Annotated in this window: 55 protein-coding genes, 3 tRNA genes and 2 pseudogenes (1 of these 60 cut by a window edge); 34 read left to right on the top strand and 26 right to left on the bottom strand. The window is 63.7% G+C overall.

Features of this window, described 5'->3' with window-relative positions:
• Positions 1 to 450: the 3' portion of a TetR/AcrR family transcriptional regulator gene (locus VLA65_RS09685; protein WP_284988767.1), read on the top strand. Its footprint begins 165 nt before the window's first position; 450 of the gene's 615 nt are visible here — the last part of the coding sequence; its start codon lies beyond the left edge, outside the window; its stop codon occupies positions 448 to 450.
• Here the strand turns inward: VLA65_RS09685 and VLA65_RS09680 are convergent.
• The 4 genes from VLA65_RS09680 to VLA65_RS09665 all read right to left on the bottom strand — a co-directional run bounded on the left by VLA65_RS09680 (position 447) and on the right by VLA65_RS09665 (position 4,130).
• On the bottom strand, positions 447 to 1,607 hold the full coding sequence (locus VLA65_RS09680; protein ID WP_059388629.1) for a globin domain-containing protein: 1,161 nt from the start codon (positions 1,605 to 1,607) through the stop codon (positions 447 to 449). The two genes, VLA65_RS09685 and VLA65_RS09680, sit on opposite strands and share 4 nt — an antisense overlap.
• Before the next feature lie 153 nt (positions 1,608 to 1,760).
• Positions 1,761 to 2,210, bottom strand: a complete 450-nt coding sequence (locus VLA65_RS09675; protein ID WP_059388630.1) for an RrF2 family transcriptional regulator — start codon at positions 2,208 to 2,210, stop codon at positions 1,761 to 1,763.
• A 24-nt stretch (positions 2,211 to 2,234) separates the two neighbouring features.
• Positions 2,235 to 2,684, bottom strand: coding sequence for a hypothetical protein (locus VLA65_RS09670; protein WP_284988768.1), 450 nt, complete (start codon positions 2,682 to 2,684; stop codon positions 2,235 to 2,237).
• A gap of 27 nt (positions 2,685 to 2,711) precedes the next feature.
• The gene (locus tag VLA65_RS09665) at positions 2,712 to 4,130 is read right to left on the bottom strand and encodes a phosphomannomutase/phosphoglucomutase (protein WP_332602374.1); all 1,419 of its coding nucleotides are present in this window, start codon (positions 4,128 to 4,130) and stop codon (positions 2,712 to 2,714) included.
• Between the two features lie 124 nt (positions 4,131 to 4,254).
• On the opposite strand from VLA65_RS09665, the gene VLA65_RS09660 reads away from it, so the two are divergent.
• Together VLA65_RS09660 and VLA65_RS09655 are read left to right on the top strand one after the other, a co-directional pair.
• Complete coding sequence (locus VLA65_RS09660) at positions 4,255 to 6,426, top strand: RecQ family ATP-dependent DNA helicase (RefSeq protein ID WP_332602373.1); 2,172 nt, start codon at positions 4,255 to 4,257, stop codon at positions 6,424 to 6,426.
• On the top strand, positions 6,423 to 7,862 hold the full coding sequence (locus tag VLA65_RS09655; RefSeq protein WP_332602372.1) for an MFS transporter: 1,440 nt from the start codon (positions 6,423 to 6,425) through the stop codon (positions 7,860 to 7,862). The genes VLA65_RS09660 and VLA65_RS09655 overlap by 4 nt, the downstream gene beginning before the upstream one ends.
• Here VLA65_RS09655 and VLA65_RS09650 read toward each other — a convergent pair.
• From VLA65_RS09650 to VLA65_RS09640, 3 genes are all read right to left on the bottom strand, one after another.
• The gene (locus tag VLA65_RS09650) at positions 7,843 to 8,925 is read right to left on the bottom strand and encodes a hypothetical protein (RefSeq protein ID WP_332602371.1); all 1,083 of its coding nucleotides are present in this window, start codon (positions 8,923 to 8,925) and stop codon (positions 7,843 to 7,845) included. The genes VLA65_RS09655 and VLA65_RS09650 overlap by 20 nt on opposite strands.
• A 155-nt stretch (positions 8,926 to 9,080) precedes the next feature.
• Positions 9,081 to 9,168: transfer RNA gene (locus VLA65_RS09645), tRNA-Ser, on the bottom strand.
• 185 nt (positions 9,169 to 9,353) lie between these two features.
• Entirely contained in the window at positions 9,354 to 11,615 is a 2,262-nt protein-coding gene (locus VLA65_RS09640; RefSeq protein ID WP_284988773.1) for a prolyl oligopeptidase family serine peptidase, read from the bottom strand.
• A gap of 59 nt (positions 11,616 to 11,674) precedes the next feature.
• Here VLA65_RS09640 and VLA65_RS09635 point away from each other — a divergent pair, with 59 nt between their 5' ends.
• Entirely contained in the window at positions 11,675 to 13,666 is a 1,992-nt protein-coding gene (locus tag VLA65_RS09635; RefSeq protein WP_332602370.1) for an FAD/NAD(P)-binding protein, read from the top strand.
• Positions 13,667 to 13,800: 134 nt separating this feature from the next.
• Here VLA65_RS09635 and VLA65_RS09630 read toward each other — a convergent pair whose 3' ends face one another.
• Together VLA65_RS09630 and VLA65_RS09625 are read right to left on the bottom strand one after the other, a co-directional pair.
• On the bottom strand, positions 13,801 to 14,580 hold the full coding sequence (locus VLA65_RS09630) for a VOC family protein (RefSeq protein WP_059388636.1): 780 nt from the start codon (positions 14,578 to 14,580) through the stop codon (positions 13,801 to 13,803).
• Between the two features lie 123 nt (positions 14,581 to 14,703).
• Positions 14,704 to 15,582 (bottom strand): undecaprenyl-diphosphate phosphatase, encoded by an 879-nt coding sequence (locus VLA65_RS09625; protein ID WP_284988775.1) that lies wholly within the window; start codon positions 15,580 to 15,582, stop codon positions 14,704 to 14,706.
• Positions 15,583 to 15,691: 109 nt separating this feature from the next.
• Between VLA65_RS09625 and VLA65_RS09620 the strand changes: the two genes are divergently transcribed.
• Positions 15,692 to 16,465: a potassium channel family protein gene (locus VLA65_RS09620; RefSeq protein WP_332602369.1), complete on the top strand. Its 774-nt coding sequence runs from the start codon at positions 15,692 to 15,694 to the stop codon at positions 16,463 to 16,465.
• A 37-nt stretch (positions 16,466 to 16,502) separates the two neighbouring features.
• On the opposite strand, the gene nirB is transcribed toward VLA65_RS09620, so the two are convergent.
• Positions 16,503 to 19,115 carry a nitrite reductase large subunit NirB gene (gene nirB, locus VLA65_RS09615; protein WP_332602368.1) on the bottom strand — a complete coding sequence of 871 codons (2,613 nt, stop codon included), beginning with the start codon at positions 19,113 to 19,115 and terminating at the stop codon, positions 16,503 to 16,505.
• A gap of 279 nt (positions 19,116 to 19,394) precedes the next feature.
• On the opposite strand from nirB, the gene nirD reads away from it, so the two are divergent.
• A complete protein-coding gene (nirD, locus tag VLA65_RS09610) occupies positions 19,395 to 19,769 on the top strand; it encodes a nitrite reductase small subunit NirD (RefSeq protein ID WP_332602367.1) in 375 nt (124 codons plus the stop codon).
• Between the two features lie 52 nt (positions 19,770 to 19,821).
• Positions 19,822 to 21,084: a plasmid pRiA4b ORF-3 family protein gene (locus VLA65_RS09605; protein WP_332602366.1), complete on the top strand. Its 1,263-nt coding sequence runs from the start codon at positions 19,822 to 19,824 to the stop codon at positions 21,082 to 21,084.
• Positions 21,085 to 21,175: 91 nt separating this feature from the next.
• Here the strand turns inward: VLA65_RS09605 and VLA65_RS09600 are convergent.
• Positions 21,176 to 21,263 (bottom strand) — tRNA-Ser (locus VLA65_RS09600).
• 112 nt (positions 21,264 to 21,375) lie between these two features.
• Here VLA65_RS09600 and VLA65_RS09595 point away from each other — a divergent pair.
• The 6 genes from VLA65_RS09595 (at position 21,376) to VLA65_RS09570 (ending at position 25,567) form a co-directional block, all read left to right on the top strand.
• The gene (locus VLA65_RS09595; RefSeq protein WP_332602365.1) at positions 21,376 to 22,359 is read left to right on the top strand and encodes an NAD(P)H-quinone oxidoreductase; all 984 of its coding nucleotides are present in this window, start codon (positions 21,376 to 21,378) and stop codon (positions 22,357 to 22,359) included.
• 36 nt (positions 22,360 to 22,395) lie between these two features.
• Positions 22,396 to 22,977 (top strand): PadR family transcriptional regulator, encoded by a 582-nt coding sequence (locus tag VLA65_RS09590; protein ID WP_332602364.1) that lies wholly within the window; start codon positions 22,396 to 22,398, stop codon positions 22,975 to 22,977.
• A 34-nt stretch (positions 22,978 to 23,011) separates the two neighbouring features.
• Positions 23,012 to 23,470: a GNAT family N-acetyltransferase gene (locus tag VLA65_RS09585; RefSeq protein WP_332602363.1), complete on the top strand. Its 459-nt coding sequence runs from the start codon at positions 23,012 to 23,014 to the stop codon at positions 23,468 to 23,470.
• Positions 23,471 to 23,496: 26 nt separating this feature from the next.
• Entirely contained in the window at positions 23,497 to 24,150 is a 654-nt protein-coding gene (locus VLA65_RS09580; protein ID WP_059388643.1) for a bacterial proteasome activator family protein, read from the top strand.
• Positions 24,151 to 24,158: 8 nt separating this feature from the next.
• The gene (locus tag VLA65_RS09575; RefSeq protein WP_284988782.1) at positions 24,159 to 24,611 is read left to right on the top strand and encodes a hypothetical protein; all 453 of its coding nucleotides are present in this window, start codon (positions 24,159 to 24,161) and stop codon (positions 24,609 to 24,611) included.
• A 116-nt stretch (positions 24,612 to 24,727) separates the two neighbouring features.
• Entirely contained in the window at positions 24,728 to 25,567 is an 840-nt protein-coding gene (locus tag VLA65_RS09570) for an aldo/keto reductase (protein WP_284988783.1), read from the top strand.
• Positions 25,568 to 25,713: 146 nt separating this feature from the next.
• Here the strand turns inward: VLA65_RS09570 and VLA65_RS09565 are convergent, their stop codons facing one another.
• Both VLA65_RS09565 and VLA65_RS09560 read right to left on the bottom strand, forming a co-directional pair.
• Positions 25,714 to 26,205, bottom strand: a complete 492-nt coding sequence (locus VLA65_RS09565) for a DUF7793 family protein (protein ID WP_306962689.1) — start codon at positions 26,203 to 26,205, stop codon at positions 25,714 to 25,716.
• A gap of 188 nt (positions 26,206 to 26,393) precedes the next feature.
• Entirely contained in the window at positions 26,394 to 26,570 is a 177-nt protein-coding gene (locus tag VLA65_RS09560; RefSeq protein ID WP_059388645.1) for a CsbD family protein, read from the bottom strand.
• Positions 26,571 to 26,818: 248 nt separating this feature from the next.
• On the opposite strand from VLA65_RS09560, the gene VLA65_RS09555 reads away from it, so the two are divergent.
• Positions 26,819 to 27,229, top strand: coding sequence for a hypothetical protein (locus VLA65_RS09555; RefSeq protein ID WP_332602362.1), 411 nt, complete (start codon positions 26,819 to 26,821; stop codon positions 27,227 to 27,229).
• A gap of 78 nt (positions 27,230 to 27,307) precedes the next feature.
• Positions 27,308 to 28,363, top strand: coding sequence for a matrixin family metalloprotease (locus VLA65_RS09550; protein WP_332602361.1), 1,056 nt, complete (start codon positions 27,308 to 27,310; stop codon positions 28,361 to 28,363).
• Between the two features lie 156 nt (positions 28,364 to 28,519).
• On the opposite strand, the gene VLA65_RS09545 is transcribed toward VLA65_RS09550, so the two are convergent.
• Positions 28,520 to 29,197 (bottom strand): hypothetical protein, encoded by a 678-nt coding sequence (locus VLA65_RS09545; protein WP_332602360.1) that lies wholly within the window; start codon positions 29,195 to 29,197, stop codon positions 28,520 to 28,522.
• Between the two features lie 265 nt (positions 29,198 to 29,462).
• On the bottom strand, positions 29,463 to 29,771 hold the full coding sequence (locus tag VLA65_RS09540) for a DUF4190 domain-containing protein (protein WP_332602359.1): 309 nt from the start codon (positions 29,769 to 29,771) through the stop codon (positions 29,463 to 29,465).
• Between the two features lie 335 nt (positions 29,772 to 30,106).
• On the opposite strand from VLA65_RS09540, the gene VLA65_RS09535 reads away from it, so the two are divergent.
• A complete protein-coding gene (locus VLA65_RS09535) occupies positions 30,107 to 30,436 on the top strand; it encodes a hypothetical protein (RefSeq protein ID WP_332602358.1) in 330 nt (109 codons plus the stop codon).
• Between the two features lie 57 nt (positions 30,437 to 30,493).
• On the top strand, positions 30,494 to 31,435 hold the full coding sequence (locus VLA65_RS09530) for a hypothetical protein (RefSeq protein WP_332602357.1): 942 nt from the start codon (positions 30,494 to 30,496) through the stop codon (positions 31,433 to 31,435).
• A gap of 64 nt (positions 31,436 to 31,499) precedes the next feature.
• Here the strand turns inward: VLA65_RS09530 and VLA65_RS09525 are convergent, their stop codons facing one another.
• Positions 31,500 to 31,754, bottom strand: coding sequence for a hypothetical protein (locus VLA65_RS09525; protein ID WP_332602356.1), 255 nt, complete (start codon positions 31,752 to 31,754; stop codon positions 31,500 to 31,502).
• 79 nt (positions 31,755 to 31,833) lie between these two features.
• Positions 31,834 to 32,130 carry a hypothetical protein gene (locus VLA65_RS09520; RefSeq protein ID WP_332602355.1) on the bottom strand — a complete coding sequence of 99 codons (297 nt, stop codon included), beginning with the start codon at positions 32,128 to 32,130 and terminating at the stop codon, positions 31,834 to 31,836.
• A gap of 409 nt (positions 32,131 to 32,539) precedes the next feature.
• Between VLA65_RS09520 and VLA65_RS09515 the strand changes: the two genes are divergently transcribed.
• Complete coding sequence (locus VLA65_RS09515) at positions 32,540 to 32,770, top strand: hypothetical protein (protein WP_332602354.1); 231 nt, start codon at positions 32,540 to 32,542, stop codon at positions 32,768 to 32,770.
• Positions 32,771 to 33,137: 367 nt separating this feature from the next.
• On the opposite strand, the gene VLA65_RS09510 is transcribed toward VLA65_RS09515, so the two are convergent.
• Positions 33,138 to 33,210, bottom strand: a tRNA-Thr gene (locus VLA65_RS09510).
• A gap of 228 nt (positions 33,211 to 33,438) precedes the next feature.
• On the opposite strand from VLA65_RS09510, the gene VLA65_RS09505 reads away from it, so the two are divergent.
• Positions 33,439 to 34,176, top strand: a complete 738-nt coding sequence (locus tag VLA65_RS09505; RefSeq protein WP_306962736.1) for an HAD-IA family hydrolase — start codon at positions 33,439 to 33,441, stop codon at positions 34,174 to 34,176.
• Between the two features lie 28 nt (positions 34,177 to 34,204).
• Here the strand turns inward: VLA65_RS09505 and VLA65_RS09500 are convergent, their stop codons facing one another.
• Genes VLA65_RS09500 through tmk form a run of 3 tightly spaced genes read right to left on the bottom strand, consistent with a single transcriptional unit; the run spans position 34,205 to position 37,645 of the window.
• Positions 34,205 to 35,806: an alpha/beta hydrolase gene (locus VLA65_RS09500; protein WP_332602353.1), complete on the bottom strand. Its 1,602-nt coding sequence runs from the start codon at positions 35,804 to 35,806 to the stop codon at positions 34,205 to 34,207.
• Between the two features lie 49 nt (positions 35,807 to 35,855).
• A complete protein-coding gene (locus tag VLA65_RS09495) occupies positions 35,856 to 37,004 on the bottom strand; it encodes a DNA polymerase III subunit delta' (protein WP_284988794.1) in 1,149 nt (382 codons plus the stop codon).
• Positions 37,001 to 37,645: a dTMP kinase gene (gene tmk / locus VLA65_RS09490; RefSeq protein WP_059388660.1), complete on the bottom strand. Its 645-nt coding sequence runs from the start codon at positions 37,643 to 37,645 to the stop codon at positions 37,001 to 37,003. The genes VLA65_RS09495 and tmk overlap by 4 nt, the downstream gene beginning before the upstream one ends.
• A 174-nt stretch (positions 37,646 to 37,819) precedes the next feature.
• On the opposite strand from tmk, the gene VLA65_RS09485 reads away from it, so the two are divergent.
• Both VLA65_RS09485 and VLA65_RS09480 read left to right on the top strand, forming a co-directional pair.
• Positions 37,820 to 39,004, top strand: coding sequence for a trans-sulfuration enzyme family protein (locus tag VLA65_RS09485; protein WP_332602352.1), 1,185 nt, complete (start codon positions 37,820 to 37,822; stop codon positions 39,002 to 39,004).
• A gap of 10 nt (positions 39,005 to 39,014) precedes the next feature.
• Positions 39,015 to 39,353, top strand: coding sequence for a DUF2516 family protein (locus VLA65_RS09480; protein ID WP_306962709.1), 339 nt, complete (start codon positions 39,015 to 39,017; stop codon positions 39,351 to 39,353).
• 76 nt (positions 39,354 to 39,429) lie between these two features.
• Here the strand turns inward: VLA65_RS09480 and VLA65_RS09475 are convergent, their stop codons facing one another.
• Entirely contained in the window at positions 39,430 to 40,242 is an 813-nt protein-coding gene (locus VLA65_RS09475) for a class I SAM-dependent methyltransferase (protein WP_442880274.1), read from the bottom strand.
• A 133-nt stretch (positions 40,243 to 40,375) separates the two neighbouring features.
• On the opposite strand from VLA65_RS09475, the gene VLA65_RS09470 reads away from it, so the two are divergent.
• Positions 40,376 to 41,122: a phosphoglyceromutase gene (locus VLA65_RS09470; RefSeq protein ID WP_332602351.1), complete on the top strand. Its 747-nt coding sequence runs from the start codon at positions 40,376 to 40,378 to the stop codon at positions 41,120 to 41,122.
• A 73-nt stretch (positions 41,123 to 41,195) separates the two neighbouring features.
• On the opposite strand, the gene phoU is transcribed toward VLA65_RS09470, so the two are convergent.
• Complete coding sequence (phoU, locus tag VLA65_RS09465; protein WP_284753411.1) at positions 41,196 to 41,849, bottom strand: phosphate signaling complex protein PhoU; 654 nt, start codon at positions 41,847 to 41,849, stop codon at positions 41,196 to 41,198.
• Positions 41,850 to 42,055: 206 nt separating this feature from the next.
• Between phoU and VLA65_RS09460 the strand changes: the two genes are divergently transcribed.
• The 5 genes and pseudogenes from VLA65_RS09460 (at position 42,056) to VLA65_RS09445 (ending at position 45,367) form a co-directional block, all read left to right on the top strand.
• On the top strand, positions 42,056 to 43,261 hold the full coding sequence (locus tag VLA65_RS09460; RefSeq protein ID WP_284988815.1) for a sensor histidine kinase: 1,206 nt from the start codon (positions 42,056 to 42,058) through the stop codon (positions 43,259 to 43,261).
• On the top strand, positions 43,258 to 43,938 hold the full coding sequence (locus VLA65_RS09455) for a response regulator transcription factor (RefSeq protein ID WP_059388662.1): 681 nt from the start codon (positions 43,258 to 43,260) through the stop codon (positions 43,936 to 43,938). Before VLA65_RS09460 ends, VLA65_RS09455 begins: the two co-directional genes overlap by 4 nt.
• Before the next feature lie 89 nt (positions 43,939 to 44,027).
• Positions 44,028 to 44,156 (top strand): annotated as a pseudogene (locus tag VLA65_RS21990) (helix-turn-helix domain-containing protein); the annotation flags it as partial.
• A 33-nt stretch (positions 44,157 to 44,189) separates the two neighbouring features.
• Positions 44,190 to 44,516, top strand: coding sequence for a helix-turn-helix domain-containing protein (locus tag VLA65_RS09450; protein WP_332602350.1), 327 nt, complete (start codon positions 44,190 to 44,192; stop codon positions 44,514 to 44,516).
• Positions 44,517 to 44,560: 44 nt separating this feature from the next.
• Positions 44,561 to 45,367, top strand: a complete 807-nt coding sequence (locus VLA65_RS09445) for an IS3 family transposase (protein ID WP_332602349.1) — start codon at positions 44,561 to 44,563, stop codon at positions 45,365 to 45,367.
• Between the two features lie 117 nt (positions 45,368 to 45,484).
• Here the strand turns inward: VLA65_RS09445 and VLA65_RS09440 are convergent, their stop codons facing one another.
• Positions 45,485 to 46,057: a hypothetical protein gene (locus tag VLA65_RS09440; RefSeq protein WP_059388664.1), complete on the bottom strand. Its 573-nt coding sequence runs from the start codon at positions 46,055 to 46,057 to the stop codon at positions 45,485 to 45,487.
• 295 nt (positions 46,058 to 46,352) lie between these two features.
• On the opposite strand from VLA65_RS09440, the gene VLA65_RS09435 reads away from it, so the two are divergent.
• The 5 genes from VLA65_RS09435 (at position 46,353) to rlmB (ending at position 50,935) form a co-directional block, all read left to right on the top strand.
• Complete coding sequence (locus VLA65_RS09435) at positions 46,353 to 46,835, top strand: CarD family transcriptional regulator (protein ID WP_011690592.1); 483 nt, start codon at positions 46,353 to 46,355, stop codon at positions 46,833 to 46,835.
• A 177-nt stretch (positions 46,836 to 47,012) separates the two neighbouring features.
• Positions 47,013 to 47,795, top strand: a complete 783-nt coding sequence (gene ispD / locus VLA65_RS09430) for a 2-C-methyl-D-erythritol 4-phosphate cytidylyltransferase (RefSeq protein ID WP_332602348.1) — start codon at positions 47,013 to 47,015, stop codon at positions 47,793 to 47,795.
• A gap of 23 nt (positions 47,796 to 47,818) precedes the next feature.
• The gene (gene ispF, locus VLA65_RS09425) at positions 47,819 to 48,328 is read left to right on the top strand and encodes a 2-C-methyl-D-erythritol 2,4-cyclodiphosphate synthase (protein WP_370872236.1); all 510 of its coding nucleotides are present in this window, start codon (positions 47,819 to 47,821) and stop codon (positions 48,326 to 48,328) included.
• Positions 48,329 to 48,396: 68 nt separating this feature from the next.
• Positions 48,397 to 49,860: a cysteine--tRNA ligase gene (gene cysS, locus VLA65_RS09420; protein WP_306962714.1), complete on the top strand. Its 1,464-nt coding sequence runs from the start codon at positions 48,397 to 48,399 to the stop codon at positions 49,858 to 49,860.
• Between the two features lie 79 nt (positions 49,861 to 49,939).
• The gene (gene rlmB, locus VLA65_RS09415; protein ID WP_284753371.1) at positions 49,940 to 50,935 is read left to right on the top strand and encodes a 23S rRNA (guanosine(2251)-2'-O)-methyltransferase RlmB; all 996 of its coding nucleotides are present in this window, start codon (positions 49,940 to 49,942) and stop codon (positions 50,933 to 50,935) included.
• Between the two features lie 172 nt (positions 50,936 to 51,107).
• On the opposite strand, the gene VLA65_RS09410 is transcribed toward rlmB, so the two are convergent.
• Positions 51,108 to 51,920 (bottom strand): carbon-nitrogen hydrolase family protein, encoded by an 813-nt coding sequence (locus tag VLA65_RS09410; RefSeq protein WP_332602347.1) that lies wholly within the window; start codon positions 51,918 to 51,920, stop codon positions 51,108 to 51,110.
• A 282-nt stretch (positions 51,921 to 52,202) separates the two neighbouring features.
• On the opposite strand from VLA65_RS09410, the gene glgX reads away from it, so the two are divergent.
• On the top strand, positions 52,203 to 54,311 hold the full coding sequence (gene glgX / locus VLA65_RS09405; RefSeq protein ID WP_332602346.1) for a glycogen debranching protein GlgX: 2,109 nt from the start codon (positions 52,203 to 52,205) through the stop codon (positions 54,309 to 54,311).
• A gap of 5 nt (positions 54,312 to 54,316) precedes the next feature.
• A complete protein-coding gene (locus VLA65_RS09400; RefSeq protein WP_306962720.1) occupies positions 54,317 to 54,676 on the top strand; it encodes a barstar family protein in 360 nt (119 codons plus the stop codon).
• Between the two features lie 35 nt (positions 54,677 to 54,711).
• Here VLA65_RS09400 and VLA65_RS09395 read toward each other — a convergent pair.
• Positions 54,712 to 55,285 (bottom strand): annotated as a pseudogene (locus VLA65_RS09395) (DUF3417 domain-containing protein); the annotation flags it as partial.

Here is a 55,285-nt window from a genome sequence, read left to right as displayed (position 1 = left end):
CGGCGGTGGCCCGGACGCGCGGCCCTCGTCCTCGAGGCGGCATACGATGCCATGCCTGGCCCCGCCTCCGCGCCGGATACCGGCAGCCTGCGCGAAGACGCCCTGGCGATACTGCGGCTCGTGGCCCAACAACTGGAAGGAGCAGTGGGGCAAGCCATGCGCGGGCTCTTGGGGGAGGCGCTGCAGAATCCTACGGTGGCGGCTGAGGTCCACGAGTACGCTCGCGGCAACGTAGCAAGGATCATGGGCGCCATCATTGAGCAAGCCGCGGCCCGCGGCGAATGCCATCCCAGCGTGGCCACGGAGACGAGGATCGAGGCCGGCCCCGCCCTGCTGCGGCAGCGGTTCATTTTCTCCGGAGCACCGATTGACGACGATTATCTGGTGCACGTGGTGGACGAGGTGATGCTGCCACTTCTGGTTGGGCCGGGGTCGTCTGCTGCTTGCTAGTTAGCGAGCCAGATGTCCGGACCGAAGACCTCGTAGTGAATCTTTGTGGCGGGAATTCCGGCGTTGATGGCTTCGTTGCGGATGTGCTTCATGAACGGCAGCGGTCCGCAGAGGTACAGCGAGGCGTCGGTCGGAAGGTCCACTTCGCGCAGTGACATGAAGCCCGCGTTGGCCCCGGCCTGCGGTTCCTCCAGCCAGAGCTGGAGTTCGGCTGCGTCCAGGCGCTCGACGTCGTCCGTCATCTGCCCGCGCAGGGCCCAACTGTCCAGATTGCTCTCCGCGTGCAATACCAGGACTTGGCGGCTGGAGCCGGAATCGGCGAGCGAGCGCAGGATGGAAGCCGTAGGCGTGCAGCCGATACCGGCCGAGGCGAGGACCACAGGGCCGTCTCCATCCTTGAGCGTGATCTCTCCGTAGGGGTTGGAGATCTCCAGGACATCGCCGACCCCAACGGTTCCGTGCAGCACGGGCGAGACCTCGCCGCCGTCGTCGATCTTGGTCGTGAAGCTGCGGCTGGTGCCGGCGTCGCCCGAAAGCGAGTACTGGCGGACCTGGCGCAGGCCGTCCGGGAGTGTGACTTTGACGCTGATGTATTGGCCGGGCAGGGCTGCGGTGATGGGGGTATCGTCGGCCGGCTCCAGGATGAAAGTCATGGACCCGGTGCCCGCGGGGGTCTTGGACGCGACCTTCCAGGGGCTCCACATCTTTCCGTTGGCCTGCGCCGCGTAGAGTCCCTTTTCGAGCTTGATCAGGGCGTCCGCCATGAGCCAATAGACCTCTGTCCAGGCTTCGGCGATTTCAGGAGTGATGACTTCGGCGAGATCCTCCGCGATGGCGGCGAAGAGGTGCTCGTAGACCACTTGGTACTGCGGCTCGGTGATCCCCAGGGAAGCGTGGCGGTGTGCAATGCGGGACAGGACCGTCTCCGGCAGGGTGCCGGGATTGCTCACCAGATGGCTTGCGAACGCGGCGATGCTTCCAGCGAGGGCCTGCTGCTGGGTGCCGGAGCGCTGGTTCGAACGGCTGAATAGCCCATCAAGCAGTTCGGGGTGCGCAGCGAACAGGCGGGAGTAGAACTTGGGGGTGATGTGGCCAATCCGTGAGCCGACGAGCGGCAAGGTGGCCTCGATGACGGGGAAGGACTTGTCCGAGAGCATAGGTACTCCTGTCGTAGTGGCCCGTGGGGTGAGTGCGGACCGGAATCAATACTTGTATTTGGAATGCAAGTATCTATGGCTAAAGTTCTACACGCTGTAGAAGGATTTCGCGAATCGACAGCCCGGAGATGACAGGACGCGCTGGAACCAGGCTTACAGTCCGGGGCGTAACCCGATCGCCTGGAATGCCGGCGCCATTTGCCGGGGGCGCGGCAGGGAAGATACGACGACGTCGTCCAACTCCCGGTAGAAGGCTTCCCTCGCCCGGGCCAGGGCGTGGCGCAGGCCGCACTCGGTAATCAGCGGGCAGTCGCCATGCACGGATTGGCACTCGGCGGGGTCGGGCCTGTTATTCAACTCCCGCAGGATGTGGCCAACGGTGGCTTGGCGTCCGGCGGCGCTGAGCCGGGATCCACCCTTGCGGCCGCGCTCGACGTCGATGAGGCCCAGCTCCCGTAGCCGAACAATGGCCTTGCTGACGTGGTGGTACGGAGTCCCCACGGCGTCTGCAATATTCTGGGTCGTCAGGAGTTCACCTGCGGGCGCGGACGACAGAACCAGGAGCGCACGCAGGCTCACATCCGCGAAGGCATTGATCTTCATGCCCTCAAGCTTACGGAGTAAGGTCTAGTCCACCCATACAAGGGGTTCATTGGTGTCAGCTTCGGCGTTGTCAAAGGTGAAGCCTTCAGCGGTCCGGGCATAGGGGACAACGGCCGCGAGGAGACCGCCGCTGCGATGCTCGGCCGCGGCGTGAATCCCGTCCGAGCCGTGCTCCGGCAGGATGACATCGCTCGTAATCGCCACCGCGCGGTATTCGTCACGGCCCTGGCGAAGCAATTCGAGGATGTCTGCCAGCATAGACTCCGTGTCGACGTTTCCCTCGTCGTCCGGCTCTCCGGGCGTTACGAAGACGATCCGAAGTTCGTTGTCCTCGGCGAGCGTGACGGCGAAGGGCAGGAAGCCACCGTTTTGTTCAAGGTGTTCCTGCGCCGTCGCCAGGGCGGCCCCAAGGGTTTCACGCACTTCGCGGAGTTCGAGTTCCTTGGTGCTTTCGAGGCCGTCGATGGAGTTCATGCTGCTGCTCGCCTTCGCGGCTGCCGGCTAGGCCCTGACCAGTGCAAGGACACGGTCCCGGACCTTTTCCATGGTGGCAACATCCTTCGCCTCGGCGTTCAGGCGTAGGAAAGGCTCCGTGTTGGAGGGACGAAGATTGAACCACCAGCTACCGTCCTTCGCGGTGAAGGTGCTGCCGTCCATGGTGTCCACGTCCACGTCTTCGCCATCAAAATCGGCGCGGACCCGCTCAATGGCTCCTGCCTTGTCCTCGATTTCGGAATTGATTTCACCGGAAGAGACATAGGGCTCGTACTGGCGGCCAAGTTCGGACAGCGGGCCATCCTGCTCGCCCAATGCGGCCAACACATGCATGGCCGCAAGCATGCCGGTGTCAGCGTTCCAAAAATCGCGGAAGTAGAAGTGCGCCGAGTGTTCGCCGCCGAAGACGGCTCCTTCTTCGGCCATGACAGCCTTGATGAAAGAGTGCCCCACACGCGTGCGCACGGCCCTGCCACCGTCCGTGGCCACGAGTTCCGGGACTGCCCGTGAGGTCAGCAGGTTGTGGATGATCACGGGGGTCTCTTCGCCTGCAGCCTGTGCACGGGCGATTTCCCGGCGCGCAACCATCCCCGTGATGGCAGACGGCGACACGGGTTCGCCTTTTTCGTCGATCACGAAGCAACGGTCGGCGTCGCCGTCGAACGCCAGGCCAATATCCGCACCGTGCTCGATGACTGCGGCCTGAAGATCGCGCAGGTTTTCGGGCTCAAGCGGATTGGCCGGGTGATTCGGGAAGGAACCGTCCAGCTCAAAGTACAGGGGAACAATCTCGAAAGGCAGGGCCGGAAGCAGCTGGTCACCAAGGACCGCGGGAGTGGTCAGCCCGGCCATGCCGTTTCCGGCGTCGACGACGATCTTCAGCGGACGGGAGCCCTTGAGGTCAACCAGGCTGCGCAAGTACTCCGAGTAGTCCTTCAGGACATCGCGGGTGCTGATCTTGCCCTGTACATCCGCAGCAGGGATGCTCCCGCTATTGAGGTACTTCTCCGCCAGCGCCTGGATTTCCTTGAGGCCTGTTTCGGAAGAGATCGGCTGGGCGCCGGCCTTGGACATCTTGATGCCGTTGTACTCGGCGGGGTTGTGGCTCGCGGTGAACGTCGCGCCGGCCGCATTGAGGGCACCGCAAGCGTAGTAGAGCTCGTCGGTGGAGATGAGGTCCAGGAGTTGGACATTGGCGCCGCGGCGGGCAGCGCCGTCGGCAAAAGCCTTGATGAATTCAGGGGACGACGGGCGCATGTCGCCTCCAACCAGCACAATTTCCCCGGCGAGGCCGAGGGTGTCGACGAAGGCCGCGCCGACGGATTCCACGATGTGGGAGGTGATGGATTCGCCGACGATTCCCCGGACGTCATAGGCCTTGAAGGAAGCCGAGAGGTCAAATGTCTTGTTCTGCTCGCTAGTCACGCGCTCAATCTTACTGTGGAGCGAGGTCGTCGCCGCGCCGGGACCTCATCTATGTGGAAAACGCTTGTCCACATAGATGACGTTCCGGGTTCTGGCTGTCTGCGGGTGCTGGAATACTGAAGCCATGCCCAACAACCCGGATGCTGCCCTACTCGCAGGAGAACAGTCCACCACCCGGCTGCAGGCCCTTGAAGTACTGAAGGAGCTTGTGGGAAATGCGGACGCCCGATTCCACGACGGCCAGTATGAGGCGATTGAGGCCCTCGTCGACGCCGGACGGCGGGCTTTGGTGGTGCAGCGGACGGGCTGGGGCAAGTCGGCCGTGTACTTCGTCTCGTCGTTGTTGTTGAGGCGCCGGGGCGCAGGGCCAACCCTCATCGTGTCGCCCCTGCTCGCGCTGATGCGGGACCAAGTGGCAGCGGCCGCACGTGCCGGAGTGCGGGCCGTGGCGATCAATTCCGCCAATCAGCTTGAGTGGGACAACGTCCGGGAGCAACTAGCCGCGGACCAAGTGGACGTTCTCTTGGTTTCGCCGGAGCGGCTCACCAATCCTTCGTTCCGGGAGAACCAGCTTCCCGAGCTCATCCGCCGTACCGGTCTCCTGGTGATTGACGAGGCACACTGCATTTCGGACTGGGGGCACGATTTCCGTCCCGACTATCGGCGCATCTCCGATCTTATCGAGCAACTGCCTGGGAGTGTTCCCGTGCTGGCTACCACGGCCACAGCAAACTCCCGGGTGGTCCATGACATCGAAGAGCAGCTCGGCGCCGGAGTGCTGACCATCCGCGGGCAGCTTGGCCGGGAGTCCTTGCGGCTAGGTGTCTTGAAGCTCGCCGATTCGCGCGATCGCCTTGGCTGGTTGTTGACCCATCTGGCAGACATGCCAGGCAGCGGAATCATCTACACCCTGACCGTTTCGGCCGCTGAAGACACCGCCCGGCTGCTCTCCGAGGCAGGCCACAACGTTTTGTCCTACACCGGGCGCACGGACCCCGCGGATCGTGAACGGGCCGAGCAACTGCTCAAGGACAACCAGGTGAAGGCGCTCGTTGCCACCTCGGCGCTCGGCATGGGCTTCGACAAACCGGATCTCGGATTCGTCATCCACCTTGGCGCCCCCTCATCGCCGGTGGCCTACTACCAGCAGGTCGGCCGTGCCGGTCGTGGCGCCGCAAACGCCGATGTGCTCCTTCTTCCCGGATCCGAGGACCGCGAGATCTGGCAGTACTTTGCCACTGCTTCGATGCCCTCCGAGGAGAAGGCCGCCGCCGTACTTACCGTCTTGGCCGAAGCCGGCTCTGCCTTGTCCACCGTGGCACTCGAAGCGCGGGTGGACCTGCGCCGGACTCCCTTGGAACTTCTGCTGAAGGTCCTGGCCGTGGATGGAGCGGTGGAGCGCGTGGGCGGTGGCTGGAAGTCCACGGGACGTCCGTGGATCTATGACGCCGAACGCTACGCCCGCATCGCCGAGGCCCGGGTGGACGAGCAGGATTCCATGGTGATCTACCAGGACACCGCCGGATGCCGCATGGAATACATCACCGCGGTCCTGGACGACGAGTCCGCGCGTGCGTGCGGCCGCTGCGACAATTGCGCCGGCAGGTGGTTCCCGGCGGACGTGGCAGCAGCCGCCGCCGACGCCGCCGGGCAGACGCTTCGCCGGGCGGGCCTTGCGCTCGAGCCACGGCTTCAATGGCCGAGCGGGATGGACCGGCTGGGCGTGACGGTGAAAGGCAAGATCAAACCGGATGAATTGCTGGCCGAAGGGCGCGTGTTGGCGCGCCTGACCGACCTCGGCTGGGGCGGTGCCCTCCGTGAGCTCTTTGCCGCCGGTGCGGCTGACCGCGAGGTTGAACCTGCCATGTTGCAGGCTTGCGTGCAGGTTTTGCGCGAATGGTCTGCCGGAGACGGCCGATCCACCGGGTGGAGCGGCCAAGGGCGTCCGGCAGCCGTCGTGAGCATCCCGTCCAGGAATAAGCCGGCGTTGGTCGAGTCCTTGGCCCGCGGCATAGCCGGAATCGGCCGGATGCCCTATTTGGGAGCCCTCGAACTCCAGCACGGCGGACCAACTGGCGGGCGCGGCGGCAACAGCGCCTACCGGCTGGCCGGTGTCTGGGAGCGCCTCGTGGTGGGTCCGGAACTTGGACAGAACCTTGTGTCGCTCGGCGGCCAAGGCATCCTTCTGGTCGATGACCTTGCGGACAGCCGCTGGACCATGACTGTTGCCGGCCGCGCTCTCAGGCAAGCCGGAGCAGGATCGGTGTTGCCTCTTGTCCTCGGCCAAGCGGCGTGACGGGCGCAGCCCCGGACGTCCTGTCCGAATCCAAGTGGCAGCCACGGCTCGCCTTGCTGGTTGCCGCCACCTTCTTCATGGAGTTCCTGGACGGAACAGTCCTTACAACCGCCATGCCGAGCATCGCCGCCGACTTCAAAGTAGTCTCGGCCGATGTCAACATCACGATGACTGCCTACCTGGTGACTGTGGCCATGGGAATTCCGCTCAGTAGCTGGCTCGCAGAACGATTTGGCGCACGCCGGATCTTCTGTCTGGCGATCGCCGTCTTCACGGTGGCGTCGGTGCTGTGCGCGGCCAGCCAGGACCTCACCCTGCTGACCTTGAGCCGGGTGGCACAGGGGGCCGGCGGAGCCATGATGGTGCCGGTAGGCACTCTCGTGGTGCTGCGGGGCACGCCCAAGTCGGAGCTTCTCCGCGCCACGGCATTCCTTGTCTGGCCAGGGTTGCTGGCGCCCGTTTTGGCGCCGCTCGTTGGCGGAGCTTTCACAACGTATCTTTCCTGGCACTGGATCTTCCTGATCAACGTCCCGCTGGGCCTTGCTGCGTTCATCGCAGCCCTGAGGCTGGTTCCGCACAAGGGAGGCGATGCGGGCCGGCGGCTCGACTGGCTCGGCCTCGCACTCACCACTTTCGGCGTCGGATCGCTTGTGGTGGGTCTTGAAGGGGTTGGCGGCCATGGCGCGGGCGCGGTTCCGGCAGCAGTGCTGCTGGCCGGAGCATTGGCTTTGGCCGGAGCGGCCTGGTGGATGCTCAAGGCCAAAGCCCCGCTCTTCGATCTCCGGGTTTTCGCCACTCGCACGTTCCGGGCCACTTCCACCGGAGGGTTCGTCTATCGCCTGACCATCAGCTCGGTGCCCTTTCTGCTGCCGCTGTTGTTCCAGGATGGCTTTGGCTGGGATCCACTCAAATCCGGTGCCATGGTGGCAGCGGTGTTCATTGGCAACATAGGCATCAAGCCCGCCACGACGCCCATTATTCGGCGATTCGGCTTCAAGCCCGTGTTGGTCTTCGCCTCTTTCGCCTCGGCCGTCACCTTTGCCGCTTGTGCAGCGCTCAACGCAGGGACGCCGGAGCCGCTGATTTTTGCCTTGCTGCTGGCCAGCGGGGCCTTCCGTTCGATCGGCTTCTCGGCGTACGCCTCCGTGCAGTATGCGGATATCGTCCCGGGGGAGCTTCCCTCGGCCAACGCAGTGTCAGCCACGTTGGTGCAACTGGCCGCGGGCGCTGGTATTGCAGTGGGTGCGCTCTTCCTGCGTCTCTTCGACCATGCGTCGTTCTTCGGCGACGGCCCTTCCTCGGCGTACCGTGGCGCCTTCTTGGCCATGGCCGCTGTGATGCTTTTGAGCACAGTGGACAGCCTCACGCTGCACCGGCACGCCGGAGCTGAAGTCAGCCGCAGTGTTGTGGGCAAAGCTACGAAGCCGGGTGCGTGAACGGGACCCGCTCGAACGACATGACGCTCGTGGCTTCCTCGGGGTTGACCGTGACCTTGAGCCAGTCCTTGGCATTGTTGGATCCATCCACGGTGATTCGCGTCAGGTTCTTCGCTTCTCTGGCCTGCCCGTAGAAGGAGAGCCACGCGGAACCGGCAGCAAGGGGGTGGTCTTGGTTGTAAACGTGGCTATCGCCGTTGATCAGGTAGACCGGCCCGCCGAACGAGTTCGATTCCTCGATCAAGGTCTGCACCAGGGGCTTGAAAGCACCAAAGTCCGCCTGCGAAGGGGCTGCGACTGTCGGGTCGAACATGTCCGCCTGCGTCATCACGACGACGGCCCGGTCACCGTTGTTCCGCGCCTTGCGGAAGGTGTCCCGCAACTCCTGGATGTCAGCTTCGGTCCTCTGCTGTACCTCGTCCATTTGGGCGGCGGTCGGCTGGCTCTGGCCAAGTCCTGTCCAAGGCAGCATCGAATTATCGCTGCCCGGAATGTTGACGGCAGTGAAGGCGACCTCATGCTTGCGGAAGCTGACGTTCTCCGGGAAGCCTTCCTTTGCCTGTGACTTCACCTGCATCGGGGAACCAAGCGTGACACCTGGCTTCGGGAAGAACACTTCCCGAACCTTGGCCAGTCTTTCGAGGGGGTTGTAGGCGCCGTTGTTCGTTCGGTGGCAGTCAGTCCACTCGTTGTCGCCCGGGGTGTAGACGAGCGGAGCCGTGAAGCTGTCGAAGTTCTTCTTGATGGCTTCGAAGTACTGGTCCGTGCACTGGGATGACCCGTTCTTGATGTCGCCCACGTGTGCTACAAAGCTCAGTTCCTTGTGTGCGTTGAGGTCCTGGATGTAGGACGGGAAGGCTTGGATCTCAGCGGCACCGTAGGGTACATCGCCGATCACGCCGAAGCTGAAGCCTTCGGTATTGCCTTGGTGTCCGTTGCCGTTGGAGCCATTCTGTCCTGAAGTGTTGCCGTCATTGGCCGCCAGTGCCGGCGGAGTGAGCAACGTGGTTGACAGCAAGACGGCCCCAACCGTCGCGATCGCGAATCTCGTCATTGAACGCATGAATCTCTCCTCGTCGGTGGTCTCCGTTACCCGGACGAGGCTATTGGCGCAAGCTGAATTCAAGGAGTCGGAGACATGAATCTTCCCCGCCAGAACCGGACGCTGAAGGCCCCGGAACGCAAAAAGGCCCCGGTCCAAGGACCGGGGCCAAAACGCGGAGACGGGGGGATTTGAACCCCCGGTGGAGTTGTGCCCCACACTTCATTAGCAGTGAAGCCCATTCGGCCGCTCTGGCACGTCTCCAGTTGCTATTGCTAGCCAACCAAGGATACGCAGAACTGGGCACCCAGTGCAAAACGGGGACGCGGGCCGCCGTCGGGCGCCGCGCCGCCGCCTGCCGGACCCCGACGCGGGCCGCCGTCGGGCGCCGCCACGCCGCCTGCCGGACCCGACGCGGGCCGCCGTCGGGCGCTCCATCGTTGAGGGCGTTAGTGCCGTGAACCCTCCTTGCCCGCAAGAGCACGCCACAGGAAGTGCTGGCTGCGGGCTTGGAGCGAGGCCGCCTGGCGGTTGTCCGACGCTCCCGCGTGACCGCCTTCGAGGGCTTCGTGGAACCACACGTTCGGGATCCCCATTGCCTGCATCCGGGCGGCCATCTTCCGTGCCTGGACCGGGCCTACCCGGTCATCGGAGGTGGCTGTCCAGATGAACGTCTCCGGGTAGTCCACTCCGTCGCGCAGCAGGTGGTACGGGGAGAAGGTGCGGATGTACTCCCACTGCTCCGGGACGTCGGGGTCGCCGTACTCGGCAATCCAGGAGTAGCCGGCCGAAAGCTTGGTGTAACGGCGCATGTCCAGCAAGGGGACACCGCAGGAGACGGCTCCGAACAACTCAGGGTACTGGGTGAGCATGTTGCCCACCAGCAGTCCGCCGTTGGAGCCGCCCACGCAGCCGAGCCTCCGCGGACTGGTGACACCCCGCGAAATGAGGTGCCGTGCCACAGCGGCGAAGTCCTCGAACGCGCGGTGTCGATTCGCCTGCAAGGCAGCGCTGTGCCACGCGGGACCGTACTCGCCGCCGCCGCGGATGTTGGCTACGACGTAGACGCCGCCGCGTGAATGCGGTGCGGAACCGTCGTCGGGCGCAATGCCTTCGCTCCGGCGTTCCAGCCAGGCGCGCCCGATGGCTCCGCTGTAGGCGGGGGTCCTTGAGACCTCGAACCCGCCGTAGCCAGATAGCTGCGTTGGGTTCTCGCCGTCGAGGTCCAGGTCTTTGGACGCCACCTGGAAATAGGGCACGCGCGTGCCGTCCGCTGAGGTGGCGAAGTGCTGCTGGACCTCGTAGTCCGCCTCGTTGAAGAACGACGGCGAGGACTTCACTACCGCGTGCGTGCTCGCCACCCCGCCGTCGTGGCCTGCGTCGAGCGTGTAACTGGCGATACCCGGGGACAGGGTGCCGCGCATGAGCGTCGTGGGGGTGGTGAAGCCGGTAGCGACGAGCCAGTAGTCGTTTCCGGCGTCGTCGCCTTCTGCTTCGTCCTCGTCGTCGACGGCGTAGGCGTTCACATCATGGAGCGGCGGGCACGCATCCAATAAAGTGGAGGCCCACCCGCCGGTGGAGTCCTTGCGGGCCGGGTCGAGCACCCTGATCTCGGACGAGACGTCGTGCAGCAGGTTCAGGAGGAGGTAGTTCCGGGTCCAACTCCATGACTGGAGGGAGGTGTGCTCATCCGGGGTGAAAAGCACCGTGAAGTCACGTGTCCCGGACAGGTAGCCCTCAAAGTCGGCGGCCAACAGGGATCCGGCAGGATAGGTGGTTCCGTCCACGTTCCAGTCCTGCCGAGGACGGAACATGAGCCATTCGCGGTGGGAACTGAGGTTCACGTCGGTGGGCACATCGATGGCCAGCCACGCGTCATCGCGCAGCACGGACGTGGTCCGGTTGAAGAAGTCGATCCAGTCCACCGCGAAAGTGCGTTCGAAGCCCGGGGTGGAGTCGCGGGCGACGAGCGCCATCATGTGGTCTTCGGGGATCTCGAAGATCCGCTCGGCTTCGGCCAGGGATTGGCCACGACGGAGCTTCACACCGGTGCGCGCGTACGACGAGCTGGTTTTAGGCAGGCCGTCGGCGGTCGTGGCAACCAGCAAGGTGTCGGCGTCGAGCCAGCTCACGTTGCCCTTCGCGGTCGAAAGGTCGAAACCGCCTGCGGCAGGGTCCACGAAGGTGCGGGTTTCGACGTCGAACTCGCGGTGGCGGTTGGCGTCGCCGCCGTCGGGGGAGAGGGCGATGATGGCGAGGCGGTGCGGTTCGCCTTCGGCCGGGCGCAGGAAGTTGGCGCCGTGGAAAACCCATTCTTCGCCCTCGGCGGCGGCCAGCGCATCGATGTCGAGCAGCACGTCCCATTCCGGGGCGTCGCTGAGGTAGCTTTCCCACGTGGTCCGGCGCCAGAGGCCCTTGGGGTTCTGCTGGTCTTTCCAGAAGTTGTAGTAGTGCTCGCCGCGCTTGTTGACCATGGCGATCCTGTCCGTGGAGTCCAGAACCTCCAGGATTCCGGCTTCCAGCGCGGTGTATTCGGCGTCGTCGAGCAAGTCTTCGGTGCGGGCATTTTGCTCCCGCACCCAGGCCAGCTGTTCCTCGCCATGAATGTCTTCGAGCCAGATATTCTCGTCGACAGGTTCGGGGGCGATTGCGGTACCCTGGGCAGTTTCGTTGTCGGGCGCGGGCGCTTGATCAGCTGCTGTGGTGGTCATGCCTCATCCTAGAGTGACTGTCTGAGCAGGAAGCAAGTCACAAGAAGTTAGGCTTGGGCGTGGGTAAATCGCAGAACATCCGGGTTGGGCTGATCGGGGCAGGTCCCCGCGGCACCAGTGTGCTGGAGCGATTGCTCGCCAATTGGGCCGCGACTGAAACGCACACACGCTCCCTGCACATCGATGTCGTGGACCCCTACCCGGCCGGTCCCGGGCACGTCTGGCAGCCCGATCAGTCCCGGCTCTACCTCATGAACACGCAGTCCTTCTACCCCACACTGATTCCCGAGGACGAGCAACTCGCGCCGCCCCTCGCCGGGGGCTCTTTTGAGCAGTGGCGGACGGAGAAGCAGTCCGTCGGCGGTCAAGGCCTGAGCTCCGAGGAACGGGCCGAACTTGCCTCGCTCGCCTCCCACGACTTTCCCAGCCGCGCCCTTTACGGACGGTATCTCCGTTCGACTCTTGAGGAACTGCTGGACCGTGTCCCGGCCGGAGTGGAGATCGCCTTCCACCGAAGCAACGCCGTGGCGGCGCATCCACTGCCGGGAGGCCCGACGGACGGTTCGCCGGGCAAGCCAGCGGGCGGAGGGTTCGACGTCGAACTCGACGACGGCGCTCGGCTCACCGTGGATTCCCTCGTCCTCGCGCTGGGCCACCTTGAGTCCCGGCTCAACCCGGAGCAGCGTTCGTTCAGGGAGGTGGCGGCGGAGCTCGGGCTGCTGTATGTGCCGCCGGCCGCTCCGGCCGATGTGGACTGGGCGTTGGTCCCTGCGGGGGAGACGGTCTTGGTCCGGGGCATGGGGCTGAATTTCTTCGACGTCATGGGCCAGCTGACCGAAGGCCGCGGCGGACAGTTCGTGCCGGCCGAAGGCGGTCTCCATGGGAAGCTCAAGTACCTGCCTTCGGGCCAGGAACCGAAGATCATTGCGGCATCCAGGCGCGGCACTCCGTACCGGGCCAAGGCCGGGCTGGACGGTTACTATCCCAAGTCCGTGCGCTTGCGGTATCTGACCGAGAGCGCGGTGGAACGCTTCGCCGCGGCCGGCATCCAGCCTGGCTTCGACCATGACCTTTGGCCCCTCCTGCATCGCGACGCCTTGTGGGCCTACTACTCAACGCTGGTTGTGGCCGAGCCCGTGGCCGTGTCTGATGCGACGGAATTCCTGGCCGCTCTCGAAGACTTGTTGCAGCCCCACGCGCATGCCACCGGGCGCTGGGAAAACCATGTCGCCGAGTTGGTCTCCACCCATGTTGCATCGTCGCGCCGCCTTGACCTGCTGGGCCTCGCGGCGCCCTTGGCCGGGCATTCCTTCGCGTCCAGGAAGGAACTCGACGCCGCCGTCGTGGACTATCTGGACGATGACGCCCGCCGCTCCGCCCTGGGAGAGTCGGATCCCGTGAAGATGGCCATCGGTGCGTTGCACACCGGACGGGCCATCCTGAAGAGCGCCGTGGCCGACGGCGGTATCACGGACGAATCGTGGGTGGGCGAGCTGCGCGGCTGGTTCGAATCCTTCGTTGAGGGGCTCGCGAGCGGTCCTCCAGCGCTGCGCGCCGAACAATTGGCCGCTTTGGCGCGTGCCGGCGTCGTGAGTTTTGTGGGCCCGGATCCGCGGTTCAGCGTCGACCGTTCCCAGCGCGTCTTCCGGGCGGTATCTGCTTGGGTGCACGACGACGCCGCGGAAGCCAGGATCCTGATTGAGGCCATGTCCCCGGCGAACCGGGTAGGCGTGAGTGTTTCTCCGTTCCTGCGGCAGTTGCTCGCCGACGGATTGGTGCGGCCCAAGGTGATGATGACTGCCGAGGGAACGCCGGTGCAGACGTCCGGCTTGGATGTCGAGCCGCATCCGTACCGCGTGGTGGGTGCCAACGGTTCCGTGACTCCGGGAATGTACGCCCTTGGCCTGCAGCTTTCTTCCACGCAATGGGGTACGGCCATCGCAGCCGAGGCCCGGCCTTCCGATGGTCGCGGCTATCGGAGTGGCCAACGGACCCTCCGCGACGCCGACGAAATTGCCAGGGACATGCTCGGCCTTCCGCTCCAAAAATGAGCATGTTCCACCAATAAGACTGAGCACGCTCCCTGCCGGTTCCGACGAGTGGACATAAGCCTGATATGTCCACTCGTCGGTCCCGGGGGAGAGCATGCTCTCTGGCGGTAGCGGGCTGCGCCTGGCGGTTGGGCTTATGCAGCCTGGTTTTGGATGAGTTTGAAGATCGCACCCGTCGGGTCGGTCAGGGTGGCCATCCGGCCGTAGGGGGTGTCCTCAGCCGCCTGGACCACGGTGGCGCCCAGGGAGACGGCCTGCTCGATGGTGTCATCGACCTTGTCCACCGCGAAGTAGACGCCCCAGTAGGACGGCACCTCGGCAGGGAGGAAACCGGAGGCATCCATGATGCCTGCCTTGGAGTTGTCGCCCTCACCGAGCGTCGTGTAACGGAACTCCGGGGTGTCGCCCACGACGGTGGTTTCCCAACCAAAGACGTTTTGGTAGAAGGAAACGGCCGAGTCGTACTCCTTGGCGAAGAGCTCGTGCCAGGCCGGCGCGCCTGTTTCGGCAGCCAGCTGATAGCCCTTCATCTCGCCGAACTGCCAGGCACCGATGGCCGCTCCGGAGGAATCCGCGTACATGGCCATGGTTCCCTGGTCCGGAACTTCCATGGGTTCCATGTAGACCTGGCCGCCGTTGGCGAGGGCTGCTTCGGTGGTGGCCTTGATGTCGTCAGTCCGCAGGTAAGTGGACCAGACATCGGGCATCTGGCCCATGTTTTCCTGCTTCTGCATGATCCCGGCCACCATCTTGCCGTCCTTCGAGGCGGTGATGTAGCCACCGTACTTTTCCTGATCCCCGGTCTCGTAGGTCCAGCCGAAGAGCGTGTTGTAGAAGGACTTTGCCTTCTCCGGGTCCGAGGTCATCAGGTCGATCCAGCAAGGTGAGCCGGGGGTGATGTCAGGCGTGGGCATGTTTTCTCCTGTGTCGTTACCGCGGTTGTTCCACGGTTTCATGTGTGGGTGGTGGAGACAGACAAAACCCTATGCGGGGCCTCTGACAGTTTCAATGCCTTGGCTCGATGCCATTAGCGGACCCTAGCCCATGACGAGCATCAAAATGAAGTAGATCGCTCCGCCGACCACCGAGTAGATGGCAAACGGTGTCAGGGTCCGGGTCTCGAAGAAGCGAAGCAGGAACTTGGTGGCGAACCATGCGGCGACACCCGCGCACAGCGCCCCCACCAGGAACACGCCACGCTCGTCGGCCATGGCCGGAGTGAAAAGGTCAGGCAGCTTGAGCACGGCGGCCGCGCCGATGATCGGCGTGGCGAGCAGGAAGCTGAAGCGCGCGGCGTTCTCGTTGTTCAGCCCGGACAGCAAACCGCCGGCCATGGACGAGCCGGAGCGGGAGATGCCCGGGATCAGGGCGGCTGCCTGGGCCGTTCCGATTGCCAAGGCGCGCTTCCACGGCAGGGTGGCGATTTCGGCGTCGGAAGCCGTTGCGGTGGCGGGCTGCTCCGCGGCACGGCGGCTGTCTCTTGTCCGCAGGCGTTCGGCCCCGAAAAGGACCAGACCGTTGACCACCAGGAAGGCCGCGGCGATCAGCGGGGAACCGAAGAGGTTCCGGATAGGCTTCTCCAGGACCAAACCGATGATTCCCGCAGGCACGGTTCCAACCACGAGGAGCCAGCCGAGCTTTGCATACGTGTCTGACGGAGCAATCTTCCTGTCCCGGATTGAACGGCCAAGGCCCTTGGCAATCTCAATCCAGTCCCGGAGGAAGAAGAAGAACAGCACAATTGCTGTAGCCAGGTGGGTGGCAATGAGGAAGTTCAGGAATTCCGGCGCCTTCTGGTCCAGGCCCCAACCGAAGAGCTTGGGCAGGATGACGCTGTGGCCGAGGCTGGAAATCGGGAAGAGCTCGGTGATTCCCTGCAGCAGGCCCATGACGATGGCCTGGATCATATTAATCATGGGCTCGATCCTAGCCAGTACCGGTTACTGCGAGATGAACGTTTGCTGGGAGGCAGCCGGGTGCCAGCAGGTGAACGCGGTCGATAGGGTAGGTGGCTAATATCGACCAATGACCCAAGAACGATGGCGGCAGGTTTCCGAATGGCCCATGGTGGCGGCAGTGGTGCTGTTCCTGGTGGCCTATTCATTCCAGGTGATTGCCAATCTCAGCGAGGCCCAATCCACGGTTGTTGACACCATCATTTGGGTCACGTGGCTGGTGTTTGCCCTGGACTATGCGATGTGCCTCGTCTTGGCGCGGCGGCGCGCCAAGTGGTTCGTGCGGAACCTGCACGAATTGCTGATCCTGGCACTCCCGGTCCTCAGGCCCTTGAGGTTGTTGCGGCTCGTGACACTCCTGAAGCTGCTTCATCGCACAGCCGGGAACGCCATGCGAGGCCGGATCCTCACTTTCGTCCTCGGGTCCGCGGCCCTCCTGACGTACTGTGGTGCGCTCGCCGTGCTTGATGCGGAGGAGAACGCCGCCGGCGCTAACATCACCAACTTTGGCGACGCCATCTGGTGGGCGATGGTCACCATCACCACCGTCGGCTACGGGGACCACTACCCGGTGACGGTGGTGGGACGCTGCGTTGCCGGCGGCTTGATGGTTTGCGGAATCGCCGTCCTGGGCGTCGTGACCGCATCGGTTGCCTCTTGGCTCGTTGAACAAGTCTCTTCCGGAGCTGCGGCGGCCGCGACAGTCGCCGAGGAACCCATGAAGCAGGAGATTCGCCGGCTGGCTGAGCAGGTCGAGCGCTTGAGCGCGCTTCTGGAAAACGCTGACGGCGAGCTACGAGGCGGCGTGGTCGGAGCCCGCGGCGACCACTCGCCGCCGCCTTAGCCCGCCCGTCCCCGTAGCTCGCCGTCGAGGTGCGTCCTTAGTCCCTTCCGCGGACCGGGATGCTCGCGGAAGAAATCAAGACGGCGCTCTTCTCTTCGTTGGTGGCCGGACGGATCTGGCCGCGTTCCGGGACGAAGACGATGGCCTCATCTTCCTGCTCGGGGGCGTTGACGAAGGAACGGAAGCGGCGCAGCCGTTCCGGGTCCTTCAGGGTCGCGGCCCACTCGTCCTCGTAGGACCCGACGTGCTTGGCCATGGCGGCCTCGAGCTCGTCGGCGATGCCGAGCGAGTCCTCGACGACCACCTGGCGCACGTGCTCCAGGCCGCCGTCGAGCTCTTCCTGCCAGCGGGCGGTGCGTTGAAGCCGGTCGGCGGTGCGGATGTAGTACATGAAGTAGCGGTCGATGTACTTCACCAGGGTCTCGTCGTCCAAGCCGCCGGCAAGGAGCTGGGCGTGGGCGGGGTTCGCGCCGCCGTTGCCGCCGACGTATAGGTTCCAGCCTTCCGAAGTCGCGATCACGCCGACGTCCTTGCCACGGGCTTCGGCGCATTCGCGGGCGCAACCGGAGACGCCCATTTTGAGTTTGTGCGGGCTGCGCAGTCCCCGATAGCGCAGCTCGAGGTTGATGGCCATGGAAACAGAGTCGAGCACACCGAAGCGGCACCACGTGGAGCCCACGCAGGATTTCACGGTGCGCAGGCTCTTGCCGTAAGCCTGGCCGGATTCCATGCCTGCGTCAATGAGCTCGCCCCAGATCTCCGGGAGCTGTTCGAGGCGGGCCCCGAACATGTCGATCCGCTGCCCACCGGTGATCTTCGTGTAGAGGCCGTACTTCTTGGCGATCGTCCCGATGACCACGAGCTTGTCCGGTGTAATCTCCCCGCCCGGGATGCGGGGGACCACCGAGTAGGTGCCGTCCTTTTGCATGTTGGCCAGTGCGCGGTCGTTGGTGTCCTGCAAGGTGCCGCGGCCGGCGTCGAGCACGTACGCGGAATGCTGGGAGGCCAGGATGGACGCGATGGTGGGCTTGCAGATGTCGCAGCCCGCGCCGGTGCCGTATTTGGCCAGGATGTCCTCGAAGGAGGTCAGCTCCAGCACGCGGATGGCGTCGAAGAGCTCCTGCCGGGAGAGCTCGAAGTGCTCGCACAGGGCCTTGGAGACTTCGATGCCGGACTTCTTTAGTTCCCCTTCGAGGAGCTTCTTGATCATCGCGACGCAGGAGCCGCACTGGGTGCCGGCCCGGGTGCAGGCCTTGAGGCCTGGCACGTCGTGGACCGGCTCCTTGCCTTCGCATGTCCCGCACGCGTTGACGGCGTCCCGGATAGATCCTGCGGCCACGTTGTTGCAGGAGCACAGGATCGCGTCGTCCGGGAGTTCGGTCTCGGGGGCGTCCCCGCCGGCCGCGGTGAGGTAGGCGCCGGGTTCGGCGGGCAGTTCCCGGCCCAGCAGGGGGCGCAGGCTCATGTACGGGGTGGCGTCGCCGACGAAGATCCCGCCGAGGAGGGTCTTGGCATCGTCAGTGGTGACGATCTTCTGGTAGACGCCGCGTGCGGGGTCGGCGTACACGATCTCCAGGGAGTGCTCGGTCTTGGCGAACGCATCGCCGAAGCTGGCCACGTCCACGCCGGAGAGCTTGAGCTTGGTGGCGGTGTCGAAACCCGGGAACGTCGCTTGGCTGCCGTGCAGCCGGTCGGCCACGATCTCAGCCATCGTGTTCGCCGGAGCCACGAGCCCCAGGCACATGCCATCGAAGTTGGCGACTTCACCAATGGCGAAGATGCCGGGGATCTCGGTTTCGCAACCATCGGAAATGACAACACCGCCGCGAGGGCCAATCGTAAAGACCTGCTCCTCACCCTCCGCTGCACGGAAGAGCTCGTCGCGGGGCCTGACCCCGATCGCGACGATCACGATGTCGGCGTCGATGATGCGGCCGTCAGCCATGAGGACGCCGGTGACCTGGCCGTCGTCGGACAATACTTCCGAGGGGAACACGCCGCCGTGGATTTCGAAGCCTTTGTCCTTGATGAGCCGGCCCATTGCCTGGCCAGCGCCTTCGTCGAGCTGCGTGGCCATCAGCCATGGCGCACCGTCGATGACGATCGGGGTGGCGCCAAGCCGCTCAGTCCCGGCGGCCGATTCAAGGCCCAGGAGGCCGCCGCCGATTGTGACGGCTTTGATCCTGCGTCCCAGTTTCGCGGTGAGTTCGGTGATCGCCTTGTTGATGGCCCAGACGTCTTCGAGCGTTCGGTAGACGTGGGTGTGTTCGGCGCCCGGGATCGGGAGGCGCGCGGCGTTCGAACCCGTCGCGACCACGAGTGCATCGTATTCGTAGCTGTTGCCGGCAGCGGTTTCCACGGACTTGGCTTCGGGGTTGATCTTGACTACCCGCTCGCCAGTGCGCAGGTCCAGGGCTTCGTGGTCCCACATCGATGCATGCCCGAGGGTGAGGTCGTAGTCCACCTCGATGAGCGCCTTGCTCAGCGTGACCCGGTCGTAGGGAAGGTGCGCTTCCTCGGTCAGGACCGTGACGTGCCAGCCCTCGAGGCCGCGGGTATGCATGGCATCGGCAAAACGGTGGGCCGCAGGGCCTCCGCCCGCGACGACAATGCGGCGCGGGTTCTCTGAAGGGGAAGTATGTCCGGTCACTGGCGGCCTTTCGCATGTGCCGCAGAACCGTCATCCGCGACTTGTCACTTCAGACTAAAGACGCGCAGTTTCGCGTCAGTTTCCCTTTTGTTTCGGGGGCTTAACTTCGGCATCACGGTGAGGATTGCGGTTATGTGAGGTCTCCTTTACGAGCAGGACACATTGATTGCATTCCGGCGAAACATGGCGGGCCTACCGTGAAGTTGTGGCCGCAAACGGCCCGTGCCGGATGGCGGAATTGGATCCGCCGGACCGGCAGGCTAAGCGATAGGGGCTGAAATGACCGTAATTCTGGATCGTGAAAAGGAACAACAGCAGAGCGCACCGACCGCGTCCGGCTGGCACCGCGTCTGCGCGATCGACGAGCTGGAACCGGCCTGGGGCGAAGCTGCCCTGGTCGGAGGCAGGCAAGTAGCGCTCTTCCGCACCACGCCGGATCAAGTCCTGGCCGTATCCCAGCAGGACCCCGCAACCCTCTCCAACGTCATGGCGCGGGGAATCGTCGGTTCCAGGGGCAGCCGTCCCACGATCGCCTCGCCGCTTCACAAAGAGGTGTACGACCTGGAAACCGGCGAATGCTTTACCAACCCCGAACTGCGGCTTGCAAGCTACGCCACCCGTTTGGTGGACGGATATGTCGAAGTAGCCGTCTAGGCTGCATCAGGGGCGTCCCGGCGTCGCTGCCCCTACTGGCAGAATGGCCGATATGGACGCACCCAAGCAGTTTCCCGCAGTCGAGCTCCGCATAGAAATTCGCGATACTGATCCGCTCATTTGGAGGCGGGTGGTCCTCCCCGAGTCGGCCACCGTCGCTGTGCTGCACGGAAGCATTCAGACGGCCTTCGGTTGGAAGGATTGCCACCTTTACGGCGTTAGCGGTGTCGATCGTAAGGGCGTCCGCCGGATCATCATCGGAACCGACGACGACGGCGTGCAACCCGGCGCCGAGCTTGCTGCCGATGTCGGGCTGCTTGAGCTCATTGACCCGGCCCGGCCGGGTAAAGCTCCGCTGGAGTACGAGTACGATTTTGGTGATTCGTGGATTCACGAGATCGAGGTCGTGGGCCCGGCCACTCTCCCTGAAAACACCGTTGCCTGCCTCGATGGCGCGATGCGGGGACCCCTGGAAGACTCCGGCGGGGCAGCGGGCTACGCGAATGTGGTGGCCGTGCTTGGCAACCCTGGCCACTCCGAGCATGGCCAGTGCGCGAAGTGGCTCGAATTGGTAACCCATCAGCCGGCAGCCGATTTCGACCCCACCGACTTCGATCTCGTCGCGGTGAATGGGCAGCTGCGCCAACTGGCACGACGGATCTGGCCGGGCGACGCTACACCGGAAGACAGGGAGACCGTCCTTGGCCCGGTTTCGTGGTTTCTAAATGCAGCACACCCGGACGGGCTGGAACTGACATCCGCCGGCTACCTCAAACCCGCAATAGTCAAACGGGCCATGACCCAGCTCGGCTGGGATGATGAGTGGCCGATGCCGGGGCGAAATGAAAACAACGTTGTTCCGATCCTGGACCTTCGTGAACAACTGCAGGATTGGAAACTGTTACGCAAGTTCAAAGGAAGGCTGGTCCTCACCCCCGCTGGCCGTCACGCTGTGCAGGATCCTGCAGCCCTGTGGGACTATCTGGCCGAGCGGTTCGCCTTTCCGCAGCACGGCGTCGACAAAGAGGTCATGCGCCTGCTGGTCCATTGGGCTGTTAGCGGCGAGGCGCCCCCGTACAACGTGCGCCGGGAAGTGATTCAGTCGGCGCTCCACGCAAAGGGTTACCGGATGCCTGGCGGCACCGAGATTCCCTTGGATGACGCCTGGCACCTGGATCTGGACAACAGCCGGACCCTCCGGTGCCTGGCGTTGCGGGAGTCGGCCAGCTGGAGTCTCCGGAACTCGGAACTGTCTGACGGCGGGCTCAAGTTCCTGCTCGACGTGCAGCGCCGATTCGGGGACCGCAGCTACTGAACTGGCTATCGCCGTCGAAAAAGCAGCAGATGCCCACAAGAAGCGATTCTGTGGGCATCTGCTGCCAGTTCGCGCCTTAAAGCGCGCCACGCGGAAGGTAAGGGATTTGAACCCTTGGTGCGGGGTTACCGCACACTGGTTTTCAAGACCAGCTCCTTAGGCCGCTCGGACAACCTTCCCTGCCTAGTAGTGTTTCATAGGGAGTTGGCTGTGCCAAAAACCTGCCTCCGCGATTAACGCGGTTAAGGTGTCTGAAAGGCCAATTGCACTGAGCAAGATCGGGAGCACTCTATGAAAGCCGTCTACATCTCCGAACCGGGCGGACCCGAGGTTCTGGAAATCCGCGACGTCCCTGCTCCGGTTCCCGGCCCCGGCGAGGTTCTCATCGACGTCGTCGCCGCAGGTCTCAACAGGGCCGATGTCCAGCAGCGCCGTGGTTTCTACCCGCCACCACCGGGAGCGTCCGACATTCCAGGCCTTGAAGTCTCCGGCCGGATTGCAGCGTTCGGGCCCGAGGTGAGCAAACCGTTTTCCGTGGGTGACAAGGTAGTGGCGCTGCTTTCGGGTGGCGGCTATGCACAGCAGGTTGCTGTCCCCGCGGAGCAGGTCTTGCGATTGCCCGACGGCGTGGATCTGGTCACCGCCGCGTCCTTGCCTGAGGTAGCCGCCACGGTGTACTCGAACCTCATCATGACTGCACAACTGCAAGCGGGTGAGACGGTACTGATCCACGGCGCCACTGGCGGCATCGGCACCATGGCCATCCAACTCGCCAAAGCGTACGGTGCCACGGTCGCGACGACGGCCGGAACGGCCGAAAAGGTCGGAACCGCGAAAGCCTTCCTCGGAGCCGACATCGCCATCAACTACGCGGAAGAAGATTTCGCCGAAAGCCTCAAGGCACAAAACGGCGGCAAAGGCGCGGACGTGATTCTCGACGTCGTCGGTGCCAAATACCTGCAGCAAAACGTGGAAGCACTCGCGGACTACGGAAGGCTGGTGGTGATCGGGCTGCAAGGTGGCGTCAAGGGCGAACTCAACCTCGGCCAGCTGGTCAGCAAACGTGCGGCGATCATCGGCACAGCGCTGCGCCCGCGGCCGGTCGCCGAAAAAGGTGTCATTATGAACGCCGTCCGCGAATCGGTCTGGCCGATGCTGGCCGACGGCCGGATCAAGCCGCTTGTGGCCAAGTCGTTCCCTTTGGAGCAGGTCCGCGAAGCCCACCAGTACTTCGATTCCGGCGAGCACATGGGCAAGGTCCTTCTGCTGCTCTAGCGACATCCGCAAAAACCGGCAGCACGAAGGAGAGCGATGTCCATCCGGTACAGCATCCTGGCATTGCTTCAGGAGCAACCACGCTACGGCTACCAATTGCGGGCGGCGTTCGAGGAACGCACGGGAGCCGTCTGGCCGCTGAACATCGGGCAGGTGTACACCACGTTGAACCGGCTGGAGCGCGACGCTTTGGTCCGCAAAGAGGGCGACGACGGCCGAGGCCACGTGCTTTTCAGCATCACCGACGCGGGGACTGCGGAGATCCGCCGATGGTTTTCAACTGCGGTGGATCGTGGAGCGCCGCCGAGGAACGAATTGGCCATCAAGCTGGCGTTGGCCGTCTCGACGGCGGGGACCGACGCACACGCTCTCATCCAGGCCCAACGTGAGATATCCCTGCGGGAACTGCAGGAGTACACCCAGGACCGCAAGGACCTGGCCGCCAACCAAAGAGTGACCGACACCGCCAGGCTGCTTGTCCTGGACTCCCTGATCTTTCATGCCGAGGCGGAGGCCCGCTGGCTGGATCTTTGCGAAGCCAGGCTGGTCCAGCAGTCCAATGGCGCCAGCAACGGCGTGATCGGAATCGTCCGAGGCAACGGGACAACCACCGCATAGACTGCTCCGCAGGGGAGGTGCTGACATCGAAACATTGACGAATGCCGACGTCCGGATCCGCCTGCTTGGCCCCGACGACGCCAGCGCGCTGATCAGCCTGGCGGAGATGGATAACTTGTTCGACGAAGATCCTTCAGTCCCGCCGTCGGGCGCGTTGACGTACGACGGCGCCCGCTCCTTCCTGGGCGACGCCGCCGTGCTGTTTTGGCTGGCTGAGCTCGGCGGGGGGATGGTGGGATTCCTCCACTGCTGCATTCAGCGCCGCCGTAATGCCGGGCCCTGGGCGGAACTGCTCCTCATGGAAATGGGGACCCATGCGCAGTGGCGCCGCCGCGGTATCGGCCGGTCCCTTCTGGCAGTCATGGAGGAGTGGATGCGGGAACACGGGCTGGAAGAAGTCTGGGTCCCGGCCAACCTCTATGCAACGGGTTTCTACGAAAAATGTGGTTTCGCTAAGGACGAAGGCGAAATACTGGTCAAGGCGCTGGGCTGAGTTGCGGCACATGAGAGTATGAACGCATGAGCGATCAGGACGACACTCAACCCAGTGGCGAGAGTTTTGACGACATCCCGGTGGAGGGCACAACCTTGGACGCTGGCACGGCACAGAGCACATCGGAAGCGGGCCCCAGGGCCGACGGGAAGCCTGGCGCCAAGAAGGGCAGCACCCTCCAGGACCTCGTCGACGAACCAGCCAAGGTCATGCGGATCGGCACCATGATCCGCCAGCTCCTCGAAGAAGTGAAGAGCGCTCCCCTGGACGAGGCAGCGCGCGGACGCCTTGCCGCGATCCACGAACGCTCCATCAAAGAGCTGGAAGAGGGCCTCGCTCCGGAACTAGTGGAGGAGCTGGAACGTATCAGCCTCCCTTTCCCTGAAAATGCGACCCCTTCCGACGCTGAGCTCCGGATTGCGCAGGCGCAGCTTGTCGGCTGGCTCGAGGGCTTGTTCCACGGAATCCAGACCGCCATCGCCGCCCAGCAGGCAGCCCGGGAGCACGCTGTTGCCCAGCTGCAGCTTCGCCAGCTCCCGCCCGGAACCATGATTGCTCCCGGAGTCGTTATCGGGGAGAACGGTGAGCCCCAGCGTGCCCACCTTCCCGGCAAAGAAGCGGAACCAGGCAAACCTGCTCGAGTTGAAGATCCGGACCACGGTCCGGGCCAGTACCTCTGAGCGCTGGTTTGGGATTCTTTGGGGCCGTCCGGCAGGGGCGGAAGGATGACGCTGAACTTGGCAAAGGATTGTGGCGCCGTGCCCACGACCGCTTTCACCGCGGCCTTGATCGCTATCACCAGGTGCTGGAAGGTGTCGAAGACGAGCAGCTCTACGGCGAACTCGTAGCCATTGCCAACGAACTGGCGGACTTGTCGTCCAGGGTACGTGCGGTCTGCGTGGAGGCCCAGCTCCGTTCGCCCAGTGACGGGCTGGATATTCCGGGATCGCTCGCAGGTGTCCATCGCGCGCTGTCCAAAGCGGGTAACTCTCTTGCCACGACGGCGGAGGCGGCCGCGATGCTGCGTCTCGCCGTCGGGCCCGTTCCTGTGGGTGCGGCTTCGGTACGGCGACGCGCCGAAGCCGTTTACGAGCACGTCGAGGAAGCCGAACGGTTGCTCGGGACCAAAGCCGGCTCATAGAGTTCGGCGAGTTAGGTGCAGACGCGTCTATTCCCACGTAACAACTATTAAGCGCCTAGCTTAGAGGGGCTGGAATCCGTAGCCACCCCGTGTGCACGGCTGGCAGGATGGAAGCCATGACTTCGTCACCGAACCTTACTTTTAACGACGGCAACTCCATCCCCCAGCTCGGCTACGGGGTGTGGCAGGTTGAGGACGATGTAGCCGAAAAGGTAGTGCGTCAGGCCTTCGACGCCGGCTACCGCCACATCGATACCGCCAAGATCTACGGCAACGAGGCAGGTGTAGGACGCGCCATAGCATCCTCCGGCCTCAAGCCCGAGGAAATCTTCATCACCACCAAGCTGTGGAATGCGGACCAGGGCTACGAGTCCACGCTCGCGGCTTTCGAAGAGTCCATGAACCGCCTCGGCTTGGAAACCCTTGACCTGTACCTGATCCACTGGATGCAGCCCAAGCAGGACAAGTTCGTGGACACGTGGAAGGCCCTCATCGAGCTCCAGAAGCGCGGACGCATCAAGTCCATCGGCGTCTCCAACTTCAGCAAGGAAGGCCTGCAGCGCCTGATCGACGAGACCGGCGTGGTTCCGGCGATCCACCAGATCGAGCTGCACCCGTTCTTCAACCAGTCTGAACTCCGTGAGTTCGCCGCTGCGCGGGGCATTTTGACGCAGGCCTGGTCGCCTCTTGGCCAGGGTGGCGAGCTCCTTGAGAACGCCGCCATCGCACAGATTGCTGCCAAGCACGGCGCCACCCCGGCGCAGGTGGTTATCGCTTGGCACCTCGCGATCGGCAACGTTGTGATCCCCAAGTCCGTGACCGAGTCCCGGATCCAGGAGAACTTCGCAGCCCTTGGCGTCACCTTGGATGAGGCCGACATCGAGGCCATCAACGGCCTGGACCGAGGCGCCGAAGGCCGCATCGGACCGGATCCGGCAGTCTCGGACTTCGCATAGTTCTTAACTCGCGCAGTTCACAACGCGGGATCTCGCAACGCGGGGTCACTTACGGCCCATTCAGCGGCACCAAATGGGCCGTAAGTGACCCCGCCTTGCCCGGAGGGGAGCGCTTGGGGCGGTGTACTTCGAAGACGTCCTGGTGCCTATTTTGCGGCATCAGCACGCAGCTCGCGCAACCACCCCAAGGCTTCTTGTTCATCGGAGAAATACCGGGTGGGGCACTGCGGTGCGGGGAGCCCGTGCCTGCCGTGGGCAATGACACGATCCACCGGCGTGCTACCCAGAATCGCGAAGGCCGTGATAGTGGCCGCTTCGCTGAAGAATCGGACGGCGTCGCGGCTGACAGACTCGACGCCGATGACCTGAAGTAGGACCGCAGCGCCCCTTCCGCCCGTCAGCGCCAGGTACCGCTCCTGGACAAGACCCCCGTCTTCTGCGGTGATTCGGCCTCCTGGGCGCAAAATGATCCTGAGGATCCCTTCACCTGCGTCCTCAATCCTGACATTTTCATGTTCAGGGCTGAACCCCGCTCCACCGCCGTCCACGCCGGAAACGGTGTTGACCTCTGCGTCGTGGTGTAATTCGCCCTCGGACTGGACCAGTGTTGTCATCAAATCCCCCAGATGTGATTTCACTGCGACTCCATTGACGCAATCCCCGGATGAGCAACATCGGGTGTGATCACAGTAACGGTGAGGTTGCCCGGCGTCCATGATTGGTAAGTATGCGGAGTGTTTGCCCGCGGGAGCCTGTCTGGAATCGAGTTACGGGCACGGCGAAGGGCGCACCCCGCTGGGATGCGCCCTTTGCTTTACGGGTCAGGTCAGTCCTTTTTGAAGGCGTCCTTGACCTTCTCGCCGGCCTGCTTCAAATCGCCCTTGGCTTGGTCGGCCTTGCCTTCCGCCTTCAGGTTTTCATCGCCTGTGGCGTTCCCGGCAGCTTCCTTGCCCTTGCCGCCAGCCTTCTCGGCAGCGTTCTCAATCTTGTCGCCTAGTCCCATGGTGTTTCCTCCTCTGGTTCGGCAGCCGATCGATACGGCCGTTACTACATACTAAGCATGCTTCGGGTTTGGATTTCAAATCCGATTCGGCCTTCCCGATGGCTAGGCGCCTCTACCACCCCGGGGACTCGACGACGTTGCCGTCACTCCGGAGGCACCCCGCCGGATAAGGCCAGGTTCTATCGTCGGTTCGACATTCTTGGTTCACTAGCAAGAAACGCACTTTGCAACGCGGATCGGGGCGCCTCATGGATGATCGTCGCACGGGCTTCACTGTTGCATTCCCCGAAGCGAGGAAATACAGAGCCGTCAGGATCATGTCGGGAGTTTTCTTCCTCCTGTTCTGGATCCTGTCGGGTGTCACCTTGTTCGGGTCGGCTGAACTTCCCAAATGGCCTCTGTTCATCGTCGCGGGAATCGCGATGGCTTTCTCTTTCGGGTTGTCCACGTACGAGAAACGGAAGTGGAAGGGGCTTGCTCTCATCTTCGACCGCAGATTCGCAGAAGAGTTCACAGCGCACACCGAGTGCGACTACCCGCAGGATGTGGACATCTTGAGCGTCCAACGGTCCATCGCCGTCCGAAGGCTCGAAGGGTCCGTCTTGCTCTGGGGCGTAAGCCGGTCCAAGGATGGATTCAGAGTATTTCCGATGACCTAAGAGCGCGCGTTGTTCCGAAGGCCCTTGATGCGGCCCGGAATATGGGATGTCTGTTCGGACGGGGGATAAACTCTGACGATGGGGGATTCGAGGGACAACGAAGGCATCTTCGGGGAGATCACCGGAGGCTCGGCATCTGGGCCACGGAAAGTGCCGGAACGTATTCCGCTGTGGAAGCTCGAAGAAATGCTGGGAGAAGGTACGCCGACGCCGACTGCCTGGCGCGAAGCAGCTGATCCTACCCCGCGACCCAAGAAACTGCGGCGGGTTGCTAGAGCTGCTTCGATCGTCGCCGGGATTGTTGTGCTTCTGGCTGGGCTCTATTTCGTAGGCCCCTTTGTGCCCGGGCTGAACGGACTTGGTGGACTAAATGGCATCGCCAATCCGGGTGCGATCGGGCCCTTGGCACCCGGCGGTCCTGCAGCCGGCGCGGCGGCGCTCCAGGCAAAGGATCATCCACCGGCGGGTATCGGGGAAAACCCGGGCCCCCTTGGTCAGCCTGCACCGCTGACCGTGACCAGCAAGTCATACGCCTTCCTGCAGAAGGGTGAGGACGGCAGTCCGGTCACCTATGATCCGTGCCGGGCGATCCATTACGTCACCCGCCCCGACAACTCACCGGCAGTCGGCCCCGAGCTCATCCAGGAAGCTGTCACTGCGATCTCCCACGCAACTGGACTGACCTTCGTCAACGACGGCGACACGGCAGAGGCTCCGTCCGCGGGCCATCGGTCATATCAGAAGGATCGGTACGGGGACCGTTGGGCTCCGGTGCTCATCGCCTGGGAGACCCACGCCGAACAACCGAAATTCACGAATCCCGCGCAAGGGGAAACTGTCATGGGCCTGGGAGGCAGCGAAGCTGTCAGCTTTGGGAATACCGGCTTCACCTACGTCAGCGGGCAGGTGGAGCTGAACGGCCCTGCACTCCAACGGATGTCGGCGGAACTCGGAACGGAACAGGTGAGGGCCGTGATCGAGCACGAGCTCGGTCACGTGGTTGGCCTGGACCATGTCAACGACCCTAGCCAGATCATGAATCCCTCGGAGACCCTAGGAGTGGTTTCGTTCGGCGCCGGCGACCTCACCGGACTCTCCCTCGTTGGCCAAGGAAAGTGCCAGCCCACTTTGTAAGGGAGCGGGACAGGCATGCTCTATCCTACGATGCGCTCCTTGACCCCCATTTGCTGCCGAACGCATCGATTGCTCCTTGCAAGAGGGTCTGGATTGCATGAGGGCCGCCGTCGGGATTTGAGAGATCCCGGATGGTCAATGCAGCGGTCCGCGCTGCTACAAACCGAGGTCTTTGACCGCGGTGACCCAGTTGTGGGCGATCGCATTCTGGGCAGCTGACAGGGTGACCTTGTGGGTGCAGATGGCCTTGTGCAGAGTGTTCTCCACCGCGTCTTTCGGGTTCGTGGTGCCCGTGGCGCTCGCCTTGTTCGGCTCAGGCCACAGATTCGACACGGAGTTGGTGCCGCCGAGCTCAAGGCTGATGAGATGGTCGTATTCCGTGGTCTTCGCGGCAGTCTGGCCGTATTCGCGCAGGCTCTCGGCCTTCACCTTGTCCGTATTCGAAGCGGGCGGGCGCACCGTGGCAGTATAGCCGCTCATGCAGATCGTCGAATCGAGGTTCTCTTGGGTAACCGCGGGATCTGTTGCCCCGGGAGTGCAGGCCGGGTCCGGCAGGTACTCGCCCGTGGCGGCGTCGACCACTTTGGCGGAACACTGTCCGGCAGCAAGCTGCTCGTCGGTAGCGACCATGCCGGGGGAGTGGATGGACTTCACGGCTGCAGCCGCTGCACCCGAGGGGGCGCCCCCGGGAACGGGCGCCACTGCCTGGGGAACGGCCGGCGACGCGGCCTTGGTCATAGCATCGGCGGGGTGGGTTCCCTGCTGACATCCGGCGAGGGCCAATGCAGCAAAGAGGAACGCGGCGGGCAGGGCGTGGCGATTGCGGAAGTTCATGACCCTCAAGTGTTCGGCGGCTCGAAAGTCCGTCCTCCGGAAAGGGGACGACGGGCGGAAGCCGGTAACTCCCGCCCATCTTTTCTATCCTGTTGCCTGAACTTCGCAGCGCCCGGCGCGCCGGGCAGCCTACTCGCCCCGGGTCTCAGCGCCTTCGGCGACCTCACAGAGCTTCGTGGACTTCATGCAGCCGAAGGACTGGCCACGGGTACACAAACCCTGCGGGCAGGGTGCGGGCAAATAGGGCCACCTGGCCAGCTGTGCATCACGGATGAAGGAGGTACCGGGCGATGAGATAGAACGCAAAATCGGCGACACCGATGATCATGCCCGCGATGGCGAGCCCGCGACCACGCAACCCGCGCTCTCTGGCCCGCCGGAAGCCTAGGCCTGAGATGGCGGTCCCGAGCGGGCCCGCCATGGCAAAGACGAAAAGCCCGACGCAGCTGATGATGAAACCCGCTATTGCCGCCTTGCTGAACGGAGCGCGTGGCTGGACTGGTGCGTATGGATTAGGTATCTGCGGGGCGTCGGACCGCCAGCGCTTTTCGGGAGGTGGAGGAACACTGCTCATGAGGTCTGTTCTTTCTCCTGGAATGGTGTCAGGCGAGCCTACGATATGGCGTGGAAGCATGCCTGCAGGCAGGGAATCCGCTGGTGTGTCGGAGCCTTGAAAACGAGCTACCTACTCTGATGCCGGACGGACGTCGCGCCATTCATTTCGTTCACAGGTAGCCCGCTGCGTTACTGGCCACCGGTCCTTCTGCTCGCCGCAATCATCTTGACGATTCTGAACAACCTCGGCCATGACCATGTAGGTGAATCCCCTGGCCGAAACGAATGGGCAGTTTCTGTGTAGCATGACGTTCAGTGACAGCGAAGCGTCGATTGCCTGTGGGGAGGGTTTGAATGGCCGAGGTGAGGTTCGTTCCACGTAGCCAATGGGACACGCTGCCTGTCCAGCCGCCGGCGGGAATGTGGCTGATCCGGGCCGTTCCTTTCATCAAAGGGATCCTGGCCGCCTTGGGGGTTGGAGCACCGCTGGCGCTGATCGACGCCGCCACCCACTATGCCTTCCCGACGTGGATACCTCTGGTGCCCCTTTGGCTTGCCATCGCCCTGTGCGCCGGGGCCATGGTGATCGCTGTCCGCGCGATCCGCCCCTACTACGCCGAGCGGAAACTCGGCTACACAACGTGGCCAGAGAAAGACCCGGCACCGGGGCCAAGCGGCAGATGAACCGGCTCACGAAGTCTAAAGGCCGACTTGGTCCGGTGGAATCCCCAGAAGGCTCACGTGCTTCACACCATTAAGGACCAGGGCGGCGGCGCGGTCCCGACCGCGCCGTGGGAGCCGACGGTCCGGTATCCCGTGCTCAAGGGTTTCAGCGCCGCAGCCTGGCAGCGGACCTCCACAACAAGTCTCCTGGCCTTCCTAGGCACGGGCATACTCATGGTTGGGTTTGCGATCGCCAGCAACAATGGCGCCGGTGTTACCAACCTCGCCATCGCGTTTTACTGCATGCTCCTGCTCGCAGGACTCACCGCGGCCGTGTCGGGCGCGGTCTCCACCTTCAAGGGCCGCAGAGAGTATCGGCATGGCTACACGACCCTGCAGAGCTTCTCAAAGTACGGGATGTACTACAGGACGCTCCCTCAACTCGACCCGCGCTCCGGCGTGGAAGTCAGGGCCGCCGGGGAGCCGAGGCTTGCGCAGTCGGAGCTCACCAAACGCTGGGCCGCTTCCCGCGCCCTATATCCCCGCGCGGTCAGGATGTCCCGGCAGGACGCAGCCGAGGCGGCCGCGACGGCGAGAAGAATCAATGAGACAAACCTGGAACTGGTGAGGGCGAAGTCAACCCGCGCCCGACTCGTCAACAGATTCGGCGCCGCCGCCGGGAACATGCGCGCGGACGCCCGAAAGTACACGTTCGCGGCCCTCCTGACCGCCGGCGGCGGAGGCCCGGCGTTGATTGTCGGCCTCATTGGCGTGTCTGAAAGAAATCCGGTCTGGGTGCTTCCTGCAATTGTTCAAGCTTCCGTCATTGCCGTGCTAGCTCTGATCGGCCGCCGGAAGAACGCGCACGCTGCGCGGCTTGCGGCGGAGTTTCTAGGAGTGGCCACCGAGGACCTTCCTCCGTGGACGAGCGTCGGCACACCGGATTCCCTGTTCGCGCAGGACCACGGACCGAGCGGATCTACAGCTCCTGCGAAGAGCATTTCGCCACCGTCCGATTGATCGACTGACCAAGGCGACGGCGTTCCCATCCCGATTGCGCGAAAGCGAACCGGAAGGCGCGCAGTCACGGGATCTGGTCGCCATAGCGAACCGGGTAACCGAGCCCTTCCGCGGCTCCAAGGACCCCCTCCGGCCATTCGGCCATAAATATCCACGGCATGTTCTCCTTGGCGAGGAAGTTCACCGGAGTCCAGGAAAAGATGAAATGCGGACGCCCCGGATAGATCTCGCGGACGGCCGAACGCTCGAGCCGCCAAGGGCCGAAGCGGCGCGCCCACCACCGGGACCGGGGGCAGAACTCAAGCTGCGAGGCGCTCATGGTGAGTATGACCCACGGCCCTTGGATCCTGAACCGTCCGGGGATCGAAAGTCCACCTCTGAAAACGTATGTCATTCGGTCACCCGGGGTTTGTGTCCAAGTACGCCATCCGGCCTCTGTCTGTGAGGTAGAACGGGGAGCAGTAATTTGCGGTGTATTCGCCGGTGCTTGCCATCTCGGCGGCGGTCAGCTCATTGCCATTGCCGTCAACACGCATGCATCGTCCTATCGCAACATGGAGTGCCTCCGCCGCTTTGTCCGTTTCGTCCGAAATGACCAGGAAGAACGGTGAAGGCCCCTCCCAGCCATCGAAGATCCCCTCAGACCGCTCGCCCTGACTTTCAAAAATGTCCGGATCGACCGTCACGTTTGCCATGCTGTCCCCCTGATAGCCGCCACTTGGAGCAGCTCGGGAGTGAGCGTCAACGCAGCACGATGCGAACATCGTCTGCCACGGAACGTCGCTGGTCAAGGTTCTCGGTGTTGGCAACGGTATGCAGACAAGACCTCAGGCGCGCGCACGGCACGGTCTCTCAGTAAAGGCTGCGTTCCGGCCGGACCTCTGTCGCGGCAGGATGGTAGCCCTTACTCTTTGGTCAAGGGCAATCAGTGGAGGGGTGGCATTGGGGAGAAGTCTCAAGGAACTGGGGTCGCTCCCGTTGCCGCTGCGTGTGGCGTGGATGACGTTTGTCGGCACCGTTCTGGTCACCGTCACCGACACCTCGGGAGCAGTTGCGCTGTTCCTAAGTGGCCCTGCTCAGTGGCGGTTTTGGCGAGGTGATTCGATGGCTCCTGGAGTGTTATTCGGGCTCTTGATGGTCGTCGCGGGCCTGTTTAGTTGGGCTATCGCACGGCCGCTGGCGCGTCGCGCTGCCAAGATCCGTACGTGGGTTTCGGCTACTGCCGATCTCGCGTGGTGGACACAGCGAAGCACCACCCAGGTTCGCGTCCTGGCGGTCTGTTGGATTGTCCTCGGATTCATCATCGCGATTCTTTCCCTGACGGCCGGCCTGTAGAGGTCCTCATGAGGCCAGTCATGCGATCGACCAAGCCACGGACAAGTCAGTGCTTCCGAGGGACGTTTGCTCGAACGTCAGCGGCCTGGATTTCATCGAGCACCCAACGCCGGTACCTCGGGTGGCCCGGGTATTTCTGACGAAGATAATCCCTGACGACCTTCCCCGGTCGACGCTCGTCGTTATAGCCGAGTTCCCGAGCGAGTTCGGCAGGTTCATAAGTCGCCACAACTCAGGGTCTAAGCGGTTTTAGAATCAACGAGACGAGAGCACCCAACGCCAAAACGCTCCGGCCAACGGCCTGAGGGCCCGGACCTCGGAACAAAAAATAAGCCCCGCCAAATCCGTGGAATGGCGGGGCTTTTCGAGCTTCCTATCAGAATCGAACTGATGACCTTTTCATTACGAGTGAAACGCTCTACCGACTGAGCTAAGGAAGCACCGCGTTATCGTCCGGGTACCGGCTGAATCACGCAAGATACAACTGTAATAGAGTCACCTCGTCCGGGTCAAAACAGCCCGGCGCGGAGCTCCCTTGGCGCCGTTGTTGCGGAATTCACCCGCTCGTCGCGCCGGGTTCAGGCCGCCGTAGCGGACCGGGGGCAAGCTGGGCGGACTAACGTGGCCGCACGATTTCGGTCATCAACCAGCGAAGGGGCGCCATGAGCATGGACAGCAGCAAGAGGATCAACGCGGACGACGCCGGGGCGCACCGTGCGGAGCGGCTGCGGCTTGCTGTCTTGGATATGGTGGGCACCACGATTACCGACGATGGCCGTACCGAGCGGGCGATGTCCCTCGCCCTGCAGGAGACCGGCGTCGAGCCTGGTTCGCCCCGTTTCGAAAGCATGCTCGGCTACGCCCGGGACACCATGGGCTTTTCAAAGCTGACCGTTTTCAGCCACCTTTTTGAAGAAGCCCAACGGGCCGAGAGCGCCAACAAGGCCTTCGAACGCGCCTACGACGATCTGATTGCCGACGGTGGCGTCCGGGCTATTCCAGGTGCTGAGGAAACCATCGACTGGTTGCGAGACTCTGGCGTGAAAGTTTGCCTGGCTACGGGCTTCGGCCGGCACACCCAGAACATGGTGCTCGAGTCCCTGGGCTGGATGGGGAAGGCCGATCTCAGCTTGTGCCCGGCCGACGCCGGCCGCGGGCGCCCTTACCCGGACATGATTCTCACGGCAGTCTTGGCCCTTGACCTGGATGACGTCCGCGAGGTCGTCGTGGTGGGGGACACGAGCTCGGATATGTTGTCCGGCCTTCGCTCCGGCGCCTCCGCCGTGGTGGGCGTGCTCACTGGCTTCCACTCCGAGGCGGCCTTGCGCGCGGCCGGCGCCACCGCCGTCGTGCCCTCGGTCAAGGATCTTCCTGCGTTGCTTGAGCCCCGCGCGGCACGGCTCTAGCGCGGGCGCCTCAAGTTTGCGAACAAGCTCAGCACATAGTCCCGTCTGAAGGCGCCGTTCCATTCACGAAGTAGTTGTCCACGGCGTCGGAAACGCACTGGTTGGAGCGGCCGTAGGCGGTGTGGCCTTCGCCCTTCCACGTCACGAGGGAAGCATTGCCGAGTTGTTTCCGCAGGGAACCAGCCCAGGCGACAGGCGTCGCGGGGTCCCCGGTGGTGCCAATAACCACAACCGGCGCCGAGCCCGTGTACTTCACGGGAGCAGGCGTGTGCACGGGCTTGTAGGGCCAGTCCTTGCAGTTGATGCCGCCGTAAGCGAAGTAGTAGCCGAAGGTGGGGGAGAGCTGCTTCAGCCGTGCTTCCTCGGAACGCATCCCGGCCGTGTCCGTGACCATGGGGTAGTCAAGGCAGTTGATGGCGTTGAACGCGAACTGGGTGTTCGAGGTGTAGGTGCCGTTCGGGTCCCGGTCTGCGCCGAAGTCGGCAATCCGAAGCATGAGCGACACGTCGCCCTTGAACGCGGCCACCAGGGCCTGGGTCAGGACGGGCCACGATTCGTTGTCGTAGAGCGGGGTGAAAATACCGCTGACGAACGTCGCCCCGGTGACCAGCCGCCCGTCCTTTGCGCGCTTGGGATTCTGCTCGACGTCGGCAATGAGGTCCTGGATCTGCTGCACGCCATTATCGACGCTGCCGGTCATCGGGCATCCGGATCTTGCCTGGCAATCCGCCACATACGTGCGGAGCTCCTTTTCGAACGCCTCGGCCTGCCCCGCAGTGAGGTCCTCGTTGTTGAGGGCCGGATCCACAGCGCCATCCAAAACGAGCCTGCCGACGTTGTTCGGGAACAAGGACGCATAGGTGGCGCCCAGGGACGTTCCGTAGGAGAAGCCCAGGTAGTTGAGTTTTGCGTCGTTCAGCACTGCACGGAGGATGTCCATGTCCTTGGCGGAGCTGGCAGTGTCAATGTGCGGCAGGGCGGGCCCGGATTTTTCCACGCACTTGGTATTGATGGCCTTGGTGTCGGCCAACGCCGCGGCGATGCCTTGGTCGGTTTCGTAGTTGTAGACCTTCTCGCGGGAAGTGTCCCGCTCGGCATCGCTGAGGCACGTCACCGGCGCCGACCGCTTGACGCCGCGGGGATCGAAGCCCACCAGGTCGAAGCTGGACCGCAGCTTGCTGGTGAAGTGGGTTTTCGCCGCGTCCCTGACGAAGTCATAGCCCGAAGCGCCGGGGCCACCGGGATTCACCAGGAGTGAACCCTTCTTTGTGCCTTGGCTCTGGAGCCGGATGGCCGCGATGGAGATGCTGTCACCATCGGGTTTGGCATAGTCCACCGGCACTTTGATGTTGGCGCACTGGAATCCCTGCTCACAGGACGTCCAGTTCACTCTTTGGGAGTAGAAACTCTCCAGTCCTGCCGGCGCCGCGGCGGCGATGGACGCATCCGGGGTGCTGACGTTGCCGGACCCGTTGCCGGCACCATCGTTGGGCGCCGGTACCGAGAAAACGCAGCCGCTCAGCAGCAGGCTCGCGGAGACCGTGGCAGCGACTGCCGCTGCCACCCGCCGCAGTGAGGGGAACCGTGTCCGGGAACTGGACCCGGCGGGCCGGCGTCGTGCGGGGGTCATGCGTTTCTCCTCAGGCTGGGGAAGCGTGCTGTACTTCTAAACTATCCGGCTATTGCTGAATCAGGCTGCTCGCCATGGACTCGACGGCCAGCAGCGGTGCCACGTTGGTGGTGGTGATCCGCACGCGCGCCTTGTTGATGGCATCCATGCGGGCCAAGGTGATTTCAGGCGTGGAGCCTGCCGCATAGGCCTCCAGTTCACTCCTGAGTTCAACGTTGACCAACTCCACGGCGTTCCCCAGTTGGATGACCAGGACGTCCCGATAGAAGGACAGCAGATCAGTCAGCGTGCGGTCGAGGGAATCGGTGATGGAGCGCTTGGCCCGCCGTTTCTGGTCGTCCTCAAGTTGCCTCACCTGGCTTCGCATCGACGGCGGCAGCGTGCCCGATTCCGGAGCGCCCAAGCTCGCGAGCAGGGCGACCTTTTCGGCGGCGTCGCGTTCGTCGTTGGAGCTGTTGGCTTCATCAGTCGCGATCTTGACGAGCTTTTCGGCCATCATCACGGCGGCAGTGACGCCCCTCAGGCCCAGCGGGAAACGGACAGTCTCCATCCGGCGTTCCCTGGCCTCCGGATCGCGGGCCAGCCGACGCGCAATGCCGATGTGGCTTTGGGCAGCGCGGGCGGCCCGGTCAGCGATGGCGGGGTCGACGCCGTCGCGCCTTACCAGCAGGGCGGCGACGTCGGCAGCCGGCGGAATCCGAAGGCTCACGGGACGGCAACGCGAGCGGATGGTGACCAGCACATCCGCGGGCGACGGCGCGCACAGCATCCAGATGGTCCGGGGTGTGGGTTCCTCGATGGCCTTGAGCAGTACGTTGGTGGTGCGCTCGGCCATACGGTCCGCGTCCTCCACCACAATGATGCGCCAGCGGCCCGACGCCGGCCGGTCGCCGGCCTTGGACACCAGCTGGCGGGCTTCTTCGATGGTGATGGTGACCTTCTCCGTGCGCACGAAGGTCACGTCTGAGTGGGTCTCGCCAAGGATGGTCCGGCACGATGCGCATTCGCCGCAGCCTCGAAGGGCGACGTCGTCCTGCTCACAGTTCAATGCCGCCGCGAACGCCTTGGCCGCGTTGGAACGGCCCGAACCCGGCGGTCCGGTGAACAACCACGCGTGCGTGAGGCCTTCGCCTTGGGCAGCCGCGCGCAATTGCGCGACGACGGGCGCTTGGCCCTGGAGCTCGTCCCAGACGCTCATGTGCGGCTCCCAAGTAAGTCCTGCACGCGCCGGAGGATCTGCGCGGCGAGGTCCTCGACGGCATCCTTGGCGGGCAGCACGAGGTACGTCTCCGGGCGCGCCTGTGCCAGTTCCAGGAAAGCGGCACGGATGCGGGCGTGGAAATCGTCCGGTTCCGACTCGAGCCGGTCCTCGGCAGCGTCTCCGGCAGTTCTGCGGTCCCGGCCATCGCCCGGGTGGACGTCGAGGAGGACCGTCAGGTCCGGCTCGAGTCCTTCGGTGGCCCATTCGTTGAGCCGCCTGACGTCGACGGTTCCGAGATCCCTGCCGGCGCCCTGGTAAGCGACGGAGGAGTCTATATAGCGGTCCGTGATCACCACTGCGCCTTGTGCCAACGCCGGGCGGATTACCTGGCTTGCGTGGGCGGCCCGGGAGGCTGCGAACATCAGGGCCTCGGTCCGGGGATCAATAGTGCCGTGGCCGTGGTCCAGCACGAGGGAACGCAGCTTCTCACCGATCGGCGTGCCTCCGGGCTCCCGGGTGCGGAGCACGGAAAAGCCAAGGGACTCGAGCGACTCAGCCAGGCGGGCGGCCTGCGTGGACTTGCCGGCCCCGTCCCCGCCTTCGAAAGCGATGAAGAGTCCGGGGCGCTGGTCCGGCATGGGGCTCTGGTCCTGCTTGAGGCGCTGCGTAGTCACGGATCTAAGCGTACAGAGGAACTCTGACAGTGCCCGACGACGGCGCTCGCCCGCCCGGGCGCGACGCACCCTACCGCTGGGCGAGACGAAGCCGTAACAGCTTTCCAGCGCCCGCTCCCCGCGCCGTAGGCTGGGGCAATGAGTCTTTCCCGAGAACATGCCGCAGACCTGTCCCCTGACACTGTGGTGGTGGCGGCAGGCCGGCCCGAACGAAGCCATGACCAGCCCGTCAACCCGCCCATCGTTCTGTCCTCCACGTATTTCGGCACGGGAGCACTGAGCGACGGCGACCGCGGCTACGGACGCTATGCCAACCCCACGTGGGATCCGTTCGAGGAAGCGCTGGCCCAGCTGGAAGGAGCCGAGCTGCCCGGCCTGCTGTATGCCTCGGGCCTGGCCGCGGTGAGTTCCGCGTTGTCGCTTGTGCCGGCCGGGGGAGTCCTCGTCATGCCGACGCACAGCTACGCAGGATCGCTCGTCATGGCCACCGAACTCGCGGCCAAGGGCATTCTTGAATTGCGGACAGTCGACATCGCGGACACTGACGCCGTCAAGGCGCAGCTCGCCCCCGCGGATGGAAAGCCCGCCAGCATGCTGTGGATCGAAAGCCCCACCAACCCCATGCTCGGCATCGCCGACGTCCGGGCCCTGGCCACCGTGGCCCATGAGGTCGGTGCCATCGTGGTCACGGACAACACCTTCTCCACGCCGCTCGTCCAGCAGCCCCTCAGCCTGGGCTCCGACGTCGTGCTCCATTCGGTGACCAAATACCTGGCCGGCCACTCCGACGTCGTACTCGGCGCCTTGGTGACATCCGACGCCGGGCTGCGCGGGGAACTCCTGCACCACCGCATCATCCACGGCGGCATCGCGGGCCCGTTCGAGGCCTGGCTCGCGCTCCGCGGACTGCGCACGCTGGCACTCCGGATCGAGCGCTCGCAAGCTTCTGCAGCAACCCTGGCCGAGCGGCTGAGTACCCACCCCCGCGTCGAGTCGATCCGTTTCCCGGGCCTGCCCACCGATCCCGGCCATGAGCGGGCCAAGTCCCAAATGAAGGGCTTCGGCTCGATCCTCTGCATCCAGCTCGCCGGAGACGGGACCCGCAGCGGTGCCGACGCGGCAGATCAGCTGGTTCGTGCATTGCAGTTGTGGATCCCGGCGACGTCGCTGGGCGGCGTCGAATCCCTCATCGAACGCCGACGCCGGCACACCGCCGAGCCGCTCAGCGTGCCGGACAACCTGGTCAGGATGAGCGTCGGAATCGAGAACGTCGAAGACCTCTGGGCGGATTTGGAGCAAGCGTTCAAGTCGCTTGACCGCTAGGCTTGTGGGCGTGGACGGAAAAATTTTGATTTCAAACATCCAGAATGGGATTTGGTTCATTCTGGGACTGGTCGCCTTCGCTTTGGAGCTGTGGGCGCTGGTCGATTGCCTGCGCCACAAACCCTCGTCCTTTGAGGCCGCGTCCAAGCGCACCAAGACTTTCTGGCTTGCCCTGACCGGGATCGCAGCGGTGATCGGCGGGCTTTCCCTGCTCGGTGGCGGCAGTGGCTTCGGCTTCTTCGGCATCGCGGCTGTCACCGCGGCGTGCGTCTATTTGGCGGACGTCCGTCCCGCGGTGAAGGAAATCGGCAACAGCGGCCGCAACCAAGGGCCGTACGGTCCCTGGTGATCCCCACCGGCTCCCAGCCTTCGCAAGCTCAGGCCGGGGCCCTCGCCGGTGTGGGCCCAGGCCTGCCCGCGGCCAACTAAGCCGGGGCCACCGCTGACCAGTCGACCGTAAGTTCCCCCAAGCGCCAGCGCGAGGGTCCGTCCTGAAGGGGCCAACCGGCGTCGCGCATTGATTGGCACATGGCGGTCCACCGCTGCCTGCTGCCGAAGGACGCAAGCGGTGCGGCTTCCAGCCAGGCTTGGTCCAACGCATTCAGGAAAGCATGGATGCGTTCGCCGGGGATATTGCGGTGGATGAGTGCCTTGGGCAGGCGTTCGGCCACGTCAGAGGGCAGTTCGAAGCCGCCGAACCGCATGGACAGGCTCAGGCTCATCGGCCCGTCCGGATCCAGTGCAACCCACGTCACCCTGCGGCCGATTTCGTCACACGTACCGTCGATGAACAACCCCTGCGGTGCCAACCGCGACTGCACGAGCGCCCAGATCCCCGCCACGTCCGACTCCTCGTATTGCCGCAGTACGTTGAAGGCGCGCACCAACACTGGATTGCCCGGAACAGGAACCTCGAAACCGCCCACGTGGAAGCTGAGCCCGGGCCTTTCCAAGGGCTTCGCGATACTGACTCGCTCGGGTTCGATCTCGATCCCGCACACGCGGACGTCCGGGCGGACGGCCTGCAGCCTTTCGAAGAGTTCGACGGCGGTGGCCGGGGAAGCGCCGTAGCCAAGGTCCACTACCAAGGGGTCGACGGCGGAGCGTAGCCGCCATCCCTGCGGGCCCGCCAACCAGCGGTCCAAACGGCGCATGCGGTTGGGATTGGTGGTGCCCCTGGTGATGTTTCCGACGGGTTTGCCGCGCCTTCCCTGCACCCGCTCCGCTTTTCGCACCACCGTCCCACTTTATCCTCCAGCGCGGGGTCACTTACGGCCCATCCGGCGGACGAACACCGGCGCTAAGTGACCCCGCGTTGTGGAGGGCGTAACGCCCGGCAACGGCAGGGCTTGATCGCTTAGGATGAAAACCATGACTTACAAGCTGATTCTGCTGCGCCACGGCCACAGCGACTGGAACGCCAAGAACCTGTTCACCGGCTGGGTGGACGTCGACCTGAACGACCAAGGCCGCGAGGAAGCAGCCCGCGGCGGAGAGCTTCTGGTCGAGAACAACATTCTCCCGGACATCCTGTACACGTCCCTGCTCAAGCGGGCCATCAACACCGCGAACATCGCCTTGGACAAGGCCGATCGCGGCTGGATCCCGGTCAAGCGTGACTGGCGCCTCAACGAGCGCCACTACGGCGCCTTGCAGGGCAAGGACAAGGCCCAGACCCTCGCTGAGTTCGGTGAAGAGCAGTTCATGGAATGGCGCCGCAGCTACGACACCCCGCCGCCCTCGCTCTCCGACGACAGCGAGTTCTCCCAGGCACACGATCCCCGTTACGCGGACCTCGGCGATGCCCTCCCGCGCACCGAATGCCTCAAGGACGTCCTCGTGCGTCTCCTGCCGTACTGGGAATCCGACATCAAGGAAGACCTCAAGTCGGGCAAGACCGTCCTGGTCACGGCTCACGGCAATTCCCTGCGCGCGCTCGTCAAACACCTCGACGGCATCAGCGACGAAGACATCGCGGGCCTCAACATCCCCACCGGCATCCCGCTGGTCTACGACCTGGACGAGAACTTCCAGCCGATCAACCCCGGCGGAACCTATCTCGACCCCGAGGCCGCGGCAGAGTCCATCAAGGCTGTAGCTGCCCAGGGCAAGAAGTAGTTTTTGAGAGAACGACGGCGACCGGCCCACCTTGCGAGGTGGGCCGGCCGCCGTCGTTGTTTGCTAAGACTGGCTAGAAGCCTTCAGGCTGCCATTCACCGGTGACCAGGTAGGTCACCTTGCGGGCAACGGAGACGCCGTGGTCGGCGAAACGCTCGAAGTAGCGGCTGGCGAGGGCCACATCCACCGTGGTGGCCGCAGTCTCGGCCCAGGCAGGATCAGCGATTGCCCTGAAGACGCTCAAGTGCAGATCGTCCACGCGGATGTTGAGCTTGAGGATGTCGCGGGCAACTTCGAGGTCGCGGGACTCCAGGAGCAGCGTCACCTTCTGGATGATTTCGAGGTCGAGGCGCGCCATGTCCTTGAATGTCGCCGTCAGCTGCTCGGGGATGACCGTGGCCGGGTAGCGCAAACGGGCCAGCTGGGCCACGTGCCGGGCGAGGTCACCCATGCGCTCCAGGGATGCGCTCATCCGCAGGGAGCCGACAATCATCCGGAGATCGCTTGCCACGGGGCCCTGGAGGGCCAGGATGTCGATGGCGCGCTCGTCGAGGCCGTTCTGCAGGAAGTCGATCCGCGCGTCGGCGGCAATGACATCCTGGGCAAGATCGACGTCGGCGCCTTCGAAGGCGGTGGTCGCGTTCTGGATCGCCTCAGTGACCAGCTTTGAGATCTCGATGAGGTCCTCACCGACCTGGATGAGCTCCTCCTGAAAAACCTTGCGCACGGTGGCGTCCTCTCCTTGGAAATCTCCTCCGCACCCCTCTGACGGCGCGGAAATCATCACAGCTAACTACGGTCCAACTAGTAAGAGTGGCAGTGGTCAATGAACGATTGCGCACCTTTAGGTGAACGTTAGCTGAATCGGGGCGGTTTGGTGACCGTTCCATATTTTGCAGTGTTTTGAGCGCATAAGCTAGATCCGTGGATCCAGTGCTCATCGGTGTCATCGCAGGTCTAGTCGGCCTGTCGTGCGGCGTCTTTGGCGTGCTCGCGTTCAGGCTCAGTGAACGGCAGCGGAAGATCGTGGACCTGGACGTCACCGAGCCGCTTCTTCCGGAGGGAGCAGCGGAGGTGCTGTCGGTCGTCGGGCGCGCTTTCGTCGTCGTGGACGCGATCGACGGCGTGGTCCGGGCCAGTCCCGCGGCCTATGCGTACGGCCTCGTGCGGGGCCACACAGTGGTGCACAAGCAGTTGCTGGACATGACCGCAAAGGTGCGGCGCGACGGCGTGATCCTCGAGGAGACTTACGAGTTGCCCCGCGGTCCATTGGGCAAGGGAACCATTGTGGTCCAGGTGCGGGCAGCCATGCTCGGATGGGAATATATCGTCCTGCTGGCCGATGACCGTACTGAAATCACCCGTACCGAAGAGATCCGCAACGACTTCGTGGCGAACGTCTCGCATGAACTCAAGACGCCGGTGGGCGCCATCTCCCTGCTTGCGGAAGCGCTCGAGGCGAGCCCGGACGACGAAGAAGCCGTGCGCCGCTTCGCGAAGCGCATGCACAAGGAATCGACACGGCTGGCCGCGCTGGTTCAGGACATCATTGAGCTGTCCCGGCTTCAAGGTGCCAATGTGGCACAGCAAGGGCACGCCGTGGACATCAATACGGTGATCTCCGAGGCCGTGGACCGCTCGCAGCTCCCGGCCGAGCTCAAGAACATCAAGATCGTCGTCGGGGGCCGCACGGAAACGATGGTTTTCGGCGACCAGGACCTGTTGGTGACCGCCTTGCGGAACCTGATCGACAACGCCATCCGTTATTCGCCGGAGAACACCCGCGTGGGAGTGGGGGTCCGCGCCAAAGAAGGCGTGGTGGCCATTTCCGTCACGGACCAGGGCGAGGGTCTCAGCCCGGAGGACCAGGAACGCATCTTCGAACGCTTCTACCGTGTGGATGCGGCGAGGTCCCGGCAGACCGGGGGAACAGGCCTGGGACTGAGCATCGTCAAGCATGTGGTGTCCAACCACGGCGGCGAGGTCACCGTCTGGTCCCAGCCAGGCCAAGGTTCTACTTTCACCATCCGCCTTCCGGAAATGGAAGGCCAGGAGGACGACGACGCCGGGGCGAAGCCCCGAAGCGTGATTCAAACGACGGGCGCCGTACGCGCCCTAGAGCAAGGAGCTGGCGCTTGAGCAGGATTCTGATCGTGGAGGACGAGGAGTCCTTCAGCGACCCTCTGTCCTACCTATTGGGCAAGGAAGGCTTCGATGTCCAGGTTGTGGACAACGGCAGTGACGCCTTGGTGGAGTTCGACCGGAACGGAGCCGACCTGGTGCTGCTGGACTTGCAGCTTCCGGGGACCCCTGGCACTGAGGTCTGCAGGCAACTGCGCCAGCGTTCCAGCGTCCCGGTCATCATGCTGACGGCCAAGGACTCGGAAATCGACAAGGTGGTTGGCCTGGAGCTCGGCGCGGACGACTACGTCACCAAGCCGTACTCCTCGAGGGAACTCGTGGCGCGCGTGCGTGCCGTGCTGCGCCGCCAAGGCGAACCGGAGGAACTCATCACGTCCACCGTCCAGGCCGGCCCGGTGCGGATGGACATTGAGCGGCACGTTGTGAGCGTCAACGGCGAACAGGTGTCGCTTCCGCTGAAGGAATTCGAACTCCTTGAGATGCTCCTTCGCAATTCAGGCCGGGTGCTCACCCGCGGGCAGCTGATCGACCGCGTCTGGGGCTCGGACTACGTGGGCGATACCAAGACCCTGGATGTCCACGTGAAGCGCTTGCGCAGCAAGATCGAGCCGGACCCCTCTGTTCCCCGCTACCTGGTGACGGTTCGGGGCCTGGGCTACAAGTTCGAGCCGTAGGAACCTACAGCAAAAAGGAAGGGCTCCCCTTGAACTGCTCCCCGAAAGTTGGACTGAGAATTCAGTTCTGACTTACGGGGAGCAGTTTCATGTTAAAAAGCAGTTCGTTGTCCGAGGAGCAGCGCGCGGCCGCGGTAGCGTTGTTTGAGACCGGTTGGGGCGCGAAGTCCGTTGCCGCAAAGCTCGGGGTGAGCAAGCGGGCCATAGGCCGGTTGTATGACCGGTGGAGAGTTCGCGGAGGTACAACGCTAGTGGCCAAGCCAACCAAGCGGCAGTTTTCGTTTGAGTTCAAACTCGCTGTTGTGCAGCGGTTTCTGGCTGGAGAGACCCAGGTGGCCTTGGCGCAGGAGTTCCAGCTGTCGTCCCCGATTCTGATCAAGAAGTGGGCAAGCCTGTATCGGAATGAAGGTGAAGACGGTCTGCGTCCGAAGCCCAAGGGCCGCCCGAAGTCGCCTTTCGGGGCGCCGTCGCAGCCTGAGTCAGAACTGCAAAGGTTGCGCCGTGAGAACGAGCGCTTGCGGGCAGAGGTGGCGTTCCTGGGAAAAGTGCAGGCCTTGAGGGACGAGGATCGGCGGTAAAGGTCCGCGCCGTCATCGCTCTCAAGGCCGAACACCGTCTGGAATTGCTCCTGGACATCGCGGGCATTGCCCGCTCGACGTTCTTCTATCACCAGGCCCGGCTCCAGGCCCCCGATCCGCAAGAGGCTCTCAAGCGCGCGGTCACGGAGATCTTTAAGAAGAACCATGGCAGGTACGGGCACCGACGGGTCCACATCGAGCTGGCCAAGCAAGGCTGGAGGACCGCGAAGAAGACCGTGCTGAAGCTGATGCGGACGCTCGGGCTGGTCTGCAAGGTCCGGCGGAAGAAGCGCTACAACTCCTATCGAGGCGAACAAGGCGCCGTCGCTCCGAACGTGCTCAACCGGGATTTCGAAGCCACCGCCCCGAACCAGAAGTGGGTGACGGACGTGACCGAATTCAGCGTCGGCGACCGCAAACTCTACCTCTCACCTGTCATGGACCTCTTCGACCGGCAGATCATCTCGTACACCCTCGGCATCTCGCCGAACCTGGAGCTCACCAACACGTCGCTGAGTAAGGCGTTAACGACCCTCAAGGACGGTGAGAAACCGCTGGTGCATTCCGACCAGGGATTCCAGTACCAGCATCACTCCTGGCGGAATCTCCTCAGCGCTGCCGGAGCGGCCCAATCAATGTCACGCAAGGCCAACTGCTACGACAATGCCGTGATGGAAAACTTCTTCGGCCATCTCAAAGAAGAACTCTTCCACCGTGTCCGGTTCATCAGCACCCAGACACTGACAGCGGCACTTCACGAGTACATCAGCTGGTACAACACCGAACGGATCTCGACAAAGCTCGAGGGCCTGAGTCCGGTGCAATACCGTGCCCAGGCCCTCGCGGCTTAGGATCTCACTTAGCCAGTCCAACTTTCGGGGACCAGTTCACCTCGTGGGAGCCCTTCCTTTTTGTCTTCGTGGATCCAGCTTGTTGCCGACCCTAGCGGCCGCTGGCGGCCTAGTGGCCTAGTGGCCGGTTGCGCTTGCGCTCGGCGTCGCGCTGGTGCCCGAGGTCGCACTGCTGCTCGGGGTGGCGGAACCGCTGACCGAGGGGCTCGGAGAAGCGGAAACCGTGGGGAGGTACTTCGAGTATTCCTTCAACGAAGCATCCAGGACCGGGAACTGCACGGTGCGGGAATCGGAGCCGGTCTTGATGGTCACGGAAACCATGGAACCCGGGGCTCCGCCGCTCGTGCTCAGAATCGCGGGGTCGGTGTTCTCGTTGAGGTAGGTCTGGGACTTGGCCTTGACCGGAATAGTCGCCTGTGAGCCGCCTGCGCCACTGATGGTCAGGGTTGCATCGCTCGAGGAAGTGTTGAACACGGCACCAATGACGCGTCCCGGCTTGTTGGCGTCCGTGGAGACGATGAGCATGTTGCGCAGCTGAAGCGAACCGAGGTCATCCCTGACGCCATCAGACGGAGAGTACTGCTCGTTGGTCTGCTGGGGGTTGATATAGCCACAGCCGGTCACGGACAAGAGACCGATGCTGATGGCGGCCGCCGCCATCGCCAGTTTGCCGCGCTGGACACGGTTCATCGCAGTAATGCGCACGACACGTACTCCTCTAAGAGTCATTGGAACACTTTTCAGCCATAGCCTATCGGCAAACTAGCAGGAACAAGGATTCCGATCACCATTGTGGCGGCCCTCCAGAAGGAGTAGGGTCATCCGGAACGTTGCGTTCAATGCACTTTTATGCCCTCCCGTCAAGAGGGTGCCGGAGGGTCGAAAAGGCCATTTTCCGCGTATTTACTGGGCTCAGGACCCCTTTCCGTGCCAATCGTATGCCTTAAGCGTGATAAACTGGTCTGCGGGAAAGGGGAAAGTCCACATGGTTTTTGAGGTCGGCGAGACAGTAGTTTACCCTCACCACGGTGCAGCAAAAATTGAAGAAATCAAGATGCGCACTATCAAGGGCGAAGAGAAAATGTATCTCAAGCTCAAGGTGGCTCAGGGTGATCTGACCATTGAAGTTCCAGCAGAAAACGTAGACCTTGTTGGGGTCCGCGACGTAGTGGGCAAGGAAGGCTTGGAGCACGTATTTGACGTTCTCCGCGCCGAGTTCACTGAAGAGCCCACCAACTGGTCCCGTCGCTACAAGGCAAACCTGGAGAAGCTTGCTTCCGGCGACGTCATCAAGGTTGCAGAGGTCGTCCGCGATCTTTGGCGCCGTGATCACGATCGCGGCCTTTCCGCAGGTGAGAAGCGAATGCTGGCCAAGGCTCGTCAGATTCTGATTTCAGAACTGGCATTGGCTGAGAAGACCGACGAAGAGAAGGCCGCAAGCGTTCTCGACGAAGTTCTGGCTTCCTAACAGAGATTCAAAGATTTGAACCCCGGTAGCAACCTGCTGCCGGGGTTTCCTTTTGCCCGAAAGCTGAGCTCCCAGCGCCGCAGCCCAACCAACTCGCAGTAGGTGTCGTTCTGGGCGACCAAAACGACACCTAGTGCTAGCTAGTTGGGCCGGTGGGCACCACGTAGGCTTGGGCGCATGACTACACCATCCCAGCGCGAGGCCACCGCCGTCGTCGTCGTTGCGGCAGGCTCCGGTGAGCGGCTTGGCTACGGCATGCCCAAGGCGAAAGTGCCGCTGGGCGGCGAAACGATCCTGACCCATGCCCTTCGCGGCGTCGCGACCGCAGATGTTGCCCGCCAGATCTGCGTGGCAGTCCCGGCGGGCGATCTGGAAATGCGCGAGCTTTGTGAACAATTCCGCCAAGAGCTGGGCGCTGACGGTCCGCTGATCACCGTGGTCGACGGCGGATCCACCCGGGCCGCTTCGGTCCGGGCGGCCCTTGGGGCGGTCCTTGAGGGAACCCGCGCTGTGCTGGTTCACGACGCCGCGCGTGCCTTGACTCCCGACCGGGTCTTCCACCGCGTAGCCGTTGCGCTGTCGTCGGGCGCCAAAGCGGTCATCCCCGCTATTCCGGTGGTGGACACCGTCAAGATGGTTGCGGAAACGGACGGGGACGACGCCGGAATCGCGCCGGAGATCGTCACGGGCACCGCCCCGCGAGAACAACTGCGCGCCGTGCAGACTCCGCAGGGATTCGACTATGAAACTTTGCTGCGCGCCCACGCGGCGGCCGCGACGTTCGACGACGAGCAGTCGGCGGCAGTCACGGACGACGCCATGCTCGTCGAGCTCCTGGGCGTGCCCGTGCACACGGTCCGGGGCGCCAGCCAGTCGTTGAAGATCACCACGCCGCTGGACCTCATCATTGCCGAAGGCCTGCTGGAAGGGCCGCTCGGAGTCCGCTGGGTGGAAGGCTGATGGCAGGCTCGCAGAACGTAACGATGATCCTGCCGCGCACCGGCATCGGGGTGGACGTGCACGCCTACGCACCTGACAACGATCCGCAGCCGCTATGGCTCGGCGGGCTGTTTTGGGAGGGGGAGCGCGGACTTTCGGGGCATTCCGACGGCGATTGCGTCGCCCATGCGGCTGCGGACGCGCTCTTCTCGGCGTGCGGCATCGGTGATCTGGGCACGCATTTCGGCACGGACCGTCCCGAACTCGCGGGTGCGTCCGGGGTGAAACTCTTGGGGGAGGCTGCCAGGATCGTCCGTGCCGCCGGTTTCGAAATCGGGAACGTGGCAGTGCAGTTCGTTGCCAACAGGCCAAAGTTCGGGCCGCGGCGTGAAGAATCGCAGCGTGTCCTCAGCGCCGCCGCTGGAGCTTCCGTCAGCGTCACGGCAACCACCAGCGATGGCTTGGGTTTCACGGGGCGTGGCGAGGGCATTTCCGCCGTCGCCACGGCACTCGTGTACGCCGTGCCGGGAGCGCACAAAGGCGATAGCGCCTAAATCGCGCCTAAACAGGGACGGATGGCGCCCAACGAAGCCTGATGGTCCGCATCCGCTAATCTGGAGCGGTGACCCTGCGCTTTTACGACACCGCATCCGCCGAAGTCCGCGACTTCGTTCCCCTTGAAGCCGGCAAGGCCAGCGTCTACTACTGCGGTGCCACGGTGCAGGGGATGCCGCACGTGGGACATGTCCGCTCCGCGATCGCCTTTGACCAGTTGACCCGCTGGCTTGAATATCGCGGCCTGCGTGTCACCGTTGTCCGCAACGTCACAGACATCGACGACAAGATCCTCGCCAAGTCGGCGCAGTCATTCGGGCCGGACTGGGCCGAGGAACCAACAGCCAAGGCCGAGGAAGAATGGTGGGCTCTGGCCTACCGCTACGAGCAGGAATTCGAGCAGGCCTACGACGTCCTGGGCGTTTCCCGCCCTACGTACGAACCGCGCGCCACCGGCCATATCCCGGAGATGCACGCCCTCATTCAAAGGCTCATCGACCGCGGCCACGCCTACCCTGCGCTGGACGACTCCGGCGACGTCTACTTCGACGTCCGCTCCTGGAGCAAGTACGGCTCGCTGACCCGCCAGAACATCGACGATATGCAGGGCGCCGCCGACGTCGAGCCGCAATTCAGCAACAGGAAGCGCGACCCGCGGGACTTCGCGCTGTGGAAGGGCTACAAGGACGGGGAGCCGACGACGGCGAGCTGGGTTTCGCCGTGGGGAACCGGCCGGCCGGGTTGGCATCTTGAATGCTCCGCCATGGCTACGAAGTACTTGGGCCAGCAGTTCGACATCCATGGCGGCGGATTGGACCTCCGCTTCCCGCACCACGAGAACGAGATGGCACAATCGCAGGCTGCGGGCGACGAGTTCGCCAACTTCTGGCTGCACAACGGCATGGTCACGTATGAGGGCGAAAAGATGTCCAAGTCGGTGGGCAACACCGTGAGCCCCGAGGAGATGCTCGAGCTCGCGAGTCCGCGCGTTGTCCGGTACTACCTCGGCCAGGCGCAGTACCGCTCCATCCTGGACTACCGGCCCACCTCGCTTCAGGAGGCTGCGGCTGCCGTGGAGCGTATCTACGGTTTTATTGCGAAAGCCTCCAAGAAGTTCGGTGGCGAGTTTGCCGCCCACCCTGAGTCGAGTCCCGTGCCGGATGCCTTCGCTGCTGCCATGGATGACGATCTCAACGTCCCGCAGGCCCTTGGCGCCCTGCACGAGACTGTCCGTGCCGGAAACACGGCGCTGGCGTCGGGGGACGACGCTGGAGCCCGGCAGGCGCTCCAGGCCGTGATGGCCATGACCACTGTGCTCGGACTGAACGATGTACGCGGCGAGGTCCAGGAGAATTCCGAGACCGCCCAGGCCCTTGAGGTCCTTGTGGAAGCCCAGTTGCAGGCGCGGGCCGACGCGCGGGCCAACAAGGATTGGGCGGCTTCCGACGCGATCCGGGACACTCTCGCGGCAGCCGGTATCGCCGTCGAGGATGGCGCCGACGGCGCCAGCTGGAGCCTCAAACGGGACTGAGAAAGGGCCGTCGTCCCGATTTAAGTTGATTCAGTAGACTTGATTGCAGACGTACTCAACACAATCAAGGGTGGAATTCATGGCCAACAACGGTCGCCGGGCTGTCAAGAGCAAGAAGGGCCCCACCACCGGAACCGGTGGCCACGGTCGAAAGGCCCTCGAAGGCCGGGGTCCGACCCCCAAGGCTGAGGACCGCGAGTACCACAAGGCGTACAAGAGCAAGCAGCTTGCTGAACGCTCCGCAGCCAAGCGTGCGGCCGGAGGCGCCAGCCGCTCCAACCCGGGCGCCCGCTCGGGCCCCAAGGGCCGCGCTACCGAGGAAGTGGTCACCGGACGCAATTCCGTGGTGGAGGCACTTCGCGCCGGAATCCCCGCGAAGGCACTGCACGTTGCCATCCGGATCGAGATGGACGACCGCGTCAAGGAATCCCTCAAACTCGCTGCCGAACGCGGCATCCCGCTGCTGGAAACCGGTAAGCCCGAGCTTGACCGCATGACCGAAGACGCTGTCCACCAGGGCCTCGTGCTGCAGATCCCGCCGTACGAATACCAGGACGCCTACGACCTCGCCGAAGAGACGGTCGCCAAATGGAAGAAGGGGTACATCCCCAACGCGCCCCTCTTCGTTGCGCTCGACGGCATCACCGACCCCCGCAACCTGGGCGCCATCATCCGCTCCGTTTCCGCCTTCAGCGGCCACGGCGTGATTGTCCCGGAGCGCCGCTCCGTTGGTGTCACCGCTTCGGCTTGGAAGACCAGCGCAGGCGCGGCGGTCCGCGTTCCCGTGGCCCGGGCGTCCAACCTGAACAACGCCCTCAAGCAGTTCAAGCAGATGGGTATCTTCGTGTTGGGCCTGGACGGCGACGGCGATGTCTCGCTGCCGGATCTCTCCTTGGCCACCGATCCCGTGTGCATTGTTGTGGGTTCCGAGGGCAAGGGCCTCAGCCGCCTGGTCCGTGAAAACTGCGACCAGATCATCTCCATCCCGATCGACTCCGCCATGGAATCGCTCAACGCCTCTATGGCAGTGGGCATCTCCCTGTACGAAGTCTCAAGGCAGCGCGCGGCCAAGTAGCCGATTGGGTGGCGGCCCAGCCGCCGGCCAAATACTGACGCTCGCTCACTTATGTGGTGTTTCCGACGGACGCCCGCTCACTTAGGTGAGCGGGCGTCCGTCTATTTATCCCCAGATGTGAGCGGGCATCCTTGTTTTTGACGCCAGATGTGAGCGAGGGTTGCCGTTACCTTCAGAAGTCGCGGCGGTTCGCCAGGACCGGGAGCTTGACCCGCGCGTCCTCGACGACGGCGGCGTCCAGTTCCGCGAACAAGAGGCCGGGTTCGGCGTCGAGCTCTTCCAACACGTTTCCCAAGGGGGACACGACGACGGAGTGCCCCACTCCGGTGGGTGCCGCACCTTTGGGTTCACGGCCCTGGGTCACTGGATCGCCCTGACCGCACGCCAGAACGAAGGTCGTGGTGTCGAGGGCCCGGGCCCGCGCGAGCAGCTTCCACTGCTCCGCCTTCCCCGGTCCGGCTCCCCAGGAAGCGGACACGATATTCACATCGGCTCCGCGCTCGGCATTGGCCGCGAAGAGCGCCGGGAATCGGATGTCGTAGCACGTGGCCAGGCCAAAGGTGAGGCCACCGGCGTCGAACGTCACAGGATCGGTGCCGGCGTCGACGGTGTCGGATTCCGCAAAGCCGAACGCGTCGAAAAGGTGGATCTTGTCATAGCTGGTGTCCACTCCGGGCCCGGTGGCGATCAGGGTGTTCCGGACCTTGCCGTTGCTGCTGCCGTCGGAGGCCACTCCAGGGGTGAACATTCCGGCCACGATCACGATCCCAAGATCCTGGGCGATCTTCCGCACCCGGCTTGCCCATGGCCCGTCCAGGGGCTCGGCGATGTCGAGCAGGGAATTTCCGAACGCCCGCATGGTCGCTTCCGGGAACACCACGAGCTCGGCGCCGCCCTCCTTGGCCCGGCGCGCGTAGTCTTCCAACAGGACCAGGTTGTCTGCCAGCTCGCGGCCGCTGATGAGTTGAGCAAGAGCGATTCGCACGATTACCTCCACATTGGTGTATAGCCAAAGTATGCAACGACCGTGCCGAGGATACGAACTCATCCGCGTGCGCGCGGGCGTCTTCCGCGCAACCGACACAATCCGCTCCAACGACCGGTTTCACGAAAAGCGCAACGGGCCGGGGGAGATGACGTTTCAGCAGGTGAGCAGCTTGTTTGCGCTCCCGGGGGCCGTCGGTTTGGGTCCGACCGGAGGATGCGGGCACTGTCATATGGGCCGTGGGCAAGGGAGAATTGGCGCTGGAGACTAAACTCTCAACTAATGGTTATGCCGATTTTTGACACAGCATCTACAGTGGACGCCTCGCGGCCGTCGCCGCTCGGGCTCAGTGTTCCGCTGCCCGGGAAATCCGACCGCGACACCTCCTCGCCGGACCGGGTCAACGTCGCTGTATGGGCCCCCGGACTCACTCGAGTCGAAATCGCCTACAAGGCCCCGGGCGACTCCTGGAAAGTCCACACGCTGCCCAAACTCGAGGACGGCGTGCACCACGGGATCGTGGACGGGCTTCCGCTCGGCACCCGGTACGGTTTCCGGGCAGCAGTCCACGAGGACACACTTCCACTATCTGTGCCTGCTCCGGACTTTGACGCCGACGACGCCGAGCAGCTCTTGCTGGATCCTTACGGTCGGGCGGTGCACCAGCGCGGAGAACTGCTGACCTCCGTGCGGATGGACTCGGCTTTCGATTGGGGCGACGACCGTCCGATGCGCACGCCGTGGCGGGAGACTATTGTCTACGAGGCACACGTCCGCGGCCAAAGCATGCTGCATCCGGATATCCCCGAGCACCTCCGCGGCACCTACGCGGGCATGGCCCACCCCGCCATGATCGAGCACTTCCACTCATTGGGAGTCACGGCTGTCCAATTGCTTCCCATCCACTTCCACATCGACGAGCAGCACCTGCAGTACTTGGGCCTCACCAATTATTGGGGCTACAACACAGCAGCCTTCTTTGCGCCCCACTCGGACTACGCCACGCAGGCAGCCCAGCAGGCCGGGCCACACGCCGTCCAGGATGAATTCAAAGGCATGGTGAAGCTCCTGCATGCCGCCGGGATCGAAGTGATCCTCGACGTCGTCTACAACCACACGGCGGAAGGCGGCCCCGACGGCGACACCCTCAGTTTCAGGGGCCTCGGCGAGCAGCGGTATTACCGCCACGATGCCCACGGCCGCTACCTCGACACGACGGGCTGCGGCAACACCCTCAATTTTGCGGAACCGAGGGTAGTGGATCTGGCCATTGAATCGCTGCGCTATTGGGCGGAAGAATTCCACATCGATGGCTTCCGTTTCGACCTTGCCGTGACCCTGTGCCGCAATGCGGGCAACGAGTTCGATCCTGAACATCCTTTCCTGAAGCGCATCGCGGAGGACCCGGTGATCTCCAAGACCAAGCTCATTTCCGAGCCGTGGGATGTGGGCTACGGTGGCTGGCAGACAGGGCGGTTCCCCAAGGGATGGGTGGACTGGAACGATCACTTCCGCGACGGAGTGCGCCGCTTCTGGCTCTCTGACCGGGGCGCTGCCGACGCCGGGATGTCCGGGGGAAACGTGGGGGTCTTGGCGGACGCCTTGACTGGCTCAGCCCGGGTCTTTGAACCCTCTGGGCGCTCAAGGCTCGCCTCCCTCAACTTCATCACCGCCCACGACGGTTTCACGCTTGCCGACTTGGTGTCCTACGACCGCAAGCACAACGAGGCCAACGGCGAACAAAACCGCGATGGCCACAGCGACAACCGCAGCTACAACCACGGATTCGAAGGACGAACGGAGAACGAGAGGATTCTCGCGGCCCGTGCCCTTTCGAAACGGAACCTCATGACGACGTTGATGATCTCCATCGGCGTGCCCATGATCACCGCCGGCGACGAGCTTGGGCGCACACAGCAGGGAAACAACAACGCCTATTGCCAGGACAACCCCCTGACGTGGATCGACTGGACCCAGACACCCGAATCGCACGACATGCTGCGGAGCACCAAACGGGTGATCCGGCTCCGCAAGGAGTTCATGCAGGCCCAGGACGCGGGCTTCCCGGACAAGGGGACGGGCCTGGACTGGTTTGATGAGGAAGGCCAGCCCATGACGGCGGCCCGTTGGCACGATCCTTCCCTGCGGGTTGTGCAACTCCTGGTGAGCTCGGAGGGCGGCGCCTACCGCGGCTTGCTCGTGATCAACGGGAACAAAGACGATCAGAAGGTCGTCCTGCCCAAACTGGTCGCCGAATCCGGTGCCGGCAGCCGGATGTTCGAACTAAGACTGACGACGTCCGAGCTCAATGACCGCAGGCAGGGCGCGCTGGTCGCGGCAGGCGAACGGGAAGTCGTCCAAGGCAACACCATCAACGTCTACCGCACCTAGGAACCATGAAAATCTATTCCGCAGACACGTGGACACTCGAAGAACTACAGGAACAAGTGTCCGACGCCGGCCGCCGGACCGTGATGGTGCCGCCGGCCGCAAACAAGGAGGCCGTCCTGGAAGTGTTCGGCCAGGTGCTCGATTTCCCCGAGTACGACGGCGTGGACCTGGATGCGCTCAACGATTCACTCCACGATTTCGCAGACAGTGTGTCCGAGGACGAGCAACCACCCGTCACCCTGATTTGGCAGGTCCCTGCCGTCTACCGAACGGACCGGTCCTTCGGGTTGGTCTGCGAAATCCTCCAGGACGCCGAGTTCTACTCCGGGCGCGACCTCGCTGTCATAGCGGTCTTCCAGCAGTAGCGCGACCGGGCGGGCAGGGCCCGCCCGGTTAGCCGCTACGCGTTGACGATCAGCCCCAGTTCGGCCTTGGAGGCCAGGGAGGGGTGTTTCGGGAAGACCCGGACGGTGTAGCCGAAGGACCCGGAGCGGTTGATCAGGATGGACCCGGTGAACAGGTGGCGCCCGTTGCCAAGGTCCTCGAACGAGCTCAGTTCGGCCACGGTGATGTCCTCCAGCTCATCGCTTTCTTCGGCCCGCCCATAGGCCACCTCGACGCTCACATCGTCCGGTGTCAGCGTATGGAGGGCGATGTAGGCGTTGACCTGGAGGGTGTCGCCGATCTGGGGCTCCTCGGAGACGCCGATGGAATCGACGTGTTCCACGATCAGCTGTGGCCAGGCGGTGCGGACCTTGGTGGTCCAGGCCGCGAGTTCCTTCGCTTCCTTGAACGAGCCGGCCACGGCGCGCCGTCCCGACTCGGCCGCGGGGCGGTAGAGGGTGTTGACGTAGTCTTGGAGCATGCGGTCGGCCGAGACGGCGGGGCCGAGGTGGGCCAGGGTGTGCTTGATCATCGAGACCCAGTGTGTCGGCACGGCTTCCGGGCCGGACTGCGAGGGCCCGGCCGCGCCG

Source organism: Arthrobacter sp. S2(2024), assembly GCF_036662515.1.
Lineage (GTDB): Bacteria > Actinomycetota > Actinomycetes > Actinomycetales > Micrococcaceae > Arthrobacter.
The sequence above is the reverse complement of the archived record's forward strand: the minus strand, read 5'-3'. Positions and strand labels throughout refer to the sequence as shown.

Excerpts from the sequence above, each read along its gene's own strand:
- VLA65_RS09680 (WP_059388629.1), bottom strand. The coding sequence starts at position 1,607 with ATGCTCTCGGACAAGTCCTTCCCCGTCATCGAGGCCACCTTGCCGCTC.
- VLA65_RS09675 (WP_059388630.1), bottom strand. The coding sequence starts at position 2,210 with ATGAAGATCAATGCCTTCGCGGATGTGAGCCTGCGTGCGCTCCTGGTT.
- VLA65_RS09670 (WP_284988768.1), bottom strand. The coding sequence starts at position 2,684 with ATGAACTCCATCGACGGCCTCGAAAGCACCAAGGAACTCGAACTCCGC.
- VLA65_RS09660 (WP_332602373.1), top strand. The coding sequence starts at position 4,255 with ATGCCCAACAACCCGGATGCTGCCCTACTCGCAGGAGAACAGTCCACC.
- VLA65_RS09650 (WP_332602371.1), bottom strand. The coding sequence starts at position 8,925 with ATGCGTTCAATGACGAGATTCGCGATCGCGACGGTTGGGGCCGTCTTG.
- VLA65_RS09640 (WP_284988773.1), bottom strand. The coding sequence starts at position 11,615 with ATGACCACCACAGCAGCTGATCAAGCGCCCGCGCCCGACAACGAAACT.
- VLA65_RS09630 (WP_059388636.1), bottom strand. The coding sequence starts at position 14,580 with ATGCCCACGCCTGACATCACCCCCGGCTCACCTTGCTGGATCGACCTG.
- VLA65_RS09625 (WP_284988775.1), bottom strand. The coding sequence starts at position 15,582 with ATGATTAATATGATCCAGGCCATCGTCATGGGCCTGCTGCAGGGAATC.
- VLA65_RS09620 (WP_332602369.1), top strand. The coding sequence starts at position 15,692 with ATGACCCAAGAACGATGGCGGCAGGTTTCCGAATGGCCCATGGTGGCG.
- nirD (WP_332602367.1), top strand. The coding sequence starts at position 19,395 with ATGACCGTAATTCTGGATCGTGAAAAGGAACAACAGCAGAGCGCACCG.
- VLA65_RS09605 (WP_332602366.1), top strand. The coding sequence starts at position 19,822 with ATGGACGCACCCAAGCAGTTTCCCGCAGTCGAGCTCCGCATAGAAATT.
- VLA65_RS09595 (WP_332602365.1), top strand. The coding sequence starts at position 21,376 with ATGAAAGCCGTCTACATCTCCGAACCGGGCGGACCCGAGGTTCTGGAA.
- VLA65_RS09590 (WP_332602364.1), top strand. The coding sequence starts at position 22,396 with ATGTCCATCCGGTACAGCATCCTGGCATTGCTTCAGGAGCAACCACGC.
- VLA65_RS09580 (WP_059388643.1), top strand. The coding sequence starts at position 23,497 with ATGAGCGATCAGGACGACACTCAACCCAGTGGCGAGAGTTTTGACGAC.
- VLA65_RS09570 (WP_284988783.1), top strand. The coding sequence starts at position 24,728 with ATGACTTCGTCACCGAACCTTACTTTTAACGACGGCAACTCCATCCCC.
- VLA65_RS09560 (WP_059388645.1), bottom strand. The coding sequence starts at position 26,570 with ATGGGACTAGGCGACAAGATTGAGAACGCTGCCGAGAAGGCTGGCGGC.
- VLA65_RS09555 (WP_332602362.1), top strand. The coding sequence starts at position 26,819 with ATGGATGATCGTCGCACGGGCTTCACTGTTGCATTCCCCGAAGCGAGG.
- VLA65_RS09550 (WP_332602361.1), top strand. The coding sequence starts at position 27,308 with ATGGGGGATTCGAGGGACAACGAAGGCATCTTCGGGGAGATCACCGGA.
- VLA65_RS09545 (WP_332602360.1), bottom strand. The coding sequence starts at position 29,197 with ATGAACTTCCGCAATCGCCACGCCCTGCCCGCCGCGTTCCTCTTTGCT.
- VLA65_RS09540 (WP_332602359.1), bottom strand. The coding sequence starts at position 29,771 with ATGAGCAGTGTTCCTCCACCTCCCGAAAAGCGCTGGCGGTCCGACGCC.
- VLA65_RS09535 (WP_332602358.1), top strand. The coding sequence starts at position 30,107 with ATGGCCGAGGTGAGGTTCGTTCCACGTAGCCAATGGGACACGCTGCCT.
- VLA65_RS09525 (WP_332602356.1), bottom strand. The coding sequence starts at position 31,754 with ATGAGCGCCTCGCAGCTTGAGTTCTGCCCCCGGTCCCGGTGGTGGGCG.
- VLA65_RS09520 (WP_332602355.1), bottom strand. The coding sequence starts at position 32,130 with ATGGCAAACGTGACGGTCGATCCGGACATTTTTGAAAGTCAGGGCGAG.
- VLA65_RS09515 (WP_332602354.1), top strand. The coding sequence starts at position 32,540 with ATGGCTCCTGGAGTGTTATTCGGGCTCTTGATGGTCGTCGCGGGCCTG.
- VLA65_RS09505 (WP_306962736.1), top strand. The coding sequence starts at position 33,439 with ATGGACAGCAGCAAGAGGATCAACGCGGACGACGCCGGGGCGCACCGT.
- VLA65_RS09500 (WP_332602353.1), bottom strand. The coding sequence starts at position 35,806 with ATGACCCCCGCACGACGCCGGCCCGCCGGGTCCAGTTCCCGGACACGG.
- VLA65_RS09495 (WP_284988794.1), bottom strand. The coding sequence starts at position 37,004 with ATGAGCGTCTGGGACGAGCTCCAGGGCCAAGCGCCCGTCGTCGCGCAA.
- tmk (WP_059388660.1), bottom strand. The coding sequence starts at position 37,645 with ATGCCGGACCAGCGCCCCGGACTCTTCATCGCTTTCGAAGGCGGGGAC.
- VLA65_RS09485 (WP_332602352.1), top strand. The coding sequence starts at position 37,820 with ATGAGTCTTTCCCGAGAACATGCCGCAGACCTGTCCCCTGACACTGTG.
- VLA65_RS09470 (WP_332602351.1), top strand. The coding sequence starts at position 40,376 with ATGACTTACAAGCTGATTCTGCTGCGCCACGGCCACAGCGACTGGAAC.
- VLA65_RS09440 (WP_059388664.1), bottom strand. The coding sequence starts at position 46,057 with ATGAACCGTGTCCAGCGCGGCAAACTGGCGATGGCGGCGGCCGCCATC.
- VLA65_RS09435 (WP_011690592.1), top strand. The coding sequence starts at position 46,353 with ATGGTTTTTGAGGTCGGCGAGACAGTAGTTTACCCTCACCACGGTGCA.
- ispD (WP_332602348.1), top strand. The coding sequence starts at position 47,013 with ATGACTACACCATCCCAGCGCGAGGCCACCGCCGTCGTCGTCGTTGCG.
- ispF (WP_370872236.1), top strand. The coding sequence starts at position 47,819 with ATGATCCTGCCGCGCACCGGCATCGGGGTGGACGTGCACGCCTACGCA.
- rlmB (WP_284753371.1), top strand. The coding sequence starts at position 49,940 with ATGGCCAACAACGGTCGCCGGGCTGTCAAGAGCAAGAAGGGCCCCACC.
- glgX (WP_332602346.1), top strand. The coding sequence starts at position 52,203 with ATGGTTATGCCGATTTTTGACACAGCATCTACAGTGGACGCCTCGCGG.
- VLA65_RS09400 (WP_306962720.1), top strand. The coding sequence starts at position 54,317 with ATGAAAATCTATTCCGCAGACACGTGGACACTCGAAGAACTACAGGAA.